Source organism: Rhodococcus sp. SJ-2, from assembly GCF_053750035.1.
On sequence record NZ_CM132340.1, the window covers coordinates 5,607,961 to 5,665,631 of the forward strand.

General features: G+C 65.4%; 50 protein-coding genes and 3 tRNA genes (2 of these 53 only partly in view). 15 read left to right on the top strand and 38 right to left on the bottom strand.

Annotated elements, in window-relative coordinates; translation table 11 throughout:
- From ACSYG9_RS26205 to ACSYG9_RS26225, 5 genes are all read right to left on the bottom strand, one after another.
- On the bottom strand, positions 1 to 124 hold the start of the coding sequence (locus ACSYG9_RS26205; RefSeq protein ID WP_440125180.1) for an AAA family ATPase. Its footprint begins 773 nt before the window's first position; 124 of the gene's 897 nt are visible here — the first part of the coding sequence; it begins with the start codon at positions 122 to 124; its stop codon lies off the left edge, out of view.
- A gap of 32 nt (positions 125 to 156) precedes the next feature.
- Positions 157 to 1,452, bottom strand: a complete 1,296-nt coding sequence (locus tag ACSYG9_RS26210) for a glutamate-5-semialdehyde dehydrogenase (RefSeq protein WP_440125181.1) — start codon at positions 1,450 to 1,452, stop codon at positions 157 to 159.
- An 82-nt stretch (positions 1,453 to 1,534) separates the two neighbouring features.
- Positions 1,535 to 2,641 (bottom strand): D-alanine--D-alanine ligase, encoded by a 1,107-nt coding sequence (locus tag ACSYG9_RS26215; protein WP_440125183.1) that lies wholly within the window; start codon positions 2,639 to 2,641, stop codon positions 1,535 to 1,537.
- Between the two features lie 53 nt (positions 2,642 to 2,694).
- On the bottom strand, positions 2,695 to 3,819 hold the full coding sequence (locus ACSYG9_RS26220; protein ID WP_440125184.1) for a cystathionine gamma-lyase: 1,125 nt from the start codon (positions 3,817 to 3,819) through the stop codon (positions 2,695 to 2,697).
- Positions 3,820 to 3,823: 4 nt separating this feature from the next.
- A complete protein-coding gene (locus tag ACSYG9_RS26225) occupies positions 3,824 to 4,822 on the bottom strand; it encodes an NAD(P)H-dependent glycerol-3-phosphate dehydrogenase (protein WP_440125185.1) in 999 nt (332 codons plus the stop codon).
- A 182-nt stretch (positions 4,823 to 5,004) separates the two neighbouring features.
- Here ACSYG9_RS26225 and cofC point away from each other — a divergent pair, with 182 nt between their 5' ends.
- Complete coding sequence (gene cofC / locus ACSYG9_RS26230; RefSeq protein WP_440125186.1) at positions 5,005 to 5,676, top strand: 2-phospho-L-lactate guanylyltransferase; 672 nt, start codon at positions 5,005 to 5,007, stop codon at positions 5,674 to 5,676.
- Here cofC and ACSYG9_RS26235 read toward each other — a convergent pair.
- A complete protein-coding gene (locus ACSYG9_RS26235) occupies positions 5,648 to 5,938 on the bottom strand; it encodes a hypothetical protein (RefSeq protein ID WP_454840505.1) in 291 nt (96 codons plus the stop codon). The genes cofC and ACSYG9_RS26235 overlap by 29 nt on opposite strands.
- A 31-nt stretch (positions 5,939 to 5,969) precedes the next feature.
- Between ACSYG9_RS26235 and ACSYG9_RS26240 the strand changes: the two genes are divergently transcribed.
- On the top strand, positions 5,970 to 8,162 hold the full coding sequence (locus ACSYG9_RS26240; RefSeq protein WP_454840507.1) for an RNA degradosome polyphosphate kinase: 2,193 nt from the start codon (positions 5,970 to 5,972) through the stop codon (positions 8,160 to 8,162).
- A gap of 11 nt (positions 8,163 to 8,173) precedes the next feature.
- Positions 8,174 to 9,097 carry an NUDIX domain-containing protein gene (locus ACSYG9_RS26245; RefSeq protein WP_440125188.1) on the top strand — a complete coding sequence of 308 codons (924 nt, stop codon included), beginning with the start codon at positions 8,174 to 8,176 and terminating at the stop codon, positions 9,095 to 9,097.
- A gap of 135 nt (positions 9,098 to 9,232) precedes the next feature.
- On the opposite strand, the gene ACSYG9_RS26250 is transcribed toward ACSYG9_RS26245, so the two are convergent.
- The 3 genes from ACSYG9_RS26250 to leuC all read right to left on the bottom strand — a co-directional run bounded on the left by ACSYG9_RS26250 (position 9,233) and on the right by leuC (position 12,164).
- On the bottom strand, positions 9,233 to 9,955 hold the full coding sequence (locus tag ACSYG9_RS26250) for an HU family DNA-binding protein (protein WP_440125189.1): 723 nt from the start codon (positions 9,953 to 9,955) through the stop codon (positions 9,233 to 9,235).
- 169 nt (positions 9,956 to 10,124) lie between these two features.
- On the bottom strand, positions 10,125 to 10,721 hold the full coding sequence (gene leuD, locus ACSYG9_RS26255) for a 3-isopropylmalate dehydratase small subunit (RefSeq protein WP_440125190.1): 597 nt from the start codon (positions 10,719 to 10,721) through the stop codon (positions 10,125 to 10,127).
- Positions 10,722 to 10,745: 24 nt separating this feature from the next.
- Positions 10,746 to 12,164 (bottom strand): 3-isopropylmalate dehydratase large subunit, encoded by a 1,419-nt coding sequence (gene leuC, locus ACSYG9_RS26260; RefSeq protein ID WP_440125191.1) that lies wholly within the window; start codon positions 12,162 to 12,164, stop codon positions 10,746 to 10,748.
- Between the two features lie 129 nt (positions 12,165 to 12,293).
- On the opposite strand from leuC, the gene ACSYG9_RS26265 reads away from it, so the two are divergent.
- From ACSYG9_RS26265 to ACSYG9_RS26275, 3 genes are all read left to right on the top strand, one after another.
- Positions 12,294 to 12,995: an IclR family transcriptional regulator domain-containing protein gene (locus ACSYG9_RS26265; protein WP_440125192.1), complete on the top strand. Its 702-nt coding sequence runs from the start codon at positions 12,294 to 12,296 to the stop codon at positions 12,993 to 12,995.
- Positions 12,996 to 13,070: 75 nt separating this feature from the next.
- The gene (locus tag ACSYG9_RS26270) at positions 13,071 to 13,583 is read left to right on the top strand and encodes a TIGR03618 family F420-dependent PPOX class oxidoreductase (RefSeq protein ID WP_440125193.1); all 513 of its coding nucleotides are present in this window, start codon (positions 13,071 to 13,073) and stop codon (positions 13,581 to 13,583) included.
- Positions 13,584 to 13,653: 70 nt separating this feature from the next.
- A complete protein-coding gene (locus ACSYG9_RS26275) occupies positions 13,654 to 13,821 on the top strand; it encodes a DUF5302 domain-containing protein (RefSeq protein ID WP_169686107.1) in 168 nt (55 codons plus the stop codon).
- A gap of 49 nt (positions 13,822 to 13,870) precedes the next feature.
- Here the strand turns inward: ACSYG9_RS26275 and ACSYG9_RS26280 are convergent.
- The 5 genes from ACSYG9_RS26280 to ACSYG9_RS26300 all read right to left on the bottom strand — a co-directional run bounded on the left by ACSYG9_RS26280 (position 13,871) and on the right by ACSYG9_RS26300 (position 16,830).
- Positions 13,871 to 13,943 (bottom strand) — tRNA-Glu (locus ACSYG9_RS26280).
- Between the two features lie 89 nt (positions 13,944 to 14,032).
- Positions 14,033 to 14,108, bottom strand: a tRNA-Glu gene (locus ACSYG9_RS26285).
- Positions 14,109 to 14,193: 85 nt separating this feature from the next.
- Positions 14,194 to 14,265: transfer RNA gene (locus ACSYG9_RS26290), tRNA-Gln, on the bottom strand.
- A 232-nt stretch (positions 14,266 to 14,497) separates the two neighbouring features.
- On the bottom strand, positions 14,498 to 15,970 hold the full coding sequence (gene gltX, locus ACSYG9_RS26295; RefSeq protein WP_440125194.1) for a glutamate--tRNA ligase: 1,473 nt from the start codon (positions 15,968 to 15,970) through the stop codon (positions 14,498 to 14,500).
- 83 nt (positions 15,971 to 16,053) lie between these two features.
- Positions 16,054 to 16,830 (bottom strand): fumarylacetoacetate hydrolase family protein, encoded by a 777-nt coding sequence (locus ACSYG9_RS26300; RefSeq protein WP_440125195.1) that lies wholly within the window; start codon positions 16,828 to 16,830, stop codon positions 16,054 to 16,056.
- A 111-nt stretch (positions 16,831 to 16,941) separates the two neighbouring features.
- On the opposite strand from ACSYG9_RS26300, the gene ACSYG9_RS26305 reads away from it, so the two are divergent.
- Positions 16,942 to 18,117, top strand: a complete 1,176-nt coding sequence (locus ACSYG9_RS26305) for an MFS transporter (protein ID WP_440125196.1) — start codon at positions 16,942 to 16,944, stop codon at positions 18,115 to 18,117.
- A 50-nt stretch (positions 18,118 to 18,167) separates the two neighbouring features.
- Here the strand turns inward: ACSYG9_RS26305 and ACSYG9_RS26310 are convergent, their stop codons facing one another.
- The 7 genes from ACSYG9_RS26310 to ACSYG9_RS26340 all read right to left on the bottom strand — a co-directional run bounded on the left by ACSYG9_RS26310 (position 18,168) and on the right by ACSYG9_RS26340 (position 27,439).
- The gene (locus ACSYG9_RS26310) at positions 18,168 to 19,178 is read right to left on the bottom strand and encodes a 3-isopropylmalate dehydrogenase (protein WP_440125197.1); all 1,011 of its coding nucleotides are present in this window, start codon (positions 19,176 to 19,178) and stop codon (positions 18,168 to 18,170) included.
- A 78-nt stretch (positions 19,179 to 19,256) separates the two neighbouring features.
- Positions 19,257 to 20,849 carry a phosphoglycerate dehydrogenase gene (gene serA / locus ACSYG9_RS26315; protein WP_440125198.1) on the bottom strand — a complete coding sequence of 531 codons (1,593 nt, stop codon included), beginning with the start codon at positions 20,847 to 20,849 and terminating at the stop codon, positions 19,257 to 19,259.
- 145 nt (positions 20,850 to 20,994) lie between these two features.
- A complete protein-coding gene (locus tag ACSYG9_RS26320; RefSeq protein ID WP_454840512.1) occupies positions 20,995 to 21,948 on the bottom strand; it encodes a hypothetical protein in 954 nt (317 codons plus the stop codon).
- An 87-nt stretch (positions 21,949 to 22,035) separates the two neighbouring features.
- Entirely contained in the window at positions 22,036 to 23,829 is a 1,794-nt protein-coding gene (locus ACSYG9_RS26325; RefSeq protein WP_440125200.1) for a SulP family inorganic anion transporter, read from the bottom strand.
- A 120-nt stretch (positions 23,830 to 23,949) separates the two neighbouring features.
- Positions 23,950 to 24,951, bottom strand: coding sequence for a ketol-acid reductoisomerase (ilvC, locus tag ACSYG9_RS26330; protein ID WP_206039570.1), 1,002 nt, complete (start codon positions 24,949 to 24,951; stop codon positions 23,950 to 23,952).
- Between the two features lie 50 nt (positions 24,952 to 25,001).
- Positions 25,002 to 25,505 carry an acetolactate synthase small subunit gene (ilvN, locus tag ACSYG9_RS26335; protein ID WP_169686092.1) on the bottom strand — a complete coding sequence of 168 codons (504 nt, stop codon included), beginning with the start codon at positions 25,503 to 25,505 and terminating at the stop codon, positions 25,002 to 25,004.
- Positions 25,502 to 27,439 carry an acetolactate synthase large subunit gene (locus ACSYG9_RS26340; RefSeq protein ID WP_440125201.1) on the bottom strand — a complete coding sequence of 646 codons (1,938 nt, stop codon included), beginning with the start codon at positions 27,437 to 27,439 and terminating at the stop codon, positions 25,502 to 25,504. The genes ilvN and ACSYG9_RS26340 overlap by 4 nt, the downstream gene beginning before the upstream one ends.
- Before the next feature lie 263 nt (positions 27,440 to 27,702).
- Between ACSYG9_RS26340 and ACSYG9_RS26345 the strand changes: the two genes are divergently transcribed.
- Positions 27,703 to 28,236: a PH domain-containing protein gene (locus ACSYG9_RS26345; protein ID WP_440127822.1), complete on the top strand. Its 534-nt coding sequence runs from the start codon at positions 27,703 to 27,705 to the stop codon at positions 28,234 to 28,236.
- A gap of 108 nt (positions 28,237 to 28,344) precedes the next feature.
- Positions 28,345 to 30,186, top strand: a complete 1,842-nt coding sequence (gene ilvD / locus ACSYG9_RS26350) for a dihydroxy-acid dehydratase (RefSeq protein WP_454840514.1) — start codon at positions 28,345 to 28,347, stop codon at positions 30,184 to 30,186.
- 67 nt (positions 30,187 to 30,253) lie between these two features.
- Here the strand turns inward: ilvD and ACSYG9_RS26355 are convergent, their stop codons facing one another.
- The 3 genes from ACSYG9_RS26355 to ACSYG9_RS26365 form a co-directional block, all read right to left on the bottom strand.
- Positions 30,254 to 30,958 carry a DoxX family membrane protein gene (locus ACSYG9_RS26355; RefSeq protein ID WP_440127823.1) on the bottom strand — a complete coding sequence of 235 codons (705 nt, stop codon included), beginning with the start codon at positions 30,956 to 30,958 and terminating at the stop codon, positions 30,254 to 30,256.
- A 157-nt stretch (positions 30,959 to 31,115) separates the two neighbouring features.
- Complete coding sequence (locus tag ACSYG9_RS26360; RefSeq protein ID WP_454843046.1) at positions 31,116 to 31,982, bottom strand: RNA-guided endonuclease InsQ/TnpB family protein; 867 nt, start codon at positions 31,980 to 31,982, stop codon at positions 31,116 to 31,118.
- A gap of 45 nt (positions 31,983 to 32,027) precedes the next feature.
- A complete protein-coding gene (locus ACSYG9_RS26365) occupies positions 32,028 to 32,264 on the bottom strand; it encodes a helix-turn-helix domain-containing protein (protein WP_440125203.1) in 237 nt (78 codons plus the stop codon).
- Between the two features lie 174 nt (positions 32,265 to 32,438).
- On the opposite strand from ACSYG9_RS26365, the gene ACSYG9_RS26370 reads away from it, so the two are divergent.
- From ACSYG9_RS26370 to ACSYG9_RS26380, 3 genes are all read left to right on the top strand, one after another.
- Complete coding sequence (locus tag ACSYG9_RS26370) at positions 32,439 to 33,584, top strand: PQQ-dependent sugar dehydrogenase (protein ID WP_440125204.1); 1,146 nt, start codon at positions 32,439 to 32,441, stop codon at positions 33,582 to 33,584.
- 686 nt (positions 33,585 to 34,270) lie between these two features.
- The gene (locus ACSYG9_RS26375) at positions 34,271 to 34,504 is read left to right on the top strand and encodes an antitoxin MazE family protein (protein WP_440125205.1); all 234 of its coding nucleotides are present in this window, start codon (positions 34,271 to 34,273) and stop codon (positions 34,502 to 34,504) included.
- Positions 34,501 to 34,830, top strand: a complete 330-nt coding sequence (locus ACSYG9_RS26380) for a type II toxin-antitoxin system PemK/MazF family toxin (RefSeq protein WP_440125206.1) — start codon at positions 34,501 to 34,503, stop codon at positions 34,828 to 34,830. The genes ACSYG9_RS26375 and ACSYG9_RS26380 overlap by 4 nt, the downstream gene beginning before the upstream one ends.
- 64 nt (positions 34,831 to 34,894) lie before the next feature.
- On the opposite strand, the gene ACSYG9_RS26385 is transcribed toward ACSYG9_RS26380, so the two are convergent.
- The 7 genes from ACSYG9_RS26385 to ACSYG9_RS26415 all read right to left on the bottom strand — a co-directional run bounded on the left by ACSYG9_RS26385 (position 34,895) and on the right by ACSYG9_RS26415 (position 44,543).
- Positions 34,895 to 36,115, bottom strand: a complete 1,221-nt coding sequence (locus ACSYG9_RS26385) for a cation:proton antiporter domain-containing protein (RefSeq protein ID WP_440125207.1) — start codon at positions 36,113 to 36,115, stop codon at positions 34,895 to 34,897.
- A gap of 25 nt (positions 36,116 to 36,140) precedes the next feature.
- On the bottom strand, positions 36,141 to 37,652 hold the full coding sequence (gatB, locus tag ACSYG9_RS26390; RefSeq protein ID WP_440125208.1) for an Asp-tRNA(Asn)/Glu-tRNA(Gln) amidotransferase subunit GatB: 1,512 nt from the start codon (positions 37,650 to 37,652) through the stop codon (positions 36,141 to 36,143).
- Positions 37,653 to 37,679: 27 nt separating this feature from the next.
- Positions 37,680 to 38,711 (bottom strand): 6-phosphofructokinase, encoded by a 1,032-nt coding sequence (locus ACSYG9_RS26395; RefSeq protein ID WP_440125209.1) that lies wholly within the window; start codon positions 38,709 to 38,711, stop codon positions 37,680 to 37,682.
- Positions 38,712 to 38,844: 133 nt separating this feature from the next.
- Positions 38,845 to 39,471 carry a response regulator gene (locus ACSYG9_RS26400; protein WP_454843047.1) on the bottom strand — a complete coding sequence of 209 codons (627 nt, stop codon included), beginning with the start codon at positions 39,469 to 39,471 and terminating at the stop codon, positions 38,845 to 38,847.
- A gap of 148 nt (positions 39,472 to 39,619) precedes the next feature.
- A complete protein-coding gene (locus tag ACSYG9_RS26405; protein WP_440125211.1) occupies positions 39,620 to 41,965 on the bottom strand; it encodes an amidohydrolase in 2,346 nt (781 codons plus the stop codon).
- 87 nt (positions 41,966 to 42,052) lie between these two features.
- Positions 42,053 to 43,195 (bottom strand): carboxylate-amine ligase, encoded by a 1,143-nt coding sequence (locus ACSYG9_RS26410; RefSeq protein WP_454840518.1) that lies wholly within the window; start codon positions 43,193 to 43,195, stop codon positions 42,053 to 42,055.
- A 160-nt stretch (positions 43,196 to 43,355) separates the two neighbouring features.
- Entirely contained in the window at positions 43,356 to 44,543 is a 1,188-nt protein-coding gene (locus ACSYG9_RS26415; protein ID WP_440127824.1) for a histidine kinase, read from the bottom strand.
- A 152-nt stretch (positions 44,544 to 44,695) separates the two neighbouring features.
- Here ACSYG9_RS26415 and ACSYG9_RS26420 point away from each other — a divergent pair, with 152 nt between their 5' ends.
- Positions 44,696 to 45,310 carry a hypothetical protein gene (locus tag ACSYG9_RS26420; protein ID WP_440125213.1) on the top strand — a complete coding sequence of 205 codons (615 nt, stop codon included), beginning with the start codon at positions 44,696 to 44,698 and terminating at the stop codon, positions 45,308 to 45,310.
- Positions 45,311 to 45,435: 125 nt separating this feature from the next.
- Entirely contained in the window at positions 45,436 to 46,701 is a 1,266-nt protein-coding gene (locus ACSYG9_RS26425; RefSeq protein ID WP_454840520.1) for an alpha/beta-hydrolase family protein, read from the top strand.
- A 41-nt stretch (positions 46,702 to 46,742) separates the two neighbouring features.
- Here the strand turns inward: ACSYG9_RS26425 and gatA are convergent, their stop codons facing one another.
- Both gatA and gatC read right to left on the bottom strand, forming a co-directional pair.
- A complete protein-coding gene (gene gatA, locus ACSYG9_RS26430) occupies positions 46,743 to 48,218 on the bottom strand; it encodes an Asp-tRNA(Asn)/Glu-tRNA(Gln) amidotransferase subunit GatA (RefSeq protein WP_440125215.1) in 1,476 nt (491 codons plus the stop codon).
- Positions 48,215 to 48,514 (bottom strand): Asp-tRNA(Asn)/Glu-tRNA(Gln) amidotransferase subunit GatC, encoded by a 300-nt coding sequence (gatC, locus tag ACSYG9_RS26435; RefSeq protein ID WP_440125216.1) that lies wholly within the window; start codon positions 48,512 to 48,514, stop codon positions 48,215 to 48,217. The genes gatA and gatC overlap by 4 nt, the downstream gene beginning before the upstream one ends.
- Positions 48,515 to 48,857: 343 nt before the next feature.
- Between gatC and ACSYG9_RS26440 the strand changes: the two genes are divergently transcribed.
- Positions 48,858 to 49,508, top strand: coding sequence for an amino acid-binding protein (locus tag ACSYG9_RS26440; RefSeq protein ID WP_440125217.1), 651 nt, complete (start codon positions 48,858 to 48,860; stop codon positions 49,506 to 49,508).
- Between the two features lie 3 nt (positions 49,509 to 49,511).
- Here the strand turns inward: ACSYG9_RS26440 and ACSYG9_RS26445 are convergent, their stop codons facing one another.
- The 5 genes from ACSYG9_RS26445 to ACSYG9_RS26465 all read right to left on the bottom strand — a co-directional run.
- Positions 49,512 to 52,007 (bottom strand): LuxR C-terminal-related transcriptional regulator, encoded by a 2,496-nt coding sequence (locus ACSYG9_RS26445; RefSeq protein WP_454840523.1) that lies wholly within the window; start codon positions 52,005 to 52,007, stop codon positions 49,512 to 49,514.
- Between the two features lie 248 nt (positions 52,008 to 52,255).
- Positions 52,256 to 53,638, bottom strand: coding sequence for a glutamate decarboxylase (locus ACSYG9_RS26450; RefSeq protein ID WP_454840525.1), 1,383 nt, complete (start codon positions 53,636 to 53,638; stop codon positions 52,256 to 52,258).
- An 86-nt stretch (positions 53,639 to 53,724) separates the two neighbouring features.
- Entirely contained in the window at positions 53,725 to 55,710 is a 1,986-nt protein-coding gene (locus ACSYG9_RS26455) for a YhgE/Pip family protein (protein ID WP_440125220.1), read from the bottom strand.
- A 3-nt stretch (positions 55,711 to 55,713) separates the two neighbouring features.
- Positions 55,714 to 56,496 carry an ATP-binding cassette domain-containing protein gene (locus ACSYG9_RS26460; protein ID WP_440125221.1) on the bottom strand — a complete coding sequence of 261 codons (783 nt, stop codon included), beginning with the start codon at positions 56,494 to 56,496 and terminating at the stop codon, positions 55,714 to 55,716.
- A gap of 91 nt (positions 56,497 to 56,587) precedes the next feature.
- Positions 56,588 to 57,671, bottom strand: partial view of an amidohydrolase family protein gene (locus ACSYG9_RS26465; protein ID WP_440125222.1) — the 3' portion only. Its footprint extends 197 nt past the window's final position; 1,084 of the gene's 1,281 nt are visible here — the last part of the coding sequence; the start codon falls outside the window, past its right edge — the gene reads right to left on this strand; its stop codon occupies positions 56,588 to 56,590.

Genomic DNA, 57,671 nt, shown 5'->3' on the forward strand with positions numbered 1-57,671 from the left:
GGTCGGCGAGGAACACCGACGTGGCCGTGGCCTTGTCGGCGAGGTAGCCGGTCTCGGCGAGCCGGTCGATCACGTCCTGGACGTCCGCAAAGATCGGCGGAGTGGTCGGCAGCGCACGATCCACGCTGTGTCCTTTCGTCGTGCTGATCGGTCTGGTCAGGCGGAACGCGTGTGGCCGTCGCCCCACACCACCCATTTCGTAGAGGTCAGTTCGGGCAGACCCATGGGACCCCGAGCATGCAGTTTCTGAGTGGAAATGCCGATCTCCGCACCGAACCCGAACTGCTCACCGTCGGTGAATGCGGTGGACGCATTGACCATCACGGCTGCCGCATCGACCCGAGCGGTGAACTCTCGGGCCGCAGCGAGATCCGACGTGACGATCGCTTCTGTGTGGCCGGTGCCGTACGTGTCGATATGCCCGACTGCGGCGTCGAGATCGTCGACGAGCGCGAGCGCCACATCGAGTGTGAGGTACTCCTGGGACCAATCGTCCTCGGTTGCGGGTACCAGTCCGGGAAGGTCGCCGTGGACGGTGACGCTGTGGGACTGCAGCACCTGCAGCAGCTTCGGCACCGCGGTGTCGGCGATGGCCTTGTCCACGAGGATCGTCTCGACGGTGTTGCACACACTCGGACGCCGTGTCTTCGCGTTGACGACGATCTTCTCGGCCATCTCCAGGTCGGCGGCGGAGTGGATGTACACGTGGCAGTTGCCCACACCTGTTTCGATGGTGGGCACCGTCGCGTCGCGGACCACGGCCGAGATCAGTCCGGCGCCGCCACGCGGGATGACCACGTCGACGAGCCCGCGGGCCTGGATCAGATGCGTCACCGACGACCTGTCGGCGCTCGGCAGCAACTGCACGGCATCCTCGGGGAGTCCCTGAGAGGCGAGCGAACTCCGCAGCGCCTCGACGAGTGCCGCATTCGAATGTGCTGCGGACGACGAGCCGCGCAACAATGCTGCGTTGCCCGACTTGAGAGCGAGACCGAACGCGTCGACGGTGACGTTCGGGCGTGCCTCGTAGACCATGCCGACCACGCCGAGAGGCACGCGGAGCTGGCGGAGCTCGAGGCCGTTGGGCAATGTGGATCCGCGCACGACTTCCCCGATCGGATCGGGCAGGGCGGCGACGTTGCGCAGACCCGATGCGATGCCCTCTATACGAGCCTCGGTCAGGCGGAGTCGATCGAGGAGCGACTCTTCGGTACCGCCCGCACGCGCCGCGTCGATGTCGGCCGCGTTGGCGGCGAGAACCGCGTCCGATGCCGCGAGAACCGCATCGGCTGCGGCGTGGAGCGCAGCGTCCTTCTGCGCGGTGGTGAGAAGGGCGAGACGCCGGGAGGCGACACGGGCGTCGCGTGCGGCAGCGTGTACCGCTTCGCGAGTGTCGATCGCCTGGGCTTCCGCGGAATCGGATGCGGTGGAGTCAGGGGTCACGGCAGTCATGACCACAGCGTAGTCGCGTCGGTGACGGAGCCGACAGGCCGGCCGTATCGGATCGCCGGCCGTATCGAATCCAGGTCGATGGTCAGCGCAGCCCGGTTCCCCGAGCGAGTGCAGTGCGGATCAGCGTCGAGACGAGTTCGCGGTTGTCGATGCCTGCAGCCTCCCACATCCGCGGATACATCGAGATCGAGGTGAATCCGGGCATGGTGTTGATCTCGTTGATCACCGGACCGTCCTCGGTGACGAAGAAGTCCACCCGGGAGAGTCCCTGGCAGTCGAGTGCGCGGAAGGCACGCACCGCCAGGTCGCGGATCTCGGCGGACATCTCGTCGTCGAGCTTGGCCGGGACGTCGAATTCACACACGTCGTCGAGGTACTTGGTGTCGAAGTCGTAGAACGCTTCGTGGTTGCCCGACGAATCCGGCATACGGATTTCGGCGACGACACTGGCCCGGACTTCTCCATCGGGGAACTCGAGGACGCCGCATTCGACCTCGCGGCCGACGATCGCCGACTCGACGATGACCTTCGGATCGTGCAGGCGTGCCTTGTCCACCGCGGCATCGAACGACGACCAGTCGGTTACGCGGCTGATACCGATCGATGATCCGCCACGCGCGGGCTTGACGAACACAGGCAGGCCGAGGCGGTCCTTCTGCTCGTCGGTGAGCGTCGCGACCCCGGGGCGGAGGACGATCTGAAAGCCCACCGGCAGACCTTCGGCTGCGAGCAACTTCTTGGTGAATTCCTTGTCCATACCCGCCGCACTGGCGAGGACACCCGGCCCTACGTACGGAATTCCTGCAAGCTCCAATAGACCCTGGAGGGTGCCGTCCTCGCCGTTGGCGCCGTGCAACACGGGAAAAACGACGTCGACCGATGCGAAAACCTTGCCGAAGTCACCTTCGTCGAGGGCCACGAGGTCGCCGTTTCGGGTCGGGTCGGCAGTGAGCACAAGAGCGGAACCGGTCGTGTCGACGACGGGCAGTTCCCGCCCGGCCATCGCGAGCTTCTCCGGATCCGAGCTTGCGAGTACCCAGGCACCATCCTCGGTGATCCCGACCGGGACGGCTTCGTAGAGGTCAGGGTCCAGGTTACGGAGGACGCTGCCTGCTGAGACGCAGGAGACGGAATGTTCGTTGCTGCGGCCGCCGAACACGACAGCCACCCGGGTGCGGGGGTTACTCACGGCACACACGGTACCGGTAGGACCGGTCCTCGCCCCAGCCGGTTTCCCGTCGTTCACGAGGCGCGTAGCGCCGCGTCGAGATCGGAGAGAAGATCCTCGGTGTCCTCGATACCGCACGATAGGCGCACAAACCCCGGAGGTACCGGATCGCCCCAGCGGGCACGCCGATCCGCTGTTGTATGGATGCCGCCGAAGCTGGTTGCAGAGACCACCAACTCCGACGTTCGAACGAACCGGTGGAAGCAGTCGGCGTCGTCCAGCAGGAAGGTCACGAGCGGGCCGAACCTGCGCATCTGCGCCGCAGCAATCGGGTGGGCCGGATCCGTCGGCAGGCCCGGATAGCGCACGTCCGCGACAGCGGGATGCTCGGCCAACATCTGTGCGATGGCCTGCGCGTTGGCGCACTGCCTCTCGAAGCGCAAACCTGCCGTTCCGAGACTCCTATGGGCGAGCCAGGTCTCGAACGGCCCCAACACCGTCCCCGACAGCAACCGTTCACGGTCGAGCCGTGGAAGCAGCGCATCGTCACGCACCGCGATGTATCCGAACAGGAGATCACTGTGCCCGCTGAGCGATTTGGTACCGCTCGCCACCACGACGTCGGCACCGAGACCGAGCGGCTGCTGTCCGAGCGGTGTGGCGGTGGTGTTGTCGACGAGGAGAAGGGCGCCTGCCGCACGGCACGTCACCGCGGTCGCAGTGAGGTCCACGGTGTCGAGACCCGGGTTGGACGGAGTCTCGACGAGAACCAGCGCACCCGCGGGCGCGTCCGCGAGCACTGCGCTGAGTGTGCCGTCACCGAACTCGGACACAGATAGTTCGCGGACCATCACACCGAACGGCTCAAGACAGTCACGCGCATACTTACGGACCTGGTAGTACCCGTCCGACGGGACCACGACCACTCCGCCGGGGCACGCGAGCGAACGGAGCGCGACGGTGATCGCGGACATTCCGGAGCCGACGACGCGAGCCGCCGAGGCGCCCTCGAGGGTCGCGAGCGCCCGTTCGAGGTCTCGCCACCCGGGGTTCGATGCGCGAGCGTAGGTATCCGACGCGGCGCTTTCGTCCTCACCGAGTCGATAGGGCGCCGCGAGCACCGGGCCGGGCTGCAACGGATCTCCCGGAACACCGGCTACAGCAACAGCTTCGACACAGCGGGTCGAATCTCCGAGCATCGGGTCACTCCGGCTTCACGCGGCGGCCGAGCAGCAACCCGATCGCGTCCTGAACCGACATACCCTCGTGACAGACGCGATGCACGGCATCCGTGAGAGGCATCTCGACATCGTAACTGGCGGCGAGTTCCCGCACCGATGTGCAGGATTTGACTCCTTCGGCCACCTGGCCGTGCGTCGCCTCCTGCGCGCTCTCGAGGGTCCCTCCCCGACCGAGCCTCTCACCGAAGGTTCGATTGCGCGAGAGCGGCGAGGTGCAGGTGGCAACGAGATCGCCCACCCCCGCCAGACCCGCCAACGTCGCAGGCTTCGCCCCGAGCGCGGTTCCGAGGCGGATGATCTCGGCCAGACCGCGGGTGATGATGCTCGCCACCGTGTTGTCTCCCAGCCCCACACCCGCAGCCATACCGCACGCGAGTGCGATTACGTTCTTGCACGCGCCCCCGATCTCGCACCCGACGACGTCCGTGTTCGTGTAGGGACGGAAATAACCTGTGGCAGAGGACTTCTGAATCTGCATTGCGCGGGTGGAATCGGGGCACGCGATCACCGTGGCTGCGGGTTGACCCGCGGCGATCTCACGCGCGAGATTCGGCCCGGACAGCACCGCGATCCGGTTCCGGTCCGCCCCCGTGACCTGACCGATCACTTGGCTCATCCGCATCAGGGTGCCGCTCTCGATCCCTTTCGCGAGACTGAGCAGGGTCGTGCCGGAGGCAATGTCGTCCCGCCACTGCGCGAGATTGCTGCGTAGCGCCTGGGACGGGACTGCGAGGACAACGAAGTCGGCTCCGTCCAGCGCCACCCGGTGATCGGAGGTCGCCGACAGGGTCGCGGGCAAACGGACACCGGGGAGGTAGTCGGGATTCTCGTGCCGCTCGTCGATCGCACGTGCCATCTCCTCCCGGCGCGCCCAGACGGTCACGTCGGTACCCGCCTCGGCGAGAACTTTCGCGAATGCCGTACCCCATGAGCCCGCCCCCAGAATCGCCGCTTTGGTCACACGGTCCCCCTCATTCGTCTCGTTGTGCAGTCGTCTCGCTGCGCTGTCGTCTCACCGCATCACGGCCCCGCCGGATGCATGTCTCCACCACGGGTGCGTCCAGTATCGCCCAAACGGGATGGGTGCACCGCGAGACGGGACGCCGGAATGCATCCGGTGGCAGAACTGGCAGAATCCACGACATGACCGCTGTGCACGTGCTCGTCCCCGTCAAGGCATTGGGCCTGGCGAAGACGCGGCTCGCGCACGTCTTCGACCCGGCCACGCGCTCCGACCTGGTGGTCGCGATGCTCATCGATACCCTTGCTGCAGCACTGGGGTTACCCGGTTCCGTCGCGACCGTGGTGACGTCGGACCCGGTCGCAACCGAGGTCGCGTTCGCACACGGCGCACGAGTCCTGCCCGATCCCGCGTATCGGGGGGAATCCGATCCCCTCAACGCGGCGCTCGGGGTCGCAGCGGCACGCATCCGCGCGCAATCACCCGAAGCCGAGCTCGTCGCGCTCCACGCGGATCTTCCGGCATTGCGATCATCGGAACTGTCGGCTGCGCTCACCGAAGCAAGGCGGTTCGGCAGAGCGATCGTCGCAGACCACACCGGCGACGGAACTGCTGCGCTGTTCCAATGCACGCCTGGTCGCCCGCTCGGGCCGATGTTCGGCATCGACTCCGCACGACGGCACGTCCGATCGGGGGCGAGGGCTCTGACGCAACCTCTGGACGGATTGCGCATGGACGTCGACACCCTCGACGATCTCGAAGCTGCCGTCCGGCTCGGCACCGGCGACGCCACGAGCCGAATTCTGGGCCGGATCGGGTTCGCGCTCACGGAGCGATCTCCCGGCGTCCACTGAGTGACGTCCTCCCGGCCTCGAACAACCGGATCCCTGCCGCAGCGCCACACGCCATCTCGGTGAGTTCCTCCTCCGACGAGTCGCACTCCCCACCGAACACGGCTTCCGGTTGCCTCGGATGCTGAACCCGTTGCGGGTGAGCCGGATCGACTGCCGATTGTCCTTGCGACACACTGCACCGACACCACCGGCGGCACACGATCGACGGATCGGCGAGCTCGGTCGTGAACGACCGGGCTCGCGCCGAATACGGTGTGGTCACGGATCCACGATGTTCCTGCAACAATGAGGTAGTGACCCACGGCGATACCACCGACTCGAATGTCGGATTCGAAGATGCAGTCCCTGCCCGCGCCGTTTCCCGATCAGTGCGAGGCACCGCTACACCCGCTGCCCCGCCCGCCGCAGCCGAACATCGCACCCTCGGCACGGAGGGGCTCCCGGCCGACCGATACCTCAACCGCGAACTGAGCTGGCTCGATTTCAATGCGCGCGTACTCGCACTCGCCGAGGACAAGTCGATACCGCTTCTCGAGCGAGCGAAGTTCCTGGCGATCTTCGCGTCCAATCTCGACGAGTTCTACATGGTGCGTGTCGCAGGCCTAAAACGGCGCGCGGAAACAGGTCTGTCGGTACGCTCCGCCGACGGCCTGTCGCCGCGGGCACAACTCGCATTGATCGCGTCCAGCACACAGGAGCTCGCCGGCCGCCAGGCCCAGGTCTTCCTCGAATCGGTGCTTCCCGCCCTTGCCACCGAAGGCATCTCGATCATCCGTTGGTCGGATCTCGACGAGCCCCAGAAGACACGGTTGACACGATATTTCGCCGAGCAGATCTTTCCCGTCCTGACTCCGCTCGCCGTGGACCCAGCCCACCCGTTCCCGTATATCAGTGGGTTGAGCTTGAATCTTGCTGTCACTGTGAAAGACCTGAATTCAGCGGGCGAGCATTTCGCACGCGTGAAGGTCCCCGACAACGTCGACCGCTATGTCCGGGTCGACCAGGTCGACGCGACACAGCGGATTCCGGCCTTCCTCCCTCTCGAAGAACTGATCGCTGCGCACCTCGACGTTCTGTTCCCCGGGATGGAGGTCGTCGAGCACCATGCCTTCCGAGTCACCCGTAACGCGGATTTCGATGTCGAGGAGGATCGCGACGAAGATCTGCTGCAGGCCCTCGAACGTGAACTCGCGCGTCGGCGCTTCGGGTCTCCCGTGCGCCTCGAGGTCTCCGACGACATGACCGAGCACATGCTCGAATTGCTGCTGCGAGAGCTCGATGTGGATCCGTCCGATGTGGTGCAACTGCCGGGGCTGCTCGATCTGTCCAGTCTCTGGCAGGTGCACGCCGTGGACCGCCCGGATCTCAAGGATGCTCCGTTCGTGCCCGCGACCCACCCGGCCTTCGGCGAACGCGAAACCCCGAAGAGCGTGTTCTCGACACTGCGTGAGGGCGACGTGCTCGTTCATCATCCGTACGAGTCGTTCTCGACGAGCGTGCAACGCTTCATCGAACAGGCGGCTGCCGACAGCCAGGTGCTGGCCATCAAGCAGACGTTGTATCGCACTTCCGGCGACTCCCCCATCGTCAACGCACTCATCGCCGCTGCGGAGGCAGGCAAGCAGGTCGTCGCGCTCGTCGAGATCAAAGCGAGGTTCGACGAGCAGGCGAACATCCAGTGGGCTCGCAAGCTCGAGCAGGCGGGCGTGCACGTGGTGTACGGGCTGGTGGGGCTCAAGACACACTGCAAGACCTCGCTCGTGGTGCGCCGCGAGGGGTCGACGATCCGGCGCTACTGCCACATCGGCACGGGCAATTACAATCCGAAAACTGCTCGTCTGTACGAGGATGTGGGTCTTCTCACATGCTCACCCGAGATCGGTTCCGACCTGACCGATCTGTTCAATACGCTCACCGGGTACTCCCGAAAGGCGCGGTACCGCAACCTTCTCGTTGCTCCGCACGGCGTTCGGAAGGGCATCATCGAGCGCATCGAGCGCGAGATCGAGCATCACGCGACAGGCAAGCCCACCGGAATCCGCCTCAAGGCCAACGCGCTCGTCGACGAACAGGTCATCGACGCGCTGTACCGCGCTTCACGTGCCGGCGTCTCCGTGGAGATCGTCGTTCGCGGTATCTGCGCGCTTCAGCCGGGGGTACCGGGGCTGAGCGAGAACATCACCGTGCGCTCCATTCTGGGACGATTCCTCGAACACTCCCGCATCCTTCATTTCCGTGGCAGCAACGAGTTCTGGATCGGCAGCGCCGACATGATGCACCGCAATCTCGACCGTCGCGTCGAAGTCATGGTCCAGGTGAAGGATCCCCAGCTGTGCTTGCAGCTGGGTCAGATCTTCGACTCGGCGCTGGATCCTGCAACTCGATGCTGGACTTTGGAATCCGATGGTGTCTGGTCCGCGAGCCCAGCGCGGGGAACTGCCGCGCGCGACCATCAGGTCGAGCTCATGAGAATTCGCACCTCGTGAATGGAGGACAGGTGACCAAGGCATCGGACAAATCGTCACCCACGGACATTTTCGCGGCAGGGACGCTGCTCTGGAGACCCAGCGCGAGCGGCGTGGAGTTGGCCATGGTCCACCGGCCGAGGTACGACGACTGGACTCTCCCGAAGGGCAAACTCGACCCCGGGGAGACAGCGATCATTGCGGCGCTGAGGGAAACCGAGGAGGAGACCGGATTCCGGGCCGAGCTCGGACGTGGCCTCGGACGAGTCACCTATCCGATGCCCGGTACGGATCAGCGCAAGCAGGTCGATTACTGGACCGCGCGGTGTACCTCGGGCGAGTTCGTCCCGAACGACGAAGTGGACATACTCCGATGGGTTTCGCCCGATATCGCCTTCGACGAGCTGTCGTACTCGATGGATCACACTGTATTGCGCCGGTTCCTGGAGTTGCCTCCCGATACTCGGACAGTGCTCTTGGTGCGCCACGCCAAGGCGGGTAGTCGTAAGGACTACGAGGGTGACGACCGGTCCCGCCCGCTCGAGGAGAAGGGTCTGAGACAGGCCGCGGCACTTGTACCCCAGCTGTCCGCGTTCGGCGCCGACGTCGTCTTCTCCGCAGACCGCACGCGGTGCATCGAAACCATCGAGCCGCTCGCTGATCACCTCGACCTCGATATCGCTCTGGAGCCGATGCTCTCGGAGGAGGACTACGCAGCCGATCCCTCGCTCGCTCACAAACGGATTGCGGACGTCATCGAGAACGGGAGGGTACTCGTCCTGTGCAGCCAGGGCGGTGTAATTCCGGGCCTGCTCCAGTGGTGGTCGGAACAGTCGGGATTCGATCTCCCCGAGGGACGTACCCGTAAGGCAAGCACGTGGGTCCTGTCGTTCCACGACGGGAAGCTCGTTGCAGCCGAATACCTGGACACTCCATTCGCATCCGATCGCCCCTGAGCGCTACTGGAATTCGCCGGCGCGAATCCCGATGATCGACTTCCGCCGGATACACCTCCGGCGGCTATCGGAACTTCCGATAGCCGCCGGAGTGCTCGGCCCACAGTGTACGGGCCGATCAGATACCGGACAGGCCTACTTCTTGCCTGCGGCCTTGCGCGCCGTGGTCTTCTTGGCCGGAGCCTTCTTGGCCGCGGTGGTCTTCTTTGCTGCCGCCGTGGTCTTGGCCGGAGCCTTCTTGGCCGCGGTGGTCTTCTTCGCTGCCGCCGTGGTCTTGGCCGGAGCCTTCTTGGCCGCGGTGGTCTTCTTCGCTGCCGCCGTGGTCTTGGCCGGAGCCTTCTTGGCCGCGGTGGTCTTCTTCGCTGCCGCCGTGGTCTTGGCCGGAGCCTTCTTGGCCGCAGTGGTCTTGGCCGCAGTGGTCTTGGCCGCGGTGGTCTTCTTCGCTGCCGCCGTGGTCTTCTTGGCCGCCGTGGTCTTCTTGGCCGCCGTGGTCTTCTTGGCAGCCTTCTTCGCCGCAGCGGCCTTCTTCACTGCAGCAGCGGCACCACGCTTGACTGCCGGACCACTCGCCGGAAGCTTCTGCGTCCCGGCAATGACCGCCTTGAACTGAGCACCCGGACGGAACGCCGGAACCGACGTCGGCTTGACCTTGACGGTCTCACCCGTCCGCGGGTTGCGAGCAACACGAGCCGCGCGACGACGCTGCTCGAAGACACCGAAACCGGTGATGGTGACGCTGTTGCCGGCATGCACGGCGCGAACGATCGCGTCGACGATGTGCTCGACAGCGTCCGTCGCGGTGCGCCTGTCCGAACCGAGCTTCTCGGTCAGAACATCGATCAATTCTGCCTTGTTCATTGATTTCCTCCGCATATCACGGTCCACCGTCAGACCGACTCGAGTCCACGGTAGCCCCGCAAACGGTCAAGAGTCTATGTGCCACGCCAATTCTCATGCAAATACACGGCAGGCCCGAGCCGAACAACGGTTCGGCTCGGGCTCGTGATGCGGCGTCGAAAGCCTTCGATCAGGGCGCTGAGATGGTGCGCGGTTTCCAAGAAGGCCTTGCCTTCTCGTACTCGGAAATCGCTTCTACCTGGCGCAATGTCAGGCCGATGTCGTCAAGACCTTCCATCAGACGCCACCGCGTGTAGTCGTCAATGGTAAACGGCACCACGGTTGTTCCAGCGGTCACAGTCCTGTTCTCCAGACTCACCTCGAGTTCGAGACCCGGCTGCTGTTCGATGAGTTTCCAGAGCAATTCGACATCGTCCTGGCTCACCTGAGCGGCGAGCAATCCGGCCTTTCCGGCGTTGCCGCGGAAGATATCGGCGAAACGCGGCGAGATCACCACCCGGAACCCATAATCGGACAGGGCCCAGACGGCATGCTCCCGAGAAGATCCCGTTCCGAAATCCGGGCCTGCCACGAGAACACTTCCGCGGTCGAACGGTGGCGTGTTGAGGACGAACGCCGGATCGGTGCGCCATCCGGCGAACAGTCCGTCCTCGAATCCCGTGCGGGTGACCCGTTTCAGATACACCGCAGGGATGATCTGATCGGTGTCGACATTGGATCGGCGTAGCGGAACGCCGATGCCTTTTACGGTGGTGAAGGCTTTCATCGAATTCTCTCCTCGTCCCGTGCTCTAGTCCAGATCCGCCGGGGCGGACAGTGTGCCGCGAACGGCAGTGGCGGCTGCCACAGCCGGGGACACGAGGTGCGTTCGCCCACCTTTGCCCTGGCGGCCTTCGAAATTGCGGTTCGACGTGGATGCGGAGCGCTCGCCAGGCGCAAGCTGGTCAGGGTTCATTCCCAGGCACATCGAGCAACCGGCCTGACGCCATTCCGCGCCTGCCGCAACGAAGATCTCACCGAGACCTTCGGACTCGGCCTGAGCACGAACACGCATCGATCCGGGTACGACGAGCATCCGAACACCCTCAGCGACCTTGCGGCCCTTCAGAACGTCCGCAACCGCCCGCAAGTCTTCGATACGGCCGTTGGTGCACGATCCGACGAAGACTGTGTCGATCTTGATCTCGCGCAGAGGCATCCCCGGCTCGAGGTCCATGTAGCGCACTGCCTTCTCGGCTGCCAGGCGTTCCGTCTCGTCGGCGATCTCATCCGGAATCGGCACCGCTCCGCCGAGCGGAAGCCCCTGCCCCGGATTGGTTCCCCACGTGACGAACGGGGTCAATGCGCTGGCATCGATGTGGACCTCGGCGTCGAAAACGGCGTCCTCGTCCGTCTTCAACTGCTCCCACTCGGCCACCGCAGCGTCCCAGTCGGCACCTTGCGGTGCGTGCGGACGCCCCTGGAGGAATTCGTAGGTGATGCCGTCGGGTGCAATCATTCCTGCGCGGGCACCCGCCTCGATCGACATGTTGCAGATCGTCATCCGAGATTCCATCGAAAGCTTGCGGATCGCCTCGCCCCGATACTCGAGCACATAACCTTGTCCACCGCCGGTGCCGATCTGAGCGATGATCGCGAGAATCAGGTCTTTACTCGTGACGCCGGGTGGCAGTTCGCCATCGACGTTGATCGCCATCGTCTTGAACGGGCGCAGCGACAACGTCTGTGTCGCCAGAACATGTTCGACCTCGCTGGTACCGATGCCCATCGCGATCGCGCCGAACGCACCGTGGGTGGCGGTGTGGCTGTCGCCGCACACCACCGTCATGCCGGGCTGGGTCAGTCCGAGTTGAGGTCCGACCACGTGGACGATGCCCTGCTCGAGGTCGCCCATGGGATGCAAACGCACGCCGAACTCTTCACAGTTTCGGCGAAGCGTCTCGACCTGCGTGCGTGACACCGGATCAGCAATCGGCTTGTCGATGTCGATCGTCGGGACGTTGTGGTCTTCGGTCGCAATCGTCAGATCGAGACGACGCACGCCTCGTCCGGCCAGCCGCAGACCGTCGAACGCCTGCGGGCTCGTGACCTCGTGTACGAGATGCAGGTCGATGTAGATCAGGTCGGGCCTACGCGCCGATCCCTCCCCTTCACCGCGCACAACCACGTGCTGGTCCCACACCTTCTCTGCCAGAGTCTTTCCAGCCATCTTCTCCACCTGTCGTACGTGCCGTACGCGAACCCGGATCTCGGGGCTGCCCGAGTCGCGCCTGGTGCCGTATCCGCCTCGAATCGGATGCGCTATGCTTCCCACTATGCGAGACGGATGTATCGACCTATGAGACAGCATAGCGGGATCGGTGTGCTGGACAAAGCTATGGCGGTGCTCCATGCGGTGGCAGAGCAGCCATGCAACCTCAATGAGCTGTGTGCGCGCACGGGTCTACCGCGCGCAACTGCCCACCGCCTCGCGGTCGGGCTCGAGGTCCATCGCCTGCTCATGCGTGACGGCGACGGCCAATGGCGACCGGGGCCCGGACTGGCCGAACTGTCTGCGGGCGCGGGCGATACGCTCCTCGAAGCGGCCTCCTTGGTGCTCCCCCGCCTTCGCGAGATCACGGGAGAGAGCGTGCAGCTGTACCGCCGGGACGGCACCCAACGCATCTGTATCGCCGCGCTCGAGCCTCCGACCGGTCTACGCGACAGCGTTCTCGTCGGCGCGCGTCTGCCCATGACGGCCGGATCGGGTGCCAAAGTTCTGCTTGCATGGGCCGATACGGCTACCCAGCGCACCCTCCTCCCCGATGCCGCATTCGGGGAACGCGTGCTCTCCGAGGTCCGTCGGCGGGGGTGGGCGCAGAGTGCAGCCGAACGCGAGCCGGGCGTGGCGTCCGTGGCTGCGCCGGTACGTGACGGCAATGGCACAGTGGTGGCAGCGATCTCGGTCTCCGGCCCGATCGACAGAATGGGACGTCGGCCGGGAGCCCGCTGGGCCGCCGACCTTCTCGCCGCCGCAGAGGCACTGCACAAGCGTTTGTAATCCGCGGGTTTCGCGTCGCCGCAACGCTGGATGCGTTGGTGGCACACCCCGGCGGGGTGTGCCACAGTTCTGCGCATGGGAACGAATCGCCGCGCAGAGATCGCGATGACAGAACCGGAAATAAACGACTTCCTACACCAGAGCCGTATTGCCACACTGGCGTCGCTGGGCCCGCACGGCGCACCGCATCTGGTGGCCATGTGGTACGCCGTGCGTGGCGGCGAAATCTGGTTCGAGACGAAGGCGAAATCGCAGAAGGTCGTAAATCTTCGTCGCGACGATCGCATCACCGCACTCGTCGAAGCCGGCGACACCTACGACCAATTACGCGGCGTTTCGATCGAAGGTCGCGCCCAGATCGTCGAGGACCACGACGTGCTGTTCGACGTCTGCCGAGATGTCTGGGAGCGCTACACCGGCCCGTACACCGACGCGATGCGCCAAGCCGTCGAACAGATGATGTACAAGAGGGTGGTGGTACGGGTGGTACCGCAACGCGTTCGGTCCTGGGACCACCGCAAGCTCGGAATGCCTGCTGTTCCCCTCGGTGGCACGACTGCCGCGCATCTTCCTCACGCCGGTCGCTGACGGCAATATTCACGCGACAAGTCCGCTCCCGTCGCGCTACATTCGCCATCAGGAGGGAGGTAGGACAACAATGACCGACCCGGCAAAAGAACGCATCAGGGCAGAGTTCCTCGCGGCACTCGAGCGCAAGAAGCAGAACAAGAACGGCGGTACCGCACACCTCGACGCGACGTCGAAGGCGCACGGCCCGCACGCGAACGCCGATCATCATCGGCAGTTCCGGCGCAAGAGTGGGTGATGGAACATGAAAGAAGACCCTCCGGGAATCCGGAGGGTCTTCTTCGTTGTAGCCCCGATGGGATTCGAACCCACGCTACCGCCGTGAGAGGGCGGCGTCCTAGGCCGCTAGACGACGGGGCCGAGAACTTACCCGGACTCGATCGACCGTGTCCGGCAATCGAACCCTACAGAAGAAGAATCCCTCCGACCCGGAGGTCGGAGGAGATCCATGGTAGCCCCGATGGGATTCGAACCCACGCTACCGCCGTGAGAGGGCGGCGTCCTAGGCCGCTAGACGACGGGGCCAGGATCTTCTTCTGTTTGCGCTTCCTGGAGGAAGCTCAGCCAGCCTAAACCGGCCGAGATACGATAGCAAATCACCGCATCGCAGCTGGGGTACCAGGACTCGAACCTAGAATGGCTGAACCAGAATCAGCTGTGTTGCCAATTACACCATACCCCAATGGCTTGTTCCTTCGGCCTGCGCTGTTCGCGCTCGGCCTCCGTTCCGAACCGAGAAGAAGATTAACACCAAGGGGGTACAGAACTACAAATCGCCTGGTCAGAGCCATAAGTTCGCTAAGTTATCGAAGACCGGTCGCCCGGCACGCAAGCAAGGAAGGCACCCACCGTGATGGCGAGCGCCCTCCTCGTAGCGTGAACCGATCAGGCCGTATCCGGTCAGGCCTGACCGATCAAGCGATAGTGGCGCGAGCCGCACGCAGACGCCCGAGCGACCGCTCGCGACCGAGCAGTTCCATCGACTCGTAAAGCGGCGGACTCACATGCGAGCCCGTCAGGGCGACACGGACGGGCGCGAACGCCTTCCGCGGCTTGAGGCCGAGATCGTCGATCAGTGTCGTCTTGAGCGCACCCTCGAGCTCGGGGGTGGTCCACGCGTCGAGGCCCTCGATGGCCGCAATCGTCGCGTCGAGCACCGCAGCGGCATCGTCTTTGAGGTTCTTCGCCGCGGACGATTCGTCCAGTTCGAAGTCCGCCTCGTCGACGAACAGGAACTTCAACAGGCCCCACGCATCGCTGAGGACAACGATGCGAGTCTGGACGAGGTCTGCGGCCACTGCGAAGAGTCTGTCGTCGACGTCCGCGGTGATGTGCCCGTGCTCGACAAGGAATGCCTTCAGGCGGGTCGCAAAGTCGGCGGGCGCGAGCAACCGGATGTGCTCGGCATTGATCGCATCGGCCTTCTTCTGGTCGAAGCGGGCCGGATTCGAGTTGACCTTCGAGATGTCGAACGCCGCGACCATCTCTTCGAGCGAGAACACGTCACGGTCGTCGGCCAGACCCCAGCCGAGGAGCGCAAGGTAGTTGAGCAGGCCCTCGGGAACGAATCCGCGGTCCCGGTGAAGGAAGAGATTCGACTCCGGGTCGCGCTTGGACAGCTTCTTGTTGCCCTGGCCCATCACGAACGGCAGATGCCCGAACTCCGGCGTGAAATCAGCCACACCGATGCGCTGCAGTGCGGCGTACAGCGCGAGCTGACGAGGCGTGGAGGAGAGCAGATCCTCGCCACGCAGCACGTGGGTGATCTTCATCAGAGCGTCGTCGACCGGGTTCACGAGCGTGTACAGCGGGATCCCGTTTCCTCGGGTGAGCGCAAAATCGGGCACGGTACCCGCTTTGAACGTCGTCTCACCGCGCACGAGGTCGTTCCAGGCCAGATCCTCGGCAGGCATCCGGAGCCGCACGACCGGCTTGCGCCCCTCGTCGAGGTAGGCCTGCCTCTGCTCGGCGGTCAGGTCGCGGTCGAAATTGTCGTATCCCAGCTTGGGATCGCGACCCGCCGCCTTGTGCCGCTCCTCGACCTCTTCCGGGGTCGAGAACGACTCGTAGGCCTCACCGGCCGCGAGGAGCTTCGCGACGACGTCGAGATGCAGATCCCGTCGCTGCGACTGCCGGTACGGGGCGTAGGGGCCACCCACTTCCGGGCCTTCGTCCCATTCGAGACCGAGCCAGCGCAACGCGTCGAGGATGGCCTGGTAGGACTCCTCGCTGTCCCGGGCTGCGTCGGTGTCTTCGATTCGGAAGACGAATGTGCCGCCGTGATGCCGCGCGAAAGCCCAGTTGAACAAGGCGGTACGCACGAGGCCGACATGCGGGGTGCCGGTCGGGGACGGACAGAAACGGACGCGAACTTCGCTGGTGGTCATCGGCTCACTCGGGTCGAGGGACGGGATTCAAGACCCTCTCAGGCTAGACCCCACGACCGCCGCGGAGACGCCGGACCGGCTGCTCAGGCGCCCTTCGCCACAACCGGGTTGGTGAGCGTGCCGATCTTCTCGACCGTGACCGACACGGTGTCGCCCGCTTCGATCGGTCCGACACCCTCGGGAGTGCCCGTGAGGATCACGTCGCCCGGCAGCAGTGTCATGACCGCAGATACCCACGCCACGAGTGCGGGAATGTCGTGCACCATCATCGAAGTCCGGCTGCGTTGCCGAGGCCGACCGTTGACCTCCGCGGAGATCTCGAGATCGGACGAGTCGAGGTCGGTTTCGATCCACGGGCCGAGGGGGCAGAACGTGTCGTGCCCCTTGGCGCGCGTCCATTGGCCGTCCTTCGCCTGATGGTCGCGGGCGGAGACGTCGTTGGCGACCGTGTAACCGAGAATCGCTTCCCGGGCCTTCGCCGCGGTGACGTCCTTGCACGGGCGGCCGATGACCACCGCGAGCTCGGCCTCATGGTGCACGAGCGACGTGTTCCGCGGAATCACGATGGGCGCACCCGGTCCGATGATCGAGGTGTTGGGCTTGAGGAAGATCACAGGTTCCTCGGGGACATCATTGCCCATCTCCTCCGCGTGGGCCGCATAGTTGCGTCCGACCGCAATCACCTTGCTGGCCAGGATCGGTGCGAGTAGCCGCACATCCGCGAGCGGCCAGCTCCGGCCGGTGAACGTGGGGGTACCGAACGGGTGCTCGGCGATCTCTTTCGCGATCGCGGAGTCTCCCTCCCCTTCGATGCTGACGAAAGCGACACCGTCCGGACTAGCGATTCGACCAAGGCGCATGCGGGGAGTCTATCGGTCGCCCGACTCCTCCGATCGACGCGCAGCCCCCGCGGGTATAGAGTTCGCTCACGTTTCAAAGTACGGGATTAATATCTCAGATAGTGAGAAGCAATGGATACGCTCACGATCGGGAACCGACGATGGCTGATTCTGGCGCTGGGCGTCTTCGCTCAAACCGCGCAGGCGACAGTGGTCAACGGTGCCGCATTTCTCATCCCGACCTGGCACGACGATGCCGGATTCACCCTGGCGCAAGCGGGGACCCTTGCCGCCGCACCGCTGTTCGGCGGAATGTTCACCCTCGTAGCGTGGGGGGCAATTGCCGATCGCTTCGGCGAACGCCTCGCCCTGTCCGCCGGCATGGCGATCACCGCCACCGCGATCACCGGTGCGACCTTCACCACGTCACCGGCCGCGCTCGCGGTCCTGCTCGCGTGCGGCGGCGCCGGCGCCGTGAGTGCCAACGCCGCCAGCGGACGCGTGGTCGTCGGCTGGTTTCCGGTGCATCAGCGCGGACTCGCGATGGGCATCCGTCAGATGTCGGTGCCACTCGGAGTTGCAGCCTCCGCGCTCGTCATGCCACAACTGGCACGCGATCACGGAATCTCTTGGGCCCTCGCGTTTCCCGCGATCGTGTGCGGCATCGCTGCCGTCGCGTGCGCGATCGGGATCGTCGACCCGCCACGTCCCGACAGGGCCGAGGCCGCGCGCACCGGAGCGTTGGTGAATCCGTATCGGACCGGCGCTGCACTGACGCGCATCCACGTCGCGTCGATCCTGTTGGTGATTCCCCAATACGTCGTGTGGACATACGCATTGGTGTGGTTGATCGTCGACCGCGGCTGGGACGAGACCGGTGCCGGACTGGTGATCACCGCGGCACAGATCCTCGGCGCGCTCGGCCGGGTCGTCGCCGGAGCGTGGTCGGATCGCGTCGGGAGCAGGTTGGGCCCGCTGAGGAGCGTGTCGGTGATCACTGCGGTGTCGATGGTGGCGCTCGCGGCGACCTCCCTCACGGACTCCCCCGTCGCCGTTGCCGTGCTGCTCGTCGCGTCGGTCGCCTCGTCGAGTCCCAACGGCCTGGCCTTCACCGCCGTCGCCGAGATCGCCGGACCGTATTGGGGTGGGCGGGCGCTCGGCATCCAGAACACCGGCCAGTTCGTCTTCGCCGCCGCTGTGGGCCCGGTGTTCGGTTCCCTCATCGCCGCGGTCGGCTTTCCCGCAGCGTTCGCACTCTCGGCGATCGCCCCTGCGGCAGCGGTACCGGTGGTGCCCAAGCAGGACTGACGTCGTGCGCGGTTCCGGTAGTACGCACTACCGGAACCGCGCACAGGTGATCAGAGTGCCGCGGTGATGCGGTCGCCGATCTCCGTGGTCACGATCGGCGAATCACCACGCGAGGCGAGATCCGCCTCGACGGCGGCCTCGACGCGCGCTGCGTCCTCGTCGCGGCCCAGGTGACGCAGCAGCAGCGCGGTGGACAGAATCGCTGCCGTCGGGTCGGCAATGCCCTTGCCCGCGATGTCCGGTGCGGAACCGTGAACCGGTTCGAACATCGACGGATTCGTCCCCGAGGCATCGATGTTGCCGCTGGCGGCCAGGCCGATGCCTCCGGTGACCGCACCGGCGAGGTCGGTGATGATGTCGCCGAAGAGGTTGTCGGTAACGATGACGTCGAACCGAGACGGGTTGTCGACCATGTAGATGGTCGCCGCGTCGATGTGGCAGTAGGCCGTCTCGACCTCCGGGAAATCCTTGCCGACGGTCTCGACGGCACGGGTCCAGATCGCGCCGGCATTGGACAGCACGTTGGTCTTGTGGATCAGTGTGAGGTGCTTGCGGCGGGTCTGTGCGAGCTCGAACGCGTAGCGCACGACGCGCTCTGCGCCGAACCAGGTGTTGATCGACACCTCGGTCGCGATTTCGTGCGGAGTACCGACGCGGATCGCGCCGCCGTTGCCCGTGTACGGACCTTCGGTGCCCTCGCGCACCACGACGAAGTCGATGTCGGGGTTTGCAGCAAGCGGGGACTTCGACCCCGGGTACAGCCGCGAGGGGCGCAGGTTGACGTGGTGATCGAGCGCGAAGCGCATGTTCAGCAGGAGGCCGCGTTCGAGGATCCCGGGGGTGACCGACGGGTCACCGATCGCGCCGAGCAGGATCGCGTCGTGCCCACGGATCGCCGCGAGATCGGCCTCGGGCAGAAGCTCACCGGTCTCGTGGTACCGGCGCGCGCCGAGGTCGTACTCGGTGGTCTCGAGGTCCGGAACAAGCTTGTTCAGGACTTTCAGCGCCTCGGCCGTGACCTCGACACCGATGCCGTCACCGGGGATGACCGCAAGTTTCATATTTGTGCTCTCTTCCTGTGCGACAGTGGCCGCGACCGTGCCAGACGGTCGCGGCCACCGAACGGTGCAAAGCGATGATCAGGACAGGTCGACCTGCGCCACACGTGCCTCGAGCTGGTCGACGATCTGCGCGACCTCGGCGTCGGCGACGACGCGATCGACACGCAGGATCACCGTCGCGCCGGGGCCTTCGGCGTCCTGGCTCAGCGCTGCGGCCTGGATGTCGATGCCCGCGTTGCCGAGAACGGTGCCCAGGGTGCCGAGAACGCCGGGACGATCCTGGTAGTGCACGATGAAATTGTGACCTTCGGCACGCAGGTCGAAGCTGCGTCCGTTGATGTTGACGATCTTCTCGACCTGCTGCAGGCCGGTAAGCGCGCCCGCGACGGTGGTGATGCCACCGTCGGCCGCCACAGCGCGCACCTCGACAGCGCTGCGGTGCGTCTGGGCCTCGCTGATGCTCTCGACCTCGATGCTCACACCGCGCTGCTCTGCGAGCTGCGGAGCGTTGACGAAGGTGACCGGTTCGTCGCTGCTGGCCGAGAACAGGCCGCGGAGCGCAGCCAGACCGAGGATCTCGACGTTCTCGACGGACAGCTCACCGCTCGCCACGACCTGCACGTTCTGCACGGCCTCGGGCGAGAGGGTGCCTGCTAGCAGGCCGAGCTTGCGGACGAGCTCGAGCCACGGCGCGACCTCTTCACCGACCGGGCCACCGGAGACGTTGACGGCGTCGGGGACGAATTCGCCGGCGAGAGCCAAGAGGACGCTCTTGGCGACATCGGTGCCGGCGCGATCCTGCGCCTCTGCGGTCGAGGCGCCCAGGTGCGGGGTGACGACCACGTTGTCGAGGTCGAACAGCTTCGAATCGGTGCAGGGCTCCGTGTTGAACACGTCGAGTCCGGCAGCACGGACCTTGCCGGAGGTGAGCGCGTCGTACAGCGCGTCCTCGTCGATGAGCCCACCGCGCGCAGCGTTGACGATGATCACGCCGTCCTTCGCCGTGGCGAGACGCTCCGCGTTGATCAGGCCCGCGGTTTCTTTCGTCTTCGGCAGGTGAACCGAGATGAAGTCGGCGCGCGAGACGAGTTCGTCGATGTCGACCAGTTCGATGCCCAGCTGCGCTGCGCGTGCAGCGGGCAGGTAGGGGTCGTACGCGATGACGTGGGTCTCGAACGCGGCGAGACGTTGCGCGAAGAGCTGACCGATCCGGCCGAGGCCGACGACACCGACCGTCTTGCCGAGGATCTCGGTGCCGTTGAAGCTCGAGCGCTTCCAGGTGCGCTCACGCAGCGTGCGGTCGGCTGCGGGCACCTGGCGTGCAGCCGACATCAGCAGCGCAACGGCGTGCTCGGCGGCGGAGTGGATGTTCGAAGTGGGAGCGTTGACCACCATCACGCCTCGCTCGGTGGCGGCAGCGATGTCGACGTTGTCGAGACCCACACCGGCGCGGCCGACGATCTTCAGCTTCGGAGCTGCGGCGAGGACTTCGGCGTCGACGGTCGTGGCCGACCGCACCAGCAATGCGTCCGCGTCGGGCACCGCGGCCAACAGGGCCGGGCGGTCCGGGCCGTCCACCCAGCGCACCTCGACTCCGTCACCGAGGGCATCGACGGTCGATTGCGCAAGCTTGTCGGCGATCAGGACAACTGGACGGCCATTCTGGCTCACGTGCAAACTCCCTGTGTCGTGTATGTGGTGAACAGTCGACGGCGCGGGCACCTGACGGTAGGCGTGTTCAAGCCGTGACCGCCCATAGTTTAGTGCCCCTGCGGTCTCAGCGGGCCCACGGGGATGCCGCAGTACTCGCCGGTACTCACTGGAACGACACGAACACCGGTTTCGGCTCGACAGTCATGGTCTGCTCGGGTGTGAATGTGGGCACATCCTCGTCGTAGAAGTTCTTCCACGCCATGTGGATCTGCGGGGGGAGCCCGGTCTGCAGCGCACCCCACGTATCGAGTTTCTGAGCAGGCGAGCCGTGTCCGTCCGCGTGCAGTACCACCGACACCTCCGGCCTGCCTGCGTCGACGAGTTCGCGCCCGGTGATCATCGAACTACGGAACTGGTGCAGAACGAGCATCTTCTGAGGCAGATCGTGCCGCTGCACGAGGTCGGCGAGGTACGCGACCACTTCGTTGATCTCGGACGAATCGACCGAACCGATCTGCACCATGTGCTGCTGCCCCGGCGCAAGCCGCCATTCCGGGTCGAGCGCGAGACCGACATTCGGCCGCGCGAGGAACTCTTCGTAGATCCGGGCTTGCTCGAGGAAGTGTGTATGGCCGGGCTGCAGATCCAGAACGACGTAGATGCCTGCCGCTTCCGCTTCGTCGATGATCGGACGAAGCTGCTCGAGCGGGGTGATGCGCGAAAAACGCCCGTCGGTACCGGGATCGGCGGACGCGACCGTCGCGATGATCTCGAAGGCCGGCAACACCGGCTCGGCCGAATATTGTTGGTATTGCGCCGCGAGGTCGCGCACCCGTGCGATCGCACCAGCGGTGTCCTGCTCCCCGAAGGCGCCGAGCGCCGGCCCGCTGGGGTGGCCGTAGAGCGCGACGAATCGCTTGTCGGGGAACAGATTTCGTCCACCACCGAACAACTCCGATTGCGCCGGGGGAACGAGGCCGCCGATCTCGGGGACCTCGATCCCGGGTATGACGACACCGGGTACCGTGGGCCCGGCATGTGCCGTGACCACAGTGCCGCTTGCGCACAACACTGCAAGAATCGCTGCTCCCGCGACAGTTCTCGAAGTTCGTCCCATGGCGATACCGTAGGGTCGTGCGCGCCCGTAACAACGACGCCACACCAATAACATCGGTCACAATCCGGACACCGATGATCCATCGGGTCACTCCTGGCCGTCACCGGATTCGGCGCTGCCGTCCCCTGATACAGGACTACCGTCGACAACATCGCGGGGCGGTGCGTCGACTTCGGTGCGGCCGACACCCTCGTCGTTGCGGTGACGAAACGCGATGACTCCGGCCCGGACCGTCGGGTGGAACCGGTCGTCGCCGAAGCGACCGCCGGTGGCCATTCTCCGCAGTCGGTCCTTGACCGGTCCTTTCATTGCTGCGAAATCGAGTCGGATCCCTTTGCGCTCTAGATCTTCGTCGAGTTCCTCGAGGGCCTCCACGGCGGTGGTATCGAGATCGGTGATGGGCTCGGCCGCGAGAATGACCCATTTCACGGGATGTTCGGCGCAGGAGACTCGCTCGCGCACGTATCGCGTGAGAATCGCCCCGTTGGCGAAGAACAGAGGCGCATCGAAACGGACCAGCACCAGCCCTTCGATCCGATGCCCCTCGGGGTGCCGATCGATGTCGTGATACCCAGCGACGTCGCGAAGTTCCACGAGTTCGGTGCGGTGGGGCTGCCAGGCCCGCACGACGACGACGATCAGCGACAGGCCGATTGCGACGAGGACGCCCTGCAGGACTCCTGCGAATGCGACGCCGGCGAACGCCGCGATGGACAACCCGAATTCGACCTTGCTGACCTTCCACAGATGCCGGACGGCCCTCACGTCGATCAGAGCGCTCGCCGCGACGATCACCACTGCACCGAGCGCGGCCTGCGGAAGGTACGCCGTCAATCCCGGCGCCATCAGAAGAAAAGCCAGAACCGTGAGCGCTCCCACCGCCCCTACGAGTTGTGTGCGGCCCCCGGCATGCTCGACGACCGGCGTTCGGCTGCCACTCCCGCACACGGGGAAGCCGCCCGTGAGGCCCGCCGCGACGTTGACCGCACCGAGGGCACGCATCTCCGAACTTCCGTCGACGTCGTCACCGTGCCGCAACGCGAACGTCCGGGACAGGACCGCCGTGTCGGCGTACGCGATGAGCGCGATGGCAACCGCCGGGCCGAGCAGTTCGGCCACGTCGCCCCATCCGACGCCACCGAGCGCAGGTGCGGGAAAGCCCGCGGGTAGTTCTCCCACCATCGTCATCCGGTCGGTCAGGGAGAACACCGCGGTCACCGTCCCTGCCCCGACGACAGCGATGAGGACGCCCGGTATCACCGGAACGAATCTGCGCACCGCGACGATCGTGAGGATGCAGGCGAGGCCCATCGACAGCGCGAACAGCTGTGGGCCGTCCTCGATCACGTCGTCGACGACATCCGCGAGCTCGGGCAGCACACCGGATTCGTCGTCTTCTGTGCCGAGCAGCAACGGCAGTTGCGCCACGATGACGATGACCGCGATCGCATTGAGAAAACCGATGCGGATCGGATTGGACAGCAGTTCTGTGACGAACCCGAAACGCAGGATCCCCGCGAGCAGCGATATCAGGCCGACAAGAATCGCCAGGACGCCGGCAAGGGCGATCGCACGTTGCGGATCGCCACCGGACGCGAGCGGAATCACCGCGGCTGCTATCAATGGGGCGAGTGCGGAATCCGGTCCGAGAACGAGAATTCGGGACGGTCCCACGAGCGCGTACACGAGCATCGGCACGATCGTCGCGTACAGACCGGTGTAGGGAGGCAGGCCTGCAGCTTGCGCGTATCCCATCCCGGCAGGCACCAGGAGTGCGCTCAGAACCAGGCCGGCGGTGATGTCGCTGCGCAACCACCGACGCTGATAGGTGCGCGCCACGGCTACGCCAGGGAGCCTGCCGGGAGCGGTCCAGAGCGACATCAACTCAGTATCTCCTCCGCGCGGCATGCGCGAGAGCGGTACCGGATCGGCAGCGGTGCAGAAAGACAGCGGCCCGGTGCACCGCGTGGTGCACCGGGCCGCCGGAGAAGACCGGACCGACTACGCGGTTTCGGTGATGGGGCGATCGACCCAGCTCATCAGGTCGCGCAGCTTCTTGCCGGTGACCTCGATCGGATGCTCGGCGTTGGCCTTGCGCAGGCCTTCGAGCTCGGTGTTGCCGTTCTCGACGTTGGCGACGAGACGACGGGTGAACTCACCGGACTGGATATCCGCGAGGATCTCCTTCATGCGCTCCTTGGTGCCGGCGTCGATGACGCGCGGACCGGAGAGGTAGCCGCCGAACTCCGCGGTGTCGGACACCGAGTAGTTCATGCGGGCGATGCCACCCTCGTACATGAGGTCGACGATGAGCTTGAGCTCGTGGAGAACCTCGAAGTAGGCCATCTCGGGGGCGTAGCCCGCCTCGACCATGACCTCGAAACCGGTCTTGACCAGTTCTTCGGTGCCACCGCAGAGCACGGCCTGCTCACCGAACAGGTCGGTCTCGGTCTCTTCCTTGAACGTGGTCTTGATGACGCCTGCGCGGGTGCCGCCGATGCCCTTGGCGTAGGACAGTGCCAGCGCCTGACCCTCGCCCTTGGGATCCTGGTGCACTGCGATCAGAGCAGGAACACCCTTGCCGTCGACGAACTGGCGACGCACGAGGTGACCGGGACCCTTCGGCGCGACCATGCCGACGGTGACGTTCGCCGGAGCCGTGATCAGGTCGAAGTGGATGTTGAGGCCGTGGCCGAAGAACAGCGCGTCGCCGTCCTTCAGGTTCGGCTCGATGTCGTCCTTGAAGATCGACGCCTGCGCGGTGTCGGGAGCGAGCACCATGATGACGTCGGCCCACTCCGAAACCTCGGCGGGGGTGCCGACGGTCAGGCCCGCTTCTTCGGCCTTGGCCCGCGACTTGGAGCCCTCCTTCAGGCCGATACGAACCTCGACGCCGGAGTCGCGCAGGCTCAGCGAGTGCGCGTGCCCCTGGCTGCCGTATCCGATGACCGCGACCTTACGGCCCTGGATGATCGACAGGTCGGCGTCGTCGTCGTAGAACATCTCGACTGCCACAGTGGTTACCTCTTTCAGAAAATATGGGTGTGTTCAGGCTAACGGGTCGCCGTGATGGACTTCGGACCGCGTCCGACCGCAACGACTCCGGACTGCACGATCTCGCGGATGCCGTGCGGTTCGAGCATGCGCAACAGCGCATCGAGCTTGGACCGGGTTCCGGTGGCTTCGATGGTCAGCGACTCGGGCGAGACGTCGATCACCTTGGCGCGGAACAGGTTCACCGTCTCGATGACCTGCGTGCGCACGCTGGCGTCGGCGCGCACCTTGATCAGCAGGAGTTCCCGGGCAACAGATGCCTCGTCCTCCTGTTCGACGATCTTGATGACGTTGACGAGCTTGTTGAGCTGCTTGGTGACCTGCTCGAGGGGGAACTCGTCGACCGTCACGACGATCGTCATCCGGGAGATCTCCGGGACTTCGGTGCCGCCGACGGCGAGCGATTCGATATTGAAGCCGCGCCGCGAGAACAACGATGCGACTCGGGCCAGCACGCCCGGCTTGTCCTCGACGAGAACACTGAGGGTGTGGCTCGTGCTCACTTGGTTTCCTCCTCGGCGGCAGCCTGCTCGCTGCGCGCGCGGTCGCGCTCGATGGTCTCGTGGATCACAGTGGGGTCGTCGGCGGAGTCGTCGTCGAACAACGGACGGATGTCGCGGGCGGCCATGATCTCGTCGTTGCTGGTGCCCGCAGCCACCATCGGCCACACCTGGGCGTCCTTGCCGACGATGAAGTCGATGACGACGGGACGATCGTCGATGGCCTGGGCCTGACGGATCGCGTCCTCGACGTCCTCCTCGCGCTCGACACGGATGCCGACGCAGCCGAGAGCCTCGGCCAGCTTCACGAAATCGGGGATACGCAGGCTGTGCGTGGACAGATCGGTGTTCGAATACCGCTTCTCGTAGAACAGCGTCTGCCACTGACGCACCATTCCGAGGTTGCCGTTGTTGATCAACGCGACCTTGATCGGCACACCTTCGACCGCGCAGGTTGCGAGCTCCTGGTTGGTCATCTGGAAGCAGCCGTCGCCGTCGATCGCCCAGACCTCGGCTTCCGGCTTGCCCATCTTGGCGCCCATCGCAGCGGGCACCGCGTAGCCCATCGTGCCGAGGCCACCGGAGTTCAGCCAGGTACGCGGCTTCTCGTAGTCGACGAACTGCGCAGCCCACATCTGATGCTGACCGACGCCGGCGCAGTAGATCGCGTCGGGTCCGGCGAGCTTGCCGACGGCCTGGATCACGTACTGCGGCGACAGAGTGCCGTCGGTGTGCCGGTCGTAGGACAGCGGGTAGGTGCTGCGGAGGTCGTCGAGGTAGGCCCACCACTGCTCGTATTCGAGCCTCGTGCCTGTCGCGAGGTCGGCACGGACCGCTTCGAGCAGCTCGACGATGACTTCCTTGCAGTCGCCGACGATCGGCACGTCGGCGTGCCGGTTCTTGCCGATTTCCGCCGGATCGATGTCGGCGTGGATGACCTTTGCGTCGGGAGCGAACGTGTCGAGCTGACCGGTGACGCGGTCGTCGAACCGGGCACCGAGAGTGATGAGCAGGTCGCTCTTCTGGAGCGCCGCCACGGCTGCGACGTTGCCGTGCATGCCGGGCATGCCGCAGTGCAATTCGTGACTGTCGGGGAATGCACCACGCGCCATGAGTGTGGTGACCACGGGGATCCGGGTCAGCTCAGCGAGCTCGAGCAGCTCCGCGGAGGCGTCGGCCTTGATCACGCCGCCGCCGACGTACAGGACGGGGTTCTTGGAATCGGCGATCAGGCGCGCGGCCTCGCGGACCTGTTTGCCGTGCGGCTTGGTGACGGGGCGGTAACCGGGCAGGTGCATCTCCGGCGGCCAGCTGAACGTGGTCTGCGCCTGCAGGATGTCCTTCGGGATATCGACGAGCACCGCGCCCGGTCGGCCCGAGGACGCCAGGTAGAACGCCTCCGCGAGGATGCGGGGGATGTCGGTGCCTTCGGTGACGAGGAAGTTGTGCTTGGTGATGGGCATCGTGATGCCCGAGATGTCGGCCTCTTGGAACGCATCGGTACCGATCAGCGGACGCCCGACCTGGCCGGTGATCGCAACGACCGGGACCGAGTCCATCTGGGCGTCGGCGAGCGGGGTGACCAGGTTGGTCGCGCCCGGGCCGGACGTCGCCATACACACACCGACCTTGCCGGTTGCCTGCGCGTATCCGGTCGCGGCGTGGCCTGCACCCTGCTCGTGACGGACGAGCACATGGCGCACGCCCTTCGAGTCGAAGAGCGGGTCGTAGACGGGAAGGATCGCACCGCCGGGAATACCGAATACCGTGTCGACCTCGAGCTCTTCGAGAGCCCGGACTACGGCCTGGGCGCCGGTGACCCGCTCGGGGGCTACCGAGCGTCGGCCGGCGGGCTGCGTCGCGGCCGCTGCGGAAGTCGGGCTTGCAGACCCCGGCTTCCGCGGCGAGGGTTGAGGACGTGCGGTTGGTGCGCTCACTACGAATTCCTCTGATTCTGGCTCCGGGCAACAAAAAACCCTCGTCAGCATGGTGCTGTACGAGGGTGGCGCGTCGTGGGCGAGTTGCTATAAGCGGCTCAGGCGACGACGCGCCGGCCGATTACGAGCAACCCATTCTGATTCACGCGGTCGACGGTAGGCGCGTGGAGTAGAACAGTCAACTTGGTTCGGTCACTGTCCCAGAATGTGAGATGCCATGGCTGCGGTGAGAAGATGGTGAGGTGTCATCTCCACAGCAGCCCGTGCCACCGAGCCCATCCTCCCACACTCCCGAGCCCACGACCGAACCGACGACGCAGGTCATCCAGATCTCGCGGCTTTCATTCCTCGCGTGCGGTCTCCTGTTCCTCGCGGTGCTGTCCCCTGCAATGGCGTGGCCCGCCGCCTTCTCGTGGATGCTGGTGATCCCACTCCTCGTCGTCGCATGGGTACTGCGGGTACGCACCGTCATCGGCCCCGACGGCATCGTCGCGCGCGCGACGTTCTCGACGACGAAAATCGGCTGGGATTCGCTGAAAGGCATCCGATTCCCCAAACGCGGCTGGGCGCGTGCGACCCTCACCGACGACACCGAGGTAGCGCTTCCCGTGGTCACTTTCGGGCGCCTGCCTCAACTCGCCGAGGCCAGCGGCGGACGGATCACCGACCCGTACGCGGCGGCCCGGGCGGCTCAGCTCGCCGAAGCGGACAAGGAAGAAGCGGGCAAGGAACCGGAGGACGACGACGTGATATCCGATACACCGGCCGAGCCCGAGTCGGATCCGGGTAGCAAATAGCACGAGAGTAGATTCGAATTCGTCGCGCCCCGGCCCCGTCACAGCCCGGCAATCGGGGCGCACCAGGTCAATGCGCCGCACCACAAGCCCCGTCAAGGAAGTCAGCCCATGCCCCCGTTGAGGTCACGCACCACCACCGTCGGACGTAATGCAGCCGGCGCGCGCTCCCTGTGGCGCGCCACCGGCCTGACCGATTCCGATTTCGGCAAGCCGATCGTCGCCATCGCGAACTCGTACACCCAGTTCGTTCCCGGCCACGTCCACCTCAAGGACGTCGGCGAGATCGTCGCCGACGCCGTACGGGCAGCGGGCGGCGTCGCGCGCGAGTTCCACACGATCGCCGTCGACGACGGCATCGCCATGGGCCACGGCGGAATGCTGTACTCGCTTCCGAGCCGCGAGATCATCGCCGACTCCGTCGAATACATGGTCAACGCACACACCGCCGACGCACTCGTGTGTATCTCGAACTGCGACAAGATCACACCCGGAATGCTCAACGCGGCCATGCGCCTGAACATCCCGACGGTGTTCGTCTCCGGCGGGCCGATGGAGGCAGGCAAGGCCGTTGTCGTGAACGGTGTGGCGCAGGCACCCACCGACCTGATCACCGCGATCTCCGCGTCCGCGAGTGAGGCTGTCGACGATGCCGGTCTCGACGAGGTCGAGCGCAGTGCGTGCCCGACGTGCGGTTCGTGCTCGGGGATGTTCACCGCGAACTCGATGAACTGCCTTACCGAGGCACTCGGTCTCGCATTGCCGGGCAACGGATCGACTCTCGCGACCCACGAGGCGCGCCGCGCACTGTTCGAGCGCGCGGGCACCACCGTCGTCGAGGCGGCGCTGCGCTACTACCGCGACGAGGACGAATCGGTCCTGCCCCGCAACGTCGCTACGCCCGCTGCGTTCCGCAACGCGATGGCCCTCGACGTCGCCATGGGCGGTTCGACCAATACGGTGCTGCACACCCTCGCCGCAGCGCAGGAAGGTGAGGTCGACTTCGATCTCTCCACGATCGATGCGATCAGCCGCAAGGTGCCGTGCCTGGCGAAGGTGTCGCCGAACTCCGATTATCACATGGAGGATGTGCACCGGGCCGGCGGAATCCCCGCGATCCTCGGCGAACTCCGCCGCGGCGGACTGCTCGAGACCGACGTGCACACCGTCCACACCGAGAGCTTCGATCAGTGGCTCGACGACTGGGACATCCGCTCCGGCAAGGCGACGGATGAAGCACTCGAACTCTTCCACGCCGCCCCCGGCGGAGTGCGCACCACCGAACCGTTCTCGACCGACAACCGCTGGTCGTCGCTCGACACCGACGCCGTCGGCGGTTGCATTCACGACATCGAACACGCCTACACCGTCGAGGGCGGACTCGTCGTGCTGCGCGGCAACATCGCCCCGGACGGCGCGATCCTCAAGACCGCGGGCATCGACGAAGACCTCTTCCACTTCGAGGGTCCCGCCTTCGTCGTCGAATCCCAGGAAGAAGCGGTTTCGGTGATTCTGGGTAAGAAGATCAAGCCCGGCGACGTCGTCGTCGTGCGCTACGAGGGACCGGCCGGCGGCCCGGGCATGCAGGAGATGCTGCACCCCACGTCGTTCCTCAAGGGTGTCGGGCTCGGCAAGGTGTGCGCTCTGATCACCGACGGACGCTTCTCCGGCGGTACGTCGGGACTGTCGATCGGTCACGTCTCCCCCGAGGCAGCGTCGGGCGGTGTCATCGGCCTGATCGAGAACGGCGACCGGATCCGCATCGATGTGGCGACCCGAGCCCTCGAGGTGCTCGTCGACGACGATGTGCTCGCCGAGCGGCGCGCGAAGATGGAGGCCTCCGAGCGTCCGTGGCAGCCCGTGAATCGCGAGCGCACGGTATCCAAGGCACTTCGCGCCTACGCGGCGCTGGCCACGTCCGCAGACAAGGGCGCCGTCCGACAGGTGCCGTAGGCCACTCCGCAGAAGAACAGGCCGCCGCGATCATCCGATTGCGGCGGCCTGTCTCGTCCGGCCGGTGTCAGCGACCGAAGATCCACAGACACACGCCCGCCGCGACACCGAGAAGCAGCGCGACGAACGACCCGACGAACGGCCGGGTCGCCCACTTACGCGGGCCGTCCACGGCGATCCGGCCCGGGCCGGTGAGTGTGAGCGACACCGCGGCTGCCGCGAGTAGCACCTCGAATTCGAACCCCGACTGTTCGCTCGCGAAGAACTGGACACCGGGTTCGAGCTCGTGTTTGAACAACACTGCGTTGATCATGATTGCCACGATCGCCGCCGCGGCGAGCGGCGTGAGCAGACCGAGAACGAGGAATGCTCCGGCCGCGAGCTCACCGGCCGCACCGACGATCGCAAGGATGCCCGGTTGCTGGTAGCCCGCCTCTCGGAGCAACTCCTCGTACCCGTCCAAGCCGGGACCTCCCCACAGTCCCACCAGCTTCTGCAGCCCGTGGACGATGAGGATTCCGCCGACCGCGAGCCGCAGGACGAGAAGCCCCAGGTCGAGGGTTCCGCGACGCGCTTCGACGACCGGTGCGGTCTCCGCGGGCGCAGTTCCCGATTGATCGGGCCGATAGATCTGCTCGGTGGGTGCGGCGTACGCCGCGCCCCCGTACACAGAACTGTCGTATGCAGAACTGTCGAATCCAGGGGTGAGCGCAGAATTGTCGAACCCGAGATCGTCCTCGGATTCGAGCATCGACGGACGCTCCCGACGCATCTGCAGCGTCGGTTCATCGAAGGGACTCGAGCCTGTGTCCGGCGTGCGGCCGGTCTCCTTGTCGTTGACGTCCTCCCGGCCGTGAACATCCGGGATTCCTCCTGCAGCGCTACGCGCCGCTCCGGTGGGTTCCTGATTCACAGGGACTCGCCTCCCATCAGACGGAAGGACTTACCGCCCCTCCACAAGCGTTTAACCACTCCGCACGTCCCGCGGCGTGGACATTCTTGGCAGCATTCAGATCGCGGTCGTGCACCACCCCGCACGCCGCGCACTGCCACCGGCGAACAGAGAGCGGCTTCGGACCGTCGCGCACCCCGCACGCGGAGCAGAGCTGACTCGACGGATAAAATCGGTCCACCTTCACAAACACCCGCCCGAACCGAGCGGCCTTCTCCTCCAACAAGCGGGTGAACAAGCCCCACCCCGCATCGTGCACTGACTTCGCCAACCGAGTCCGCGCCAACCCCGCGACACACAAATCCTCGACGAACACCGCTTGGTTCTCGCGGATGATCATCGTGGACTGCTTGTGCGCCCACTCGGCGCGGGCATCGGCCACCTTCGCGTGAGCTTTGGCGACCTCGAGGCGGGCCTTGGCCCGATTCCTGCTGCCCTTCTGTTTGCGCGACAAGCTCTGTTGCGCCTTGCGGAGCTTGCGTTCGGCGCGGCGGAAGAATTTCGGGGACTCGATGACCTTCCCGTCCGAGAGCACGGCGAACGTCGTCAAACCCAAATCGATCCCCACCTCCGCATCGCACTCCGGCAGTAGTACATCGGACGTCTCCACCACGAACGACGCGAAGTACCGTCCCGCAGCGTCCTTGATGATCGACACGCTCGACGGCTCCGACAGCAGGTCCCGCGACCACGCGACCTTCAGCTCGCCGACCTTCGCCACATACAGCTTCCCGTTCGAACGCAGCGAGAACCCGTTGCGGGTCAGCCGGATTGCCTTCCTGTTGTCCTTGCGGGACCGGAAACGAGGCGGACCGACCTTGCGGCCCTTGCGTGTGCCGGATATCGAGTCGAACCAGTTCCGGTAGGCGCGACGCGCGTCCTGGCAGGCCTACACCAACGCAACCGACGCCACCTCGGCAAGCCATGCCCGCTGCGGGGTCTTCTTCGCTGCGGTAACCACCTGTTTCTGCACGTCGGTGTCCGAGAGGCTCACCCCGGACGCACACGCGTCCTGCCGCGCGCGCAGCGCATCGTTGAACACCACCCGTGCACACCCGAACGACCGGGCCAGCATGTCCCGCTGGCCAGGCGTCGGATAGACCCGGTACCGGTATCTGAGCTGCATGTTCGTAACGTACAGGCACCCACCGACACCACCAGAAAGACAGATCGGCTGTCCCGGCCGCGAACGACAGGACTTGCGCCGAAGGATTGCGGGTCACCTCTCCAGCGTAGGTCCCCGGTGCCCCTCCCACCCGGCATACGCGCCGCCGCGCGTCGTCCCGGTAACGTCTGCTGCATGACGAGGGGCGCGCGGTCGGCAGGTTCGTGGAAGATGCGTACGAGTGCGGTGGCCCTGGCGATCGGGGTGCTTCTCGTTCCGTCATGCGCACGATTCGACGACGCAGCCACCACCCCGTTCACATCCGCGCCGTCGTTCGACGCGGGGGGCGTAGCGCCGGAGCAATCGCCGAGCACGACCACCACACCGAGCACACCGCCGGTCCCTCCTGGACCGTGTGTCGATCCCGATCCCGCAGTGATCGCGACCTGCCTCGATACCACCGGCGGTCTGATCGCCCTCCCCGACGGCAATTCCGCGCTCGTGACCGAACGTCGCACGGGCCGTATTCTGCGGGTCACCGTCGGTGAGGAACCCGTCGAAGTGGCGACCGTGCCCGTCGACGGCTCGGGAGACGGCGGGCTGCACGACGTCGTTCTGTCGCCCACTTTCAACGAGGACCGCCTGCTCTACGCCTACATCACCACGCCATCCGACAATCGGGTGGTGCGGATCGCGGCAGGCGATGTACCCAAGGACATCCTGACCGGAATCCCGCGCGGCACCACCGGGAACGCAGGTGCGCTCGAATTCGTCTCGCCGACCGAACTCGCGGTACTCACCGGCAATGCGGGAGATCCGGCCGCAGCAGACAATGCTTCGTCGCTGTCCGGCAAGCTGCTGTCGCTTCCACTGCCCACACCCGGCGCGTCGGCAGCCCCGACGGTGACACTGTCGGGGCTGGGGGAAGCGGGAGACGTGTGCCGGGACCCGAGCGGCAACCTGTGGATCACCGACCGCACCGTGCTCGAGGACCGGTTGCAGCGGGTGAGCATGGACGGCGCGGTAGCAGCCGGGCCCGCGTGGACCTGGCCGGAGAAGCCCGGAGTCGCAGGATGTGCCGCGTCCCCCGAAGGTCTCGCCGTGTCACTCACGAGAGGGAAGGCCGTGGCAGTACTGCCGATCGATCCCGGAACGGGTGCTGTGACGGCCGCGCCGACCGTGACGCTCGAAGATCGCTACGGCATGCTACGCGGTGCGTCCGCCGGACCCGATGGCCTGCTGTGGGTTTCGACCGTCAACAAGTCGGGCGACGAGCCCGGACCCAACGACGACCGCGTCGTCCGCATCCAGTTCCCGGCCGGTGGTGGAGGTTTCGACTGACGGGGAGGTGGCCAGGCAGGCTACGGCACACCTCGACGACCCGCCCGTCCTCTCGCGAAGCGACCCGATCACCAACCTACGAGGTCGATCGCGCACCACCAGCTACCGATCACGCGTGCGATCCTCACTCGATGGCAGTTGAGTCAAGCACCTGGTCGATGCGTGTCATCAGTGGGCGTTCTGCTCGACGAACGCCTCACCGGGAGTTGATGCCTACCACGACGCTCTCCGAGCCCGCGAGATCCGGGCGCGTGGCCGCCCGTCGACGGCGCGATACCCCCGAGCTCACCACTCACCCGATCGACCTCGGCATCGGGTGAGTGGTGATGGAAGCGACCTCCCGACTACCAGTCACCGACGACCCGCAGTACAAGGACCGGCAGACCCGCGAAATCCTCCCAACGCCCGGACGAACCACAACGATGACGGCAGCCACCTAGGGAGTGATCCGCGTACGCGCCTGTGAGCAATCCTCACCGCACTGCACGGTGGGCGATCACGCTCGACGTTGGATGAGCGCGCCACTCCAATAGTCGCGATCCGAAAGCCCAGCGAATACGACGCTGCCGTCTCGCTGCTCATCGGTCTGCAGTCGCTTGGGTCTGCAGTCGCTTGCCTGATCGAACGACTCGACCGGGGCTGATATCCGACTCGCCCCCACCGGCCGTTACATGTAACATCTGGTCATGGCGAGCACACGCGATCGAGTGGCCGAACACCGCCGGCGACTGCGGGCCCAGGGACTACGCCCGGTGCAGATCTGGGTGCCCGACGTGCGCGCAGCAGAATTTGCCGCCGAAGCGCACCGTCAGTCGGCCGCCGTCGCCGTCGGCGAGCATGAGACCGACGACCAGGCATTCGTCGACGCGATCTCCGACGACTGGGGCGACGAACCAGCGTCCGCGGAGCCGACGGAGTGAGACGCGGGGACATCTACGTTGCAGCAGCCCGCGGTGCCTACACCGGCAAACCCCGACCGATCGTGATCATCCAGGACGACCGCTTCGACGCCACCGCATCCGTCACAATCTGCCCGATGACCACCCACCCCGTCGACGCGCCACTCCTTCGTATCACCGTCGACGCGACTCCTGTGACCGGCGTCGACCAGCCGAGTCACATCATGGTCGACAAGGTCACCACGATGCCGCGTGCAAACCTGCGCGACCGTCTCGGCCGTCTCCCTGACGACGACTTGGTCCGCCTCGACCGTGCCTTGATCGTATTCCTCGGTCTCGCGGACTGACCGGCGCCGCGTCCAGCAACTCTCGTACTCTGCGGCAGACCAGGCTCTGTTGACGATGGGCAAATCATCGTTCCGACTCGCTTCGCTGCACCTTCGTCGAATCTGCCCGATTCCTACTCGGCAGCAGACCGGCCAGCGTCGGCATGACCAGCACCGTGATCGCACCTGCCGCGACCAGGATCGATGCGCTGGCAGTGGACATGTGCCCCGCCGACACCGCGACGCCCGTGACCGCGACGATGAGCGGCAGGCCGGTCGTGGAGTACAACGCGATTTGCAGCTGCTCGGACGTGTCGAACCGAGTTCCGTTCTCACCCCGATCGAATCGCGACGCGACGAACACCGGCACCCCGCGCACGAGCACCAGGAGCACGAGGAACGCGATCAGGACGCCGGGCGCATCCACGACGGCGTGCACATCGATCGCCATTCCCGACGTGACGAAGAAGATCGGGATCATGAACCCGTACGCGAGTCCGTCCAGTTTCGACTCGAGCTGCTCATCGCCTCCCGGAACGGCCCGTCGCAGAACGAAACCGGCCGCGAACGCCCCGAGGATCACATCGAGATCGAATACCGCCGCCACCGCGATCAGGCCGACCAGCAACAGCATCACCAGCCGCACCGGCGTCTGCGCAGTGGTGTCCGACGTGCTGCGGACGAACCGCAGGAACCGCGACCCTTCCCGCAGGGCCCACCGCGGCACCAACGCGACAACCATTGCGACGACGGCGAACAGCCCCAGCACGATCAGGGATCCGACGGCTCCGCGCGTCCCCAGCAGCACTGCCATGGCGATCACCGGCAGTAGTTCGCCGACCGCGCCGTGGTTGAGCACCGAGCGACCGAGCGGCGTCGCGACAAGACCGCGGTCGGCGAGGATCGGCAGCAGGGTGCCGAGCGCCGTCGACGTGAGCGCGATCGCCACAGCGACCCCGGCGTGTACGACATCCAGCGTCGCCAGCACAGCCACCGCGCCGACAGCGAGCCCGAAACACACCATCCAGGTGACGAGCGCGCGGCGTCCACCTCGCCCTGTGAGTTCCTTCGGGTCGATCTCGTACCCCGCGAGCAGGAACAGCAGTCCCAGCCCGAGTTCGCGCAACATCTCGATCTCGCTGTCGACCGTAGCTGTCCCGAGCGCATACGGACCGATCACCACACCGGCGACGAGCAGCAGCACCACCTCGGGTACGAGTCGCCGCGGAATCACGCCGGCCACGAGCGGCGCGAGGACCGCCGCCACCGTGATCCAGAGGAGCGAGGTGGCGACGGCAGCGTCCATGCATCGCTACATTAGCGACAGCTGATCAGCTGCACGCGGCGATCACGAGTTCCTTGACGCGGGCGGGATCGGCCTGCCCGCGGGTCGCCTTCATGACGTCACCCACGATCTTGCCTGCGGCCGCAACCTTGCCCGAGCGGATCTTGTCGGCGATGTCAGGGTTCGCGGCGAGCGCCTCGTCGACGGCGGCCTGAAGCTTGCTGTCGTCACGCACGACGACGAGCTCGGGGTGGGCCTCGAGGATCTGTGCGGGCTCGCCTTCACCTTCGAGAACGTAGTCGACGACCTTGCGCGCGAGCTTGTTCGTCAGCTTGCCCTCGGCGACCAGCGCGATGACGTGTGCGAGTTGCGCCGGGGTGATGGGCAGCTCGACGAGTTCGACGCCGCGGGTGTTCGCCTGCTGAGCGAGGTAGGCAACCCACCACGACCGTGCTTCGGACGCGGGCGCTCCGGCCTCGGTGGTCGCGATGACCAGTTCGAGCGCGCCCGCGTTGACGAGATCACGCATCTCCTCGTCGGAGACACCCCAGTCGGCCTGGATGCGCGCGCGGCGCAGCCACGGCAGTTCGGGCAGGGTCGCGCGCAGCTCCTCGATCCATGTGGCGTCCGGCGCGACCGGCTCGAGGTCGGGTTCCGGGAAGTACCGGTAGTCTTCGGCGGTTTCCTTACGGCGACCGGGAGACGTCGTGCCGTCGGACTCCTGGAAGTGTCGGGTCTCTTGAATGACCTCGCCGCCACTGGTCAACACGGCGGCCTGGCGACGCATCTCGTAGCGGACAGCGACCTCGACGGACTTGAGCGAGTTGACGTTCTTCGTCTCGGTGCGGGTGCCGAACTCCTTCGCGCCGATCGGCATGAGCGAGATGTTGGCGTCGCAGCGCATCGAACCCTGATCCATGCGCACGTCGGAGACGTCGAGCGCCTTGAGGAGGTCGCGCAGCGCGGTGACGTACGCCCGGGCGACCTCGGGGGCACGTTCCCCGGCGCCGGTGATCGGCTTGGTGACGATCTCGACGAGGGGAACACCGGCGCGGTTGTAGTCGAGCAGCGAATGGCTGGCGCCGTGGATACGTCCGGTCGCGCCGCCGACGTGCAGCGACTTGCCGGTGTCCTCTTCCATGTGGGCACGCTCGATGTCGACTCGCCAGGTGGTGCCGTCGTCGAGAACCACGTCGAGGTGACCGTCGGTGGCGATCGGTTCGTCGTACTGCGAGATCTGGTAGTTCTTCGGCTGGTCCGGGTAGAAGTAGTTCTTCCGCGCGAACCGCCCCCACGGGGTGATCGAGCAGTTCAGTGCGAGGCCGATTCGGATTGCGGATTCGACCGCCTGCTGGTTGACCACCGGCAGGGCACCTGGAAGGCCGAGACAGACCGGGCATACCTGCGTATTCGGCTCGGCACCGAACGCGGTCGGGCACGGGCAGAACATCTTGGTGGCGGTGTGCAGCTCGACGTGCACCTCCATGCCCATCACGGGCTCGAACTTCGCGAGCACGTCGTCGTAGGCGAGCAGGTCAGCAGACACGGAGGCAGTCATGCTCACGATTTTAGACGGCCACCGGTGTCAGCCGAAGATGACCCGCATCTCCTGGTAGCGCTCGTCCGGGACGTACTTGGGATCGGCGAGCGCCTCCTCGAATCCGACTCGGGCGATGTCCGTTCCGTGCAGGGCGACCATATGTCCCCATTCTTCGTCTGCCACCAGGTCGGTGACGGCCATCCCGAGCCGCGTGGCGAGAACGCGATCGAACGCGGTCGGGACGCCACCGCGCTGGATGTGCCCGAGCACCGTCGCACGCGTCTCGATCCCGGTGTGTTCTTCGATGAGCGGTGCGAGTACCTCGGCGATGCCACCGAGGCGGGGCCGGTCGAATCCGTCGAGTCCCTTGGTGGAATGGGCCTGCGCCATTTCGGGCAGGGTGAAGCCTTCCGCGACGACGACCATCGGTGCGCGACCTCGGTCGCGCACACTGGTGACCCATTCGCAGATCTGCTCGAGACTTTCGGGGTGTTCGGGAATGAGGATGGCATGTGCTCCTCCTGCCGTGCCCGAGTGCAATGCGATCCAGCCGGCGTGCCGCCCCATCACCTCGAGCACCATGCAGCGCTTGTGGGAGTTCCCGGTGGTCCGAAGTCTGTCGATCGCGACGGTGGCGATCTCGACTGCCGTGTCGAAGCCGAATGTGTAGTCGGTGCGGCTGAGATCGTTGTCGATCGTCTTGGGGACCCCCACGATCCGGATGCCTTCCTCGAACAGACGTTTCGATGCGGACGCGGTGCCCTCGCCACCGATGGCGACGACCGCGTCGATACCGAGCCGGTCGAGTGTGGCCTGAATGTTCTGCGCTCCCCCGTTCGGTCCCTGATACGGGCCGAATCTGCTCGTACCCAAGATGGTGCCACCCTGCTGGGCAAGGCCCCGGACCCGGCTGCGGTCCAAGGGGATCGCATCACCGTCGACGAGTCCCCGCCAGCCGTCGAGGAAGCCGACGAACTCCTGGGCGTGTACCTCGGTTCCCTTGAGGACCGCCCCGCGGATCACCGCATTGAGTCCGGGACAGTCGCCGCCGCTGGTGAGAATGCCGATCCGCGTCATCCGCAACCTTCCGATGGTGTGTGCCTTCGTGCCGTATCGCCATCCTGCCCGCATCAGGCGCAGGCGGCATGCCGATCGAGCACGACACCGGTCTTCGCGCGCTGCCGGGAAGCTGACGACCGCGCGGGGATTCTCAACCGGGGGTGACAACACCGGATTCGTACGCGAGTACCACGGCCTGTGCCCTGTCGCGGAGGTGCAGCTTGCCCAGCACCTTCCCCACATGGGTTTTCACCGTCTGCTCGGCGACGAAGAGTTTCGCGGCGATCTCCTGATTCGACAGTCCCTGTGCGATCAGTTCGAGAACCTCGAGCTCGCGCGGCGTCAGGACATCGAGCGCACGGGCGCGACCGCGTGCGGGCGTACGTCGGCTGGTGACGTCGGCGATCAGCCTGCGGGTGACCGTCGGAGCGAGCAGCGCCTGCCCTTCTGCCACCACGCGGACGGCGCGGACGAGTTCGTCGGCCGGCGCATCCTTGAGCATGAACCCGCTCGCACCCATTCCGAGTGCCTCGTACACGTACTCGTCGAGGTCGAAGGTCGTGAGCATGAGCACGCGAGTCTTCGGTTCGCGTGTGTCGGCGAGGATCCGACGTGCCGCGTCGAGACCGTTCATTTCGGGCATCCGCACGTCCATCAGCACGACGTCGGGGCGCAACCTCGCCACTTCGGACACCGCGGTGCGCCCGTCGGGCGCATCGCCGACGACGCTGATGTCATGCTGCGCCGCAAGCAATGCGCCGAAACCCTGCCGCACCATGGCCTGGTCGTCGGCGATGAACACAGTGGTGGGCGTGGACCCGGGGGTGAGGGTGGTCGGCTCGGTCACGGCCACAGCCTAATACCGCAGGCGCGATCGACGTCCTCCCCGGCCCCAGCGAATGTGAGGAGCGGGAGCCGACCGACGCTCACACATGCCCGTTCCCGCGGGCGAGCGCAACGAAGGTGCGAACGCCGTGCATGAGTGCGCGCTCGTCGAGATCGAAATCCGGCTGGTGCAGCTCATGTCGCGTGTTCGTGCCGTCCCACACGCCGAGGCGTCCGAGCGCTCCCGGTACCTCCTCGAGGTACCACGCGAAATCTTCGCCGCCACTGGACTGTTGGGCTTCGGCGAGGTTCTGGAGGCCTACGACCGATGCAATGGCGTCCCGCAGCTCCGCCGAACAATCCGGATCATTGACTACGGGCGGAACACCTTGCAGGTAGGACAGTTCGTAACGCACGTCGTACGGGGCGAGTAGTTCCCCGATCGTACGCTCCACCAGAGGCTCGAGGGTGGCCCATGCCTCGCGGGAGGCGCTACGCAGAGTGCCCACCAGTTCGCCCGCCTCCGGAACCGAGTTGCCGACCTTCCCTGCCTCCACCTTCCCCCAGGTCAGCACGGTCGCGGTACGGGCATCGATGCGCCGGTCCAGCACCGAGGCCAAACCGGTGACCAATACTGCTGTTGCGTGGATCAGATCGCCGGTCAGGTGCGGTCGCGCGGTGTGGCCGCCCGCCGACCACAGGCGCACGGTCACCGATGCACTCGAGGACGTGATCGGCCCCGTGCGGGTGGCAAGTGAACCCACTTCGAGCTGAGGATCGCAGTGCAGAGCGAAGATCTTCGACACCCCCTCCAGGGCGCCGGCCTCGATAACTTTGAGGGAGCCGCCCGGGCTGGTCTCCTCGCCGGGTTGGAAGATCAGTCGCACCCGGCGCGGTGGTGGAGTTGCCGCGAGGACCGTTGCCGCCCCCATGAGCATCGTGGTGTGTGCATCGTGACCGCAGGCGTGGGAAACCCCGGGGGTCGTGGAGGCGTAGGGCAGGCCGGTGGTCTCGGCGACCGGAAGTGCGTCGAGGTCCGCACGCAACGCCACAACCTCGTCGGTCGGCGGGCCGACGTCGCACCACAGACCGGTACCACCGGTCAGCATTACCGGTGCCAGCCCGAGGCCGAGCAGATGACGCCGCACAAGGTCGGTGGTGCGATGCTCTTCGAAGGACAATTCCGGATTCGCATGAAGATCTCGGCGCCAGGCCATCAGCTGCTGCTCGTCGATCGAACTCTGGCCGATCGGATATTGCGGCAGCCCGTGGCGAATCCGGCGCTGCGGCCCGGTGCGGCGCTGTCCGCCCGGCCGAATCGTGTTCTCGGCCTCCGGTAGACGCGTTTCGTGGCCGGCGGTCTCTGCGAGCAGCAGGTCGACCACATCGGGCAGGCGTCCTCGACGGTCCAGTGCACTGCGCTGCCTCGCCGCTGAGCTGCCTAGCGCAATCGCGTGTGCGCCGAGTTCCGAAACGAGAGCCCAATCACCCGAGTCCTCGAGTTGGGGACGCAGCGAGCGTACGAGGTGATCGACGATGTCCGCAGCCGGGCGAGGTTCGAGGACCGTCACGTCGACCAGCTCGGCTTCGAGCCCCGACCTGGCGGCCCGCCACAGAGCAGCGCGGGTCAACGTCGGCGCGATGTGAACGTCCTCGGCGCCGGCACGCAGAGCCGTCACTTCTCGTTCGACGAGTGCACGGAAAAGAGCAGCGACGAGGAGCACGGTGTCGAGTTGCGGACAGCTGTCACACACGCGCAGTTCCAGGGTCGGCAGCTTTGCCGACGGGCGCACGTCGAAGTAGGCCATCCCGGGATCGCCGATCACTCCGCTCGATACCAGACCGTCGACCAACGAGTCGTACTCGGCTGACGATGAGACAGGTGCTGCCGGGCCATTGCAAGGCCAGCGCAGCCACAGCAGCGACCGGACACTTGCGTAGCCGCTGTCCGCACCGTCAGCGCTGAACGGCGAACTCGCACTGAGAGCCAGTAACACCGGCAGGTCCGGCGCGATGCGCGCTGCGACCCGCACGGCGTAGTCCCGATCCTCGAGGTCGACGTGCACCTGCATACCGCAGACCAATTGGTCCCGCGCGAGCTGTTGATAGTTGGCGAGCATGCGTTGATAGCGAGGCGAGCCTGCCACCTGCATTTCGGTGGGCAACGCAAGGGGTACTGCTCCCGCGGCCACCACACCTACACCGAGCGCCCTGCCTGCGGCAGCGAGCAGCTTCCGGTGTCGATCCATATCGGAGCGCAGTTCGGCAAGGTCGGTATAGCCGCCGCTGTTCACCTCGACCATGCATCGCTGCAGCTCACCGACATAGGTCTCGGCGGGCAACCGCGTCAACAGCTCCGGCGCGCGGGCAGTCAGGCGCCGGGTTTTCAGATCGACGAGGTGGAACTCCTCCTCGACCCGAACCTTCCGAGGGCTGTGACCCGGCACCCACTGAGCGTAAACCGCCGATGGGGTCGGCGGGAACGAGATGATGGGACGGTGCCGGTCACGTACTCGGACCGGACCGTGTCGGCTTCACCGCGGGCCTGCATCGCCTGGGTGCTGCCCTGTCCGGCATCCGGACACGGTCGAGGCGGCGATCTCGGTGACGACGTCCTGGGCGTCACCGCCCGCAGCGAGGACTGCGCGCTGACGCATCGCCCCGTTGCCGGTGCGCACCACCGACCGGATCCCGTCGAGTACCAGTCGGTCGGATCCGAGGTCCTCGAGCGCCGGGCGCACATGCTGCACCAATGATTCGAGCCGGTGCACCATGGGTTGACGCACAGACTCAGGCAAGGCGATCCCGTCGCCATCGAGACCGTCGTGTGCGGCCCGCCAGTACGCAGCCCGCAGAAGTTCGGGTACCACCCGGAGTGCTGTGCGGCCACGGTCCAGATCACGCAGCGCAGTGAGTACAAGACCCCGGATGAGGCTCGCGAGCAGCACCGATTCGGCGACGGTGGCGGGGACGTCGCATACGCGCACCTCCACCGTCGGGAACGTCGCCGAGGGACGTACGTCCCAATAGACCATGCCGTCGTCGAGGATGCTGCCCGTCTCCTGCATGGCCTCGACGAGTCGGTCGAAGTCCTCGACCGACTCGAAGTACGGGGGCGGTCCGGCACTCGGCCATCGGGACCAGAGGAGTGTTCGCCAGCTCGCGTATCCGGTGTCCACATCGCGATGGATCGGCGAGTTCGCCGACAATGCAAGCAGAGTGGGAAGCCACGGACGCAGGTGATTACCCACCTGGATCGCGGTCTCCCGGTCGGGCACACCGACATGGACATGGCATCCACAGATGCCCTGCTCGCGCGCGATGAGCCCGAACTCGCGTTCCATCCGCAGGTACCGGGGTTTCGCCGTGACCTGCAGTTCCCGCCAGCCCAGAACCGGGACTCCGACGGCAAGCAGCCGAGCCCCGTGTCGGCGAGCAGCACCGGCAGCGATCGATCGCGTGGTGGCCAGATCGACGTGAAGCTGTTCAGCGTCGGAACAGATCCCAGATGCCGTTTCCACTTGGCAGCGATCGAGTTCGTACTGCAACTCCAGTCCGTGTTTCGCGGCTTCCGCGACCACGACGGCACTGTTGACCGTCGGTACCCCGGTGTCGGCGTCGACGAGCAGGAACTCCTCCTCGACCCCGACCGTGCACAGCTCGTCCGTGGTGGACATCGCGCCTCCCACTCCCAACGGTTGCACACGCCGCCGCCGGAACTCGACAACGTTGCACACGTGGAGCAGATACCCAACTCGGAAGTGCGCTACACCTCGTGTTGCTGCCGCGCGGATGCCGAATGCTGCGACCGCTAGCAGGTCCGACCATCGATCGGGGTCAGACGGCGGCGACCGCCGGCAGCACCGCGTGTACCTCGAATCCGCCGTCGGGTCGCGGATGCGCGACGAGCCGCCCACCGACAGCTGCCGCGCGCTCGCCCATTCCCCTGATGCCGCTGCCGCCGCCCCGATCCGACGGCACCATCGTGCGCGCACCCTCGGCTCCCCGGCCGTTGCTCACGTCCATTTCGACTGTGCCGAGACCGAATTCGATGCGGACGTCGACCGCCGCACCGGGCGCGTGCCGGGCACTGTTCGTGAGCGATTCCTGCAGGATCCGGTAGACCGCCAGACCCACCCCGTCGCTGACGCCCACCGGATCACCGGTGATCTCGGTGTTCAGTAGAACACCGGCACGTTGCGATGCGGCAAGTAGTTCACCGATTCGCTCGACGCCGGGTTGTGGTTCGTTCTCCGGGGTGTAGCCGTCGCTGCGCAGTACACCGAGAAGGCTGCGCACCTCGTTGAGTGCTTCGCGGGCGGTCGCGCCGAGGGAATCGAATTCGGCTCGAACCTCGTCGGTGACATCGGTCAGCCGGTAGGGGGCGCTCTGCGCCTGCACGACGACCATCGACATGTGATGGGCAACGATGTCGTGAAGGTCCCGAGCGATGCGCGCTTTCTCCTCGAGTACCGCACGGCGGGCACGCTCGAGTTCGCTGACCTCCTCCTCGTGGGCCAATTGCCGCCTCGAGATCACCAACCAGCGCACCAGTAGACCGAACACGACGAGGGCGGTGAGCCCCACCATCCAGCCCCATCCGTCGTCCCCCGGCATGTACAGGAAGAACAGCAGCACCGTCGCGATCCACACCACAAGCACGACGCGGATCTCTTCCAGAATTGACACGGCGAGGACGAGCGCGAGGAGCACGATGATGTGCACTACCTGCCACGGGTAGGTGTAGTTCCCGACCCTCTCGAACGCCAGCGGGATCACCAATGCGGCGAGTGCGGTGACCGCCCAGCCCAACGCCGGTCGGCTGAACACGAACACGAATGGGAACACTGCAAAACCGGCGACGAGCGGCATCAGCGGCGGCGTCGTATCGTGCGTGAGTTGCAGTGTCGGCCACGCAACCGAATACAGGATCAGCGTGACGACGACTGCGATGACTGTCGGCCAGCGGCCGCGTCCCAGTTTCGCAGTGGTCTTCACTGCGGAGGTCGCTCCGGTACGCATCATCGTTTTCACGACCTCCACGCTAGGAGTCCGTGTCTCGCCTGTCCTCATACCTGAGAGTGAGTTCGCAGCAACCCTGCGGTATGAGGATGGCTTCCCGGAACCACTCCCGCGCGTGATCCTGCGCGGTGGAAGTCGTTCATACCGTCTGAATCATGATCAACCGAACCGCGACACGCCGCACGGCGGCCACCGTACTCCTCGGTGCCGGGGCCGCCCTCTGCGTCGGTGCCGCATCCCCCGCGAGTACCGCTACGACGGCGGATCCGGCAGTTGCGGCTACCGTCACCGCACTCGTCGCAGACGATACCGTCGGTGCGCTCGCTGCGTTCCCGGACGGCTTCGCCGAGGTCATGGGATACCACCCGTCGATCGAACCGGGCGACACGACCGAGGGAGTACTCACCGATCCGGACGGTGACTGCTCGTCACCTGTGGCTCTGCCCTCGGCGTTCGAGCCCGCTTGCCGTATGCACGATCTCGGGTACGACCTGCTCAGGTACGCACGGGACATCGGTGGCGAACTCGGACCACAGGCACGGCGTGACCTCGATACGCACCTGCAACGGAACCTCAATGCCGCGTGCACGACCGAGACCGGCGTGGAACCGGGATGCGACGTGATGGCGGGAATCGCATCCGCAGCGGTGCAGATCAACTCGTGGCGCCAGGGCTACCGGCTTCCCGAATCCGAATCACCCATCGCCTACCTCGCTGTGTCCGGCGCTGCGGTCCTCGCGGGCAGCGCTTTCCTGAGGAGATCGAACTGATGACGATCGACCTGGCCGCCCCAGCACCGACGCCAGGAACCCGCGAGAAGAGTCCGCGGATTCCACTCCCGCACAGTTTTTTCGGCCCTTGTCTCGGGTCCACTGCGGCCACGACGGTGGCGGTTGTGGTTTCGCTCGTACCCTCGCTGCTACCGCGAGCCTCTCTGACCCAGGGGATTCTCTCAGGAGTTCTCGTCGCATTCTGCCTGGCACTGACCGCACTGTTCCGACGCGCAGTGCCGCATCGGCTTCGAGCACTGTCCGGGCCGCACGAGGCCGAGGCACGCGGTCTTGCGGTAGCGGTCGGGGCCGCAATGGTTGCAGTGAGTGTGACATGGGCACATCACTGGCAGAACGCACTTCGCGCCGCGATGGATGTGCCGCCGATCGGATTCCGTTACTGGCCCGAGGTACTCGCTGGAACTGTCGTCACGGCAACCGTTCTCGTGGGAGGCGCGGCGGGCATCCGTGCGCTGACCCGGATGGCGGGTCGCGCCCGCTCGGTTGCGGCACTGGCGGTGGCCGCGATCCTGCTGGGGTCGGGAATCACCTCGATTGCCTCTCCATCGCCGGATACGGCGTCGGCATCGGCGCCAGCGGTCGCGCTAGATCCCGGGATGTCCGGCTCGCCACTCTCGCTGGTGAACTGGAACAGCCTCGGCACGCACGGCCGGCGTTTCGTCTCGATCGAGCCCTCGGGATCGCCCGTGCGGGTCTACATCGGGTTGGCGGCAGCCGCGGACGATCAGTCACGCGCGGCGCTTGCGGTCCGCGAACTCGAACGCGCCGGAGGATTCGAGCGGGATCACCTCGTCGTTGCGATTCCTACGGGGTCCGGGTGGGTCGACGCGAATGCCGTGCAGGGATTCGAAGACCGATGGGGCGACGACGTCGCTCTCGTCGCGCAACAATATTCGGACACACCGAGCTGGGTCACGTTCGTCTTCGACCGCGACGCAGCTTCCCGGTCGGCTCGGGCACTCGTCGCGGCCGTACGCGGGCATATCGCCACGATGCCACCCGACCGGCGACCCGACCTGCATGTGTACGGGCAGAGCCTCGGGGCGATCGGTGGCAGTGCTGTGTTCGATGAAAGGAATCCGGGACCGTGTGAGGCCCTGTGGGCGGGGCCTCCGGCCGGCTCGGTGCGAACCGACGGAGCGACGGTGCTGGCGAACACATCGGATCCGGTTGTGCGGTGGCAACCTTCTCTGCTGTGGTCACCGCCGGATCTCTCTCGTGCGGAGCAAGACGCTCCGATGCCCCCGTGGTTGCCGGTGGTGGGGTTCTTGCAGACCACCGTCGACCTGTTCACCTCACTCGACTCGGCTCCGGGGCACGGGCATCGGTACGGAACCGAACAGGCGCAATGCGAACCGGCGGTGTCGTAGGCACAGGCCCACGGCACCGCCGGTCGGTCGATCGGAAACAGTCAGGCGACGATCGGCCCGCGGGCAGCTTCGAATGCCGCTCCGACACGGTAGAGCCGCTCATCGGCAAGCGCGGGAGCCATGATCTGCAGCCCGACGGGCAGTCCGTCGTCCGCCGACAGGCCCGACGGCACCGACATCGCGCAGTGACCCGCCAGGTTGGTCGGCAGGGTGCACAGGTCGGACAGGTACATCGCCAGCGGATCGTCGACCTTCTCGCCGAGCTTCCACGGAGTGAACGGGCTCGTGGGCGAGACCAGGACGTCGACCTGCTCGTAGGCCTTGTCGAAATCCTGCGCGATGAGCGAACGCACCTTCAGCGCCTGACCGTAGTAGGCGTCGTAGTAACCGGACGAGAGCGCGTAGGTCCCGATCATGATGCGACGCTTGACTTCCTTGCCGAAACCGGCGGCACGCGTCGCGGCCATGACCTGCTCGGCGCTCATCGAACCATCGTCGACACGCATGCCGTATCGCATCGCGTCGAAACGAGCGAGGTTGGATGACACCTCCGAAGGCAGGATCAGATAGTAGGACGCGAGTGCGTACTCGAAGTGCGGGCACGACACCTCGACGACCTCGGCACCGAGCTTCGTGAGGGTCTCCACGGCAGCATCGAACGACGAAATCACACCGGGCTGGTAGCTGTCGGAATGCAGTTCCTTGACGACGCCGATCTTCATGCCCGACAGGTCGCCTGCTGCGCCCTGTCGGGCGGCCTCGACCACGGGACGAACCGCTGCGTCGACGGAGGTGCTGTCGCGGGGATCGTGTCCGGCGATCACCTCGTGCAGCAATGCAGTGTCGAGAACGGTGCGTCCGCACGGACCACCCTGATCGAGTGACGATGCGCACGCGACGAGACCGAAGCGCGACACCGTGCCGTACGTGGGTTTCGTCCCGACCGTCGCAGTGACGGCCGCGGGCTGACGGATCGAGCCGCCGGTGTCGGTGCCGATGGCGAGCGGCGCCTGATACGACGCGAGAGCGGCCGCGGATCCGCCACCCGATCCGCCGGGGATCCGGGTGGTGTCCCACGGGTTGCGGGTGGGTCCGTACGCGGAGTTCTCCGTAGACGACCCCATCGCGAACTCGTCCATGTTGGTCTTGCCGAGAATCGGGATACCGGCCTGACGGAGCTTCGTCGTCAGTGTCGCGTCGTAGGGCGAGACCCAGTTCTCCAGGATCTTCGAGCCACACGTGGTGGGCATGTCGGTGGTGGTGAAGACGTCCTTGAGCGCGATCGGGACGCCCGCCAGCGGCGACGCCGGCTTCTCGCCTGCGGCCACAGCACGATCGACCTCGGCCGCAGCACCGAGCGCCTGCTCGGAACCGACGTGCAGAAATGCGTTGTACTCGCCGTCGACCTCGGCGATTCGGTCGAGGTGGGCCCGTGTGACCTCCACTGCAGAGACCTCACCGGCGTGGATACGGGTTGCGAGTGTCACTGCATCGAGCTTCGTGAGATCGGTGCTCATTCGCCCTCCCCCAGGATCTGCGGGACAGCGAAGCGTCCTTCTTCGACAGCGGGCGCACCGGAGAGGGCTTCCCCGGGAGTGAGGCCGGGCAGCACGACGTCTGGACGGGTCACGTTGGTGACAGCATTCGGATTCGCCATGGGCGCCACGTCGTCCGCGGCCACCTCGGACACCGCCTTGACGTGGCTGAGGATGGAATCGAGCTGGCCGGAGAACTCGTCGAGTTCCGCATCGGTCAGCGCAAGGCGGGACAACCGGGCGAGGTGCGCAACCTCGTCACGGGAAATGGCAGGCACCGTAGGTGGCCCCTTTCCAGTGGTGATGGATCATCTGGCGTTCGAACGTCCTGTCCAGGGTAATGCCCCACTGTGGCGGCCGTGTACTCGGTTCGGGCGCCACCCGAATCGGCCCGCCGCATTGCGCATGGGGAAACCTTTGTTGCGTTCATGTGACGCCGCCACCTATGACCGGGCATTTTCCATCGCCACGTCACGATTCCCCCGGCGAGCGTTCCTACGCGCGCTGCGTGAGTGAAAAGATGGACGACGCCGGGGGTTCTGACTGCTGTGATGGTTGTGCGACCTGCGCCCCTGGGCCGGCGTGTTCACGCGTCGGCGAAGAATGTGGGAAAGGACGCACGTGTCGTACCTGCTACGTGTCCAGCTTCCCGACCGTCCCGGTAGCCTCGGCGCGCTCGCGTTGGCTCTGGGGTCGGTCGGCGCAGACATCCTGTCACTCGACGTGGTCGATCGTGGTGCCGGCTTCGCCATCGACGACCTCGTGGTCGACGTAGAACCGGGCAAGCTGCCCGACACTTTGATCACTGCCGCGGAGGCTCTGGACGGAGTCACTGTCGACTCGATCCGCCCCTACGCGGGCATCCTCGACACCCACCGCGAGCTCGAGCTCATCGATCAGGTTTCGGCGGCACGCGACGATCGCCTGCAGGTTCTCGTGGATGGCGCGCCTCGTGTACTGCGGGTGAGTTGGGCCACCGTCCTCGGAATCGGGGCGCACGGCGCGTACCGCATCGTCGGAAGTCCCGGAGCTCCGGAAACACGGCCCGCCGACACACCGTGGATGCCTCTCGAGAAGCCGGCACTCCTCGATCATGAAGCCGAGTGGGTGCCTCGATTGTGGCGGGACATGGACACGATGCTCGCGGCGGCGCCCCTTGGCAGATCGGATCGAGTTCTCATGCTGGGAAGGCCGGGTGGACCCGAATTCCGGCCGTCGGAGGTTGCGAGGATGGGCTACCTTGCGGGAATCATCGGCACGGTGCTCGGCTGATTTTCAGTCGAGAACCAACCGGCGAGCAACGGCGATCGCGTCCCGACGGGAATGCACGCCCAGTTTGCGGTAGAGCGACCGCAACTGGGTCTTGACGGTGTTGAGGCTGACGAACTGTGCCTCAGCGATCGTTCCAGCGTTGCCACCCGCGACCAGCGCTTCGAGAACTGCCGCTTCCCGCGGGGTCAGCCGCACCATCGGCTGTGTCGTGCGAAAAGTGCCGAAGTCGAGCGCGATCTGTTCCAGATCAACCGGGAGGTCGACACCGAGATCTGTGATGTTCCGAACCATCGACGGAGCAAGGCCGGTGAACGGCCTCAGCATCCCGGTCTGTCGGGACAGCGCGACGGCGCGGAACATGCAGCGGCGAGCATCGTTTCGCCTGCCCAGCGAGCATGCTGCTGCTGCGCCGACAACGGCCAGCTCCATCGACACCCGCGGTGGGCAACTCGGGTCGTCGCGATAGTGGTGCCCGATGGCCTCTGCGCCTACGGGATCGCCGGTGAACAGGCAGATCCGTGCGCGCGCAGCTGCCGTGAGCGTGTCGGTTGATCGCGCCACCACCCGCCGAGCCTCGTCCGGGCGACCGATCGCCAGATTGAGGTCAGCGCGGACCGCATCGAGCAAGTGGCCGGACATCCCGCCGTACAGCCGGGAGAAACGCTGAATCTCGGACTCGATGTACTGCAGGCCGTCGGCGGGCAGTCCGGCGAGAAGTGCATGCTGCCCGTTCGCATACAGAGTGAATGCCCAGCACTCCTCGTTGTCATCGGGTGATCCCAGCTCCGTGAGGATGTCGAACGCGCCATCCGGATCGAGTCGGTCCAGGGCGACGAGTGCCGACGCGACCAGGCCGGGTGGCCTCACGATCATCTCCTCGTCGGCAGGTAGCGGACCGTGCCGATGCTCCTCGTCGATCCAGAGTCGAGCCTCGGTGATCGAACCACGCAGCGCGTGGGTCAGCGCGAGCACACCTGCTGCGGTTCGCTCGACGAAGGTGTCGCCTCCGAGACGATGAGCGAGCCGGAACAGTACCGGCGCGTCATCGATGCGGCCCGCGAGCAGATAGGTGAACCCGACGTGCAGGTGATCGAGGGCGCTGGCGTTCCGCCTGGCGACGTCCGGGTCGTCGGACGCCCGCACAAGCTCGCCGGCAAAATCCTCACATGCCGCGGCCGCCTCGGCGAAGTGACCTCCGAGGCGCAGATCGATCGCTCGCATGAGCGTTGCGGCAGGCTCCGGCAAGAAGGCGGGGGGATGCTCACGTTCGCCGATCGACACAGGAATGTCGCGGGGTTCGGTGAGCCGGCGATGCAGCCGCCGGATCGCTGCCACCGTCGGATTTCTCTCGGCGACTCCGACAGGAATCCTGTTCACCAGGGCCTCGCTGAGGGTGAGAAGGAATCCACCCGAGTACAGAGTGGCCCAATGTTCCTCTACGATCGTCACCGCACATTCCCAATTGCCGCTTTCCACCGCGTGCACGAGGGCATTGTGTGCGTTCGAGTGCTCCAGCCAGAATCGGATCAGGGCGGTCCGGGCGTCCCGGAGTTCGTCGGAGCATTCGGCTTCGGCCGAGCGTAAGAGCGATTCTCGAACGGCGTCGGGGTACGTCCGCATCGACAGGTCGGTTCCCGGTTCCGATTCGACCATTCCGGCAGACTCGAGTGCGTCGACGAATTCCACGGGGTCCACCACCGAAGGCAGTACTCCCGCGGACAAAGCGAGCGGAGTCGCGATGGCGGCCGACATCAGAACGGAACGAAACCTCGACGCAACTACGGGGTCGACGGCAATGGCTCGCAGAATCGCAGTGTCGACAGCCGTGTCTACGAGGTGATCGATACGATCCTCGCCGTCCGGCACCTGCGCACTGTCCGCTTTCAACACCTCGCATACGGCTGCGATGAGCGCCGGTGCCCCTCCCGTGCGTCGCACGATTCGTCGAACCACGCGAGAACCGTGCGGCACCGCGGATGCGCGCAGAAAAGCGCGGACCTCCCCATCCGTGAAGGCAAGTGCATCCGAGGTGAGCATCAACCGGCCGGGAACGCTGTCGACGTAACGACACCATTGTCCCGCAACTCGTGTTGTGACAACGACTCTCAAGCGTGGGCACCGGGCGAGCAGATCACCGACATGTTCCTCCGCCGACTCGACCGCACCGATTCCGTCGAGAATCAGCACAATTGGGCGGTGCTGCGCGACGAGAAACGAACGCACCTCCTCGAAACCGTCACCGCAGTGGTCCGGCGGGGCGCTACCGAGGTACGCGCACACGGCGCGTAGGACGGCGGACCAGTAGTCGTCCTTCGTCACATCGGTCGGTGGCGCCTCCACGAAGACCGGAACAGCAGCGGAAACGGGATCCGCCATGAGCCATGTTCGAACCAATGTGGTCTTACCGGCGAATCGGTTGCCGTGAATCACGATCAAGGTCGCCGAACTCGACAACAGCGAGAACAATCGGCTGCGAAACAGTGGCAGTATGTGGCGCACCTATGCGAAAACCTCCTGATCAGAAGGTGCGTAACACCACCACAGGCCCGCATCTTCAATTCCGTAACCGAGCTTATGTAAAGCGTAACAACAATAACAAAGAATTGCTGTGATACGGGGCGAATGTGGAAATCCGGTTGCTCGCGGCCGATATCGAACGTATTCACCCGGCTGATACACCGGATTCCTCACAGCGGATACCGACGCGCGGGAAGGCAACAATGCGAATGACCTCCCCGCGCCGACGATCAGTGCGCGAAACCCGTTGCGGTGTGTCCCGTACCCACCCCGGCACGCAGATGCTCGACCACATCCTTGATCGACACGGCAAGCTTGTATGCGAGGTCGCGGCTGAAACCCTCCCGCAAGACCACCCTCAACACAGCAATTTCCTCAGCATCGGCGGGCATCGTGTATGCGGGAACCTGAAAACCACGGGCACGCAGTTCGTGAGAGATGTCGAAGACCGTGAATCCCGGATCACCCACCAGTCGGAATGAGAGGACGGGTATCGCCGACCCATCCGTGATGATCTCCATGTCGTCGATTCCCGAGATTTCGCGTGACAGCATCAATGCGGTGTCCCGCAGCGATTCCATGATCTGGGTGTAGCCGGCGACCCCCAGGCGGATGAAGTTGTAGTACTGGCCGACCACCTGGTTACCGGAGCGGGAGAAATTGAGTGTGAATGTCGGCATGTCCCCGCCGAGGTAATTGACCCGGAACACGAGATCCTCCGGTAGATGCTCCTTCGACCGCCAGACCACGAATCCGATTCCCGGATAGGTCATTCCGTACTTGTGGCCGCTGACATTGATCGAGACGACACGGGAAAGGCGGAAGTCCCACTCCAGCTCCGGATGCAGGAACGGGACCACAAAGCCTCCACTTGCCGCATCGACATGCAACGGGACATCCGGTCCGCCGTCCGCAGCGATCTCATCGAGCGTTGCAGCGATATCCGCGACCGGCTCGAGTTCGCCGGTGAACGTCGTCCCGAGAATGGCCACCACACCGATGGTGTTCTCGTCGACGGCATCGCGAACCTGCTCCGGAGTGATGACGTACCGACCCGCCTCCATGGGCAGGTATTTGGGTTCGACGTCGAAGTACCTGCAGAATTTCTCCCAGACGACCTGAACGTTGCTGCCCATGATCAGATTGGGCTTGGTGGAGTCCTTGCCCGCCGCGTCTCGTGCCTGCCTCCACCGCCATTTGAGCGCAAGGCCTGCCAGCATCACGGCTTCGGACGATCCCACGGTCGAGACGCCGGTCGCCGACGTCGGATCCGTCGGGGACAGATCCTCGGCATGGAAGAGTGCCGCCACCATATTCACACAGCGGGTCTCGATCTCTGCCGTAGCAGGGTACTCGTCCTTGTCGATCATGTTCTTGTCGAAGGTTTCCGCCATGAGACGGTCGGCCTGTGGGTCCATCCACGTGGTCACGAACGTCGCCAGGTTCAGGCGCGAGCTTCCGTCGAGCATCAATTCGTCGTGGATGAACCGGTAGGCCGCCTCGGGCTCGGTCTCCGTCTTCGGGAGCCGTAGCGCCGGAATCGGGTCGGTTCCGAGACGACCTGTGTATGCGGGCGCGAGCGTCTCCGACGGGGCAGCAATGTGATCTGACATCTCTTCCTCCGATACTCGGCATCGAAGATCTGTGCGATTCGATGCCTGTTGTGAACTGGATTTCGTCTGAACCGGTCACTTTCCGATCAGACCTCGATCGGCGGGTAGAGCCTTTCCATCGTGTAGCGACGATTACGTCGAACGGACAGCGCACTCGCGGACAAGGACACGAGCAGGATCCCTGTGAGGACGGCAGTCGCGATCCACAAGCGAGAATCGATCTGGTCGGCCACCGTGAGCTGGCGCAACCCGTTGACCGTGTAGGTCATCGGATCGAACGGATGGATGTACTGGAACGGTGTCGCGGTGGTCGGCACGGGATAGATGCCACCGGCGGACACAAGTTGCAGCATCAGGAATGCCAGGGTGACGACACGTCCGACCGCAACTCCGAATACCGCATTGAACGCCTGGATCATCGCCAAATAGGTCGCCGACACCAGCATCAAGAACAGCACCGTTCCCACAACGTGCTTCACATCGAGCCCGACACCGAAATGCACCACCGTGTACATGACCACCACCTGGAGCACGCCGACAAGCAACGCGGGCCAGTACGACGCCAACACCGTCCGGTACAGCCCGACACCGGCGACTGTCGGCCTGGACTGCAGCGGAGTCAGCAGCATCCATGTGATGATACCGCCGACGAACAGAGCCAGCGAGAGGAAAAACGGAGCAAATCCGGTGCCGAACGTCGATGCTTCGTTGGTCGTGTTCTGCTGCAGCGCGACAGGCGTCGACAATGTGTCGGCCGTCGCAGTGCGTTGTTGATCGGTCCAGCTCGGTACCTGCTGCGCCCCCTGGGCGAGCGCATCCGCAAGTTCATGCGAGCCGGACTGCAGTTCTACCATTCCGGAGGAGAGCTGACCGGCACCGCCCGACAGTTGGACACTTCCGTCGGTCAGCTGAATCAATCCCGAATGCAGCGTTGCTGCACCCGAATTCAACTCGTTGACACCATTCTGCAACTGACGCACGTCGGATGCGAGACCACCGTCTTGAAGAAGCGCCAGGCCGCTGCGCAGCGGGCTGCTCGGATCGTTCAGCTGGTACTCGAGGGCGACGGCGTCGCCTTGCAGCCGCACGATCTCGGCACGTAACGCCTCGGTGTCGTCCACGGCCTGTTGCGCAGTCATCGGCGTCAACGCGGCGATGGCCTGCGCAACGATCGGGTCCGAACTCTGTCCGAGGATGTCGATGATCTGTTGAACCGCGGCCCCCGCGGTTGCCTGCGCCGGCCGGGGTATCCGGTCCTCCAGCGCGACGATCGATGCCCGAAGGTCGGATGCCTGACTACCGACGTTCACCAACGCACCACTGTCGAGAGTGCTCAGAAGGGGATCGGTGACCCCGTCGATCGCAGTCGCAAGCTGGTTCGCCCCGGCAGCCAGTTGTGCGGAGCCATCGCGCGCGGTCACCATGTTGTCAGCGAGCTCGGTGGCGCCCGCATCGAGCTGGTCTGCTCCCTCCTTCGCGGTGTCGATCCCGGATGCGAGTGTGCCTGCGCCGGTGGCGGCCTGCTTCAGGCCCGAGCCTGCAGTCTCCAGCCCCGTGAGCACCTGCCCGACGCCCTGTGCGCCGATCGTCGAGTTGACCTGGCCGATCACCTGCTCCGACGCATCCTGTCCGATGATCGTGGCCAGGTAGTTGTTCGCATCGTTGAAAGTGAAGGTCAGATTGGCCTTTTCGGGACTGCTGCCGTTCGGCGACTCCACTGCCGCGGTGAAGTTCTCGGGAATGGTGATCGTGTAGTAGTACTTTCCGCTCGCCAGACCATCGGCCGCGTCGCTCTCCGACACCTCGTTCAAATCGAGCTGCCCGGACGCGATGAGCGACTTGACTACCTGATCACCCGCGTCGATCTGCTCGCCCGTTGCGGATAGTCCGGTGTCGTTGTTGACGATCGCGGCCGGAATCTTGTCGACCGCACCGAACGGGTTCCAGAAGGCCCACAGATACATGGCGCCGTAGAGGAGCGGCATGAGGATGATCGTCGCAATTGCGATACGCGGCATCGTGCCGCGGAAATACCGTTTCGAATCACTACCGAGGGAAATACCTGCGAGCATCGGTCACCTGCCTTCGGTCATGACGCCGATGTCGCCTGGGCCGAGGAGTCCGTGCAGGTCGACCACAGCCCGCACCCCCGAATCCGGCTTCTGCGGGTTCACATCGGCGGTGATCACCGATTGTCGCTCTCCGAGCGCGACGAGTCGCTCCAGCAAGGTCTCGCGCTCTGCATCATCGGCGACCTTGTCGATCCGCCCCACCACCAGAAGGGGCGGTCGATGGGTATTGGCGACCGCGATGCGCAGCAGCAGCTGCGCAATCTCGGGCAGATCGTCGACGAACGCGTTGAGCGGTGGAATCGGCACATCACCGAAAACTTCCGAGCACATGTCAGCGACGCCCTTCTCGTCCACGCGCGGAACGAACTTGTACCACGGTGAGTTCCAGCGTTTCTGCTCGGTCACGAGATCACGCACGGTGACGGACGGCTGGACTTCGTCGAGTTCGTTCATGCAGGCGATGGCAGAACGGGCGAACACCTTCGTCGGCTTGTTCTCGAAACCGAGGACGGTAAGAGATCCCCGCGTCAGCCGCATCCTCCCGCACAATGCCATGAGCAGCGCCGTGCGCGCGGCGCCGGCCTGCCCCGCCACCACCGTCACACCACCCTGATCGATATCCAGGTCGAGGGGGCCGAACACGTGCCCCCACGGACCGTGGAGTTCGATGGCTCGCGCGGACACGAGACTGCCCGGAATGTGCGTCCATTCGGACCGGTCCACGTCGAACGCACCGGGATCGTCGTACTCCTCGGCTCCGGATTCTTCGAGATTCGTTTCGGCCAAAGCTCATCCCACATTCCGCATAATGTTGATCGATATCCGGACCTGCCCGACCGTGCCATCGCGAACGACGCCACGTACCGAGCCCCCGGCTTCAGAGCAGGCTTTTGACGATCCGGCCGTTCTTGACGATCACGGACAGATTCTTCTCGGGGTCTGCCAGCAGAGTCAGGTCATCGAGAGGATTTCCGTCCACGAGCAGAACGTCGGCCCACGCACCCTTGCGGATCACCCCGAACGGGGCCCGCCGGTACGGGTCCCTCTCACCGGCGAGGCGGAACAGTTCCGCGTTCCCCGACGTCAGCATTCTCAGGGATTCGAGGTTGGTGTAGTGGTCACCGAGCCGGGCTGCCATCTCGCTCTGCCGAGGAGCGATCTGCGGCTCGAGCAGGAGGTCGGTGCCCCACGCCGTCTTGACACCGTGCTTCTTCGCCCACTCGTAGACATGGTCCACACCGGTGCAGATCTCCCGGTCCTTCTCCGCGCGATCGGGGTCGGGATAGTGGTGGTCGCCCAGCGCAAACGGCTGCATCGACAACCACACCTCCTTTTCCGCGATGAGCGCGATGGTCTCTTCGTCCGCGAGATGGCCGTGCTCGATGGACCGGACGCCCGCCGCGAGCGCCCGCCGGATCCCGGTGACGTTGTATACGTGCGTCGCTACATATGTGCCGTAGTCGGTCGCCGCATTCACCGCGGCCCGAAGTTCCTTGTCGATGAACTGAACCGTGTACAGGGGGTCGTACATCGAGGCCGCCCCACCACCGACCATCAGTTTGATCTGGGATGCGCCCTTCTTGAGTTGTTCTCGCACGCCGGCGAGAACCTGATCCTCTCCGTCCGCGACCCGCATGAACCCGATCTGCTCCGCGCGGCTCTGATCACCACCGAACACTGTCGGACATTGGTAGACAAACCCGAAGTCACCGTGCCCGCTGGTCTGCGAAAGCGCCGCTTGGGAAGGGTAGATCCTCGGCCCTTCGAACAGACCGCGGTCGATCACCGACTTGATGCTCGCGGTATCACCCGCCATGTCCCGCACCGCGGTGAAACCTCGGTGCAACATGTTCTTCGCCTCCGCGAGCCCGTTCAAGGCGATATGAGCCTCGGACCCCATCACCATGTCGACGTACGAATTGGCGTTGCCGACGAGGTGGACATGAGCATCGCTCATCCCC

Excerpts from the sequence above, each read along its gene's own strand:
- ACSYG9_RS26385 (WP_440125207.1), bottom strand. The coding sequence starts at position 36,115 with ATGGACGCTGCCGTCGCCACCTCGCTCCTCTGGATCACGGTGGCGGCG.
- ACSYG9_RS26220 (WP_440125184.1), bottom strand. The coding sequence starts at position 3,819 with ATGCTCGGAGATTCGACCCGCTGTGTCGAAGCTGTTGCTGTAGCCGGT.
- ACSYG9_RS26420 (WP_440125213.1), top strand. The coding sequence starts at position 44,696 with ATGATCAACCGAACCGCGACACGCCGCACGGCGGCCACCGTACTCCTC.
- ACSYG9_RS26365 (WP_440125203.1), bottom strand. The coding sequence starts at position 32,264 with ATGCAGCTCAGATACCGGTACCGGGTCTATCCGACGCCTGGCCAGCGG.
- ACSYG9_RS26270 (WP_440125193.1), top strand. The coding sequence starts at position 13,071 with ATGGGAACGAATCGCCGCGCAGAGATCGCGATGACAGAACCGGAAATA.
- cofC (WP_440125186.1), top strand. The coding sequence starts at position 5,005 with ATGACCGCTGTGCACGTGCTCGTCCCCGTCAAGGCATTGGGCCTGGCG.
- ACSYG9_RS26355 (WP_440127823.1), bottom strand. The coding sequence starts at position 30,958 with ATGCGTCGGGAGCGTCCGTCGATGCTCGAATCCGAGGACGATCTCGGG.
- ACSYG9_RS26410 (WP_454840518.1), bottom strand. The coding sequence starts at position 43,195 with ATGTCCACCACGGACGAGCTGTGCACGGTCGGGGTCGAGGAGGAGTTC.
- ACSYG9_RS26320 (WP_454840512.1), bottom strand. The coding sequence starts at position 21,948 with ATGGGACGAACTTCGAGAACTGTCGCGGGAGCAGCGATTCTTGCAGTG.
- ilvC (WP_206039570.1), bottom strand. The coding sequence starts at position 24,951 with ATGTTCTACGACGACGACGCCGACCTGTCGATCATCCAGGGCCGTAAG.
- ACSYG9_RS26370 (WP_440125204.1), top strand. The coding sequence starts at position 32,439 with ATGACGAGGGGCGCGCGGTCGGCAGGTTCGTGGAAGATGCGTACGAGT.
- leuC (WP_440125191.1), bottom strand. The coding sequence starts at position 12,164 with ATGGCTGGAAAGACTCTGGCAGAGAAGGTGTGGGACCAGCACGTGGTT.
- ACSYG9_RS26310 (WP_440125197.1), bottom strand. The coding sequence starts at position 19,178 with ATGAAACTTGCGGTCATCCCCGGTGACGGCATCGGTGTCGAGGTCACG.
- ACSYG9_RS26400 (WP_454843047.1), bottom strand. The coding sequence starts at position 39,471 with ATGGTGCGGCAGGGTTTCGGCGCATTGCTTGCGGCGCAGCATGACATC.
- ACSYG9_RS26325 (WP_440125200.1), bottom strand. The coding sequence starts at position 23,829 with ATGTCGCTCTGGACCGCTCCCGGCAGGCTCCCTGGCGTAGCCGTGGCG.
- ACSYG9_RS26250 (WP_440125189.1), bottom strand. The coding sequence starts at position 9,955 with ATGAACAAGGCAGAATTGATCGATGTTCTGACCGAGAAGCTCGGTTCG.
- ACSYG9_RS26415 (WP_440127824.1), bottom strand. The coding sequence starts at position 44,543 with ATGATGCGTACCGGAGCGACCTCCGCAGTGAAGACCACTGCGAAACTG.
- ACSYG9_RS26275 (WP_169686107.1), top strand. The coding sequence starts at position 13,654 with ATGACCGACCCGGCAAAAGAACGCATCAGGGCAGAGTTCCTCGCGGCA.
- ACSYG9_RS26210 (WP_440125181.1), bottom strand. The coding sequence starts at position 1,452 with ATGACTGCCGTGACCCCTGACTCCACCGCATCCGATTCCGCGGAAGCC.
- ACSYG9_RS26300 (WP_440125195.1), bottom strand. The coding sequence starts at position 16,830 with ATGCGCCTTGGTCGAATCGCTAGTCCGGACGGTGTCGCTTTCGTCAGC.
- gatB (WP_440125208.1), bottom strand. The coding sequence starts at position 37,652 with ATGACTGCCTCCGTGTCTGCTGACCTGCTCGCCTACGACGACGTGCTC.
- ACSYG9_RS26375 (WP_440125205.1), top strand. The coding sequence starts at position 34,271 with ATGGCGAGCACACGCGATCGAGTGGCCGAACACCGCCGGCGACTGCGG.
- ACSYG9_RS26395 (WP_440125209.1), bottom strand. The coding sequence starts at position 38,711 with ATGACGCGGATCGGCATTCTCACCAGCGGCGGCGACTGTCCCGGACTC.
- leuD (WP_440125190.1), bottom strand. The coding sequence starts at position 10,721 with ATGAAAGCCTTCACCACCGTAAAAGGCATCGGCGTTCCGCTACGCCGA.
- gltX (WP_440125194.1), bottom strand. The coding sequence starts at position 15,970 with ATGACCACCAGCGAAGTTCGCGTCCGTTTCTGTCCGTCCCCGACCGGC.
- ACSYG9_RS26450 (WP_454840525.1), bottom strand. The coding sequence starts at position 53,638 with ATGTCAGATCACATTGCTGCCCCGTCGGAGACGCTCGCGCCCGCATAC.
- ilvD (WP_454840514.1), top strand. The coding sequence starts at position 28,345 with ATGCCCCCGTTGAGGTCACGCACCACCACCGTCGGACGTAATGCAGCC.
- ACSYG9_RS26265 (WP_440125192.1), top strand. The coding sequence starts at position 12,294 with ATGAGACAGCATAGCGGGATCGGTGTGCTGGACAAAGCTATGGCGGTG.
- ACSYG9_RS26305 (WP_440125196.1), top strand. The coding sequence starts at position 16,942 with ATGGATACGCTCACGATCGGGAACCGACGATGGCTGATTCTGGCGCTG.
- ACSYG9_RS26455 (WP_440125220.1), bottom strand. The coding sequence starts at position 55,710 with ATGCTCGCAGGTATTTCCCTCGGTAGTGATTCGAAACGGTATTTCCGC.
- gatA (WP_440125215.1), bottom strand. The coding sequence starts at position 48,218 with ATGAGCACCGATCTCACGAAGCTCGATGCAGTGACACTCGCAACCCGT.